This window comes from Acidovorax sp. Leaf191 (assembly GCF_001424425.1).
Lineage (GTDB): Bacteria > Pseudomonadota > Gammaproteobacteria > Burkholderiales > Burkholderiaceae_C > Acidovorax.
Genome location: NZ_LMPT01000001.1, coordinates 283,523 through 338,527 on the forward strand (window position 1 = coordinate 283,523; position 55,005 = coordinate 338,527).

Genomic DNA, 55,005 nt, shown 5'->3' on the forward strand with positions numbered 1-55,005 from the left:
CGCCAGATTGCTGTAGTAGCTTTGGTTGTACTCGCTGCGCAGGCCGCTGAACAGGCCCGCGGCCCCGGCCAGGTTGCGCGAAGCATTCACGCCGGGCAGCACGGCGCCCAACACCCCTGACGCGGTCGTCAGCGCGCCCAGCGTGAAGTTCACGTCCACCTGCTGGCGGCGCAGATAGGTTTTGAAGACATTGCAGCGGGACGTCGAAACCGCCAGGATCTTGTCTTGCACGCTGTTGCGTCGCTGGCGCTTCCAGTCACCCACATCAGGTTGCCGGCCAAACCAGGACAGCACCTGGTCGTACTGCCGGCCGTGGCTCGATCCGGAGGGCGGGTGGCTCCAGACATGGCTGTATTTTTCGAACTGGGACTCGCCCTTGGGATCGATCAGCTCAAGCAGGTTCACCTGTTCAAAGGTGCCGCGCCGCATGGCGGGGTAGCTGCTGTGCTGGTCCACCCGACTGAACTGCTCCGAAGTTTCCTTGATGTGTCCTTCGTCGGTGACCGCATGCAACTGTGCGCAGCCGGAGACCACGGCAGCGCATGCAACGACAAGCACGGCTTTGATGCCAATACGACAGCGCATAGACCCATCCCTCTCTCTGTTTTTGCTTCTGGGGCGCGCAAATTTTCCAGCGAGGGTGCACGGCTGCGCTATCCCATAAATGGGGGTATCTTTTACGCGCGGTTGGGGGTAAGCCGATCGGCGTCTGGCCTGCCAAGGATCGGCAAGGCGCCTAGGGACCCTCTGCAAGAATCATCGCGCCGTGTGCATCTGCGGTCTCGGGCCGCCTGCGGCGTTGCAAATACTCGCGATAGCTACGGCTATTGCCGCGTTTTGCGCCTTGCACTCCATCCCGATCCGCAGCGCACACTTGGCAGCTCGATTCGTGCAGAGGATCCCTAGTGGGCCACCAATGCCCATACCAGGGCCACGCCCGCGGCCAGCAGGTCTCCGGTGAAGGCGCCCTCATCGCGGTCCCGCGTGCCGCTGAACGCGCTCTTTTGCCGCTCCCGCTCGGCCCGGCTGCGGTCGCGCTCCAGCGCCACCAGTGCGTCGCCGATGTCCACCGTCGCGGCCGGCGTGCCGGGTGCGGCGTGGGCGGGGCGGGCGCTGGCCCGGGCGTAGCCTTCCATCGCACGCACCACGGCATCGGGGTCGATGAGCGAGAACGCAGCGCGGCAGTACGGACACGCGTGGTCCTTGCGGATGTCCACCGGCGCGCCGCAGCTGGTGCAGTAGATCGCGCCCACGCGCTTGGCGAGGTCGTCGATCTCGGGGCGCGTCATGTGGCGCACGAAACCTTTCTCGACCATGAAGGAAGAGAAGGTGCTGAAGCGCCCGTGCTGGCGCGCGCAGCGGTAGGTCATGTACCGGCCGCTGCGCACCACGTCGAAGCCCTTGTCCAGCGAAGAGCGGCAGCGCGGGCAGTCCATGCGCGACTCCAGCGGGCGGTGTTCATCGGTGCGGTGCTCGTGCAGCAGCCGGAACAGGTCCACCACGGCCTGGGGCGAGAGCTTGAGGTTTTCGTACCGGTCGAGCCAGATGCCCTGGCAGGCATAGCAGATGTCCAGCTCCAGCGCGTGCCCGGTGTTGCTGGTGAAGGGGTAGGCCTGCATGGGCTGGCGGCACGACGGGCAGGACGGTGCGAAAGGCTGCATGGTTTCGTTGCAAGGGTGAAGGCGGGCCCTTCGCGCCCGCCGGTGGCCGCATCCTAACGCCGGGGCGCCGCACGCTCCCCGGCCCCGGGTCTTCCCGGACGTTCGTGGAGCGCGGGCGGATTCATCCACTAGCATTCGCGCCTCGAACTACAAAGTACAAGGAACATCCATGGGATTCATGAACTGGCAAGAAAAAAGCGCTGCCGTGCTGCAGCAAGGCGGGGTGATAGCGCCCGACGAGCGGCTGCCCTGGCCCCAGACCGCCGCCATGGGCGTGCAGCACGTGATCGCCATGTTCGGCGCGACGGTGCTGGCGCCCATCCTCATGGGGTTTGACCCCAACGTGGCCATCCTGATGAGCGGTGTGGGCACGCTGATCTTCTTTCTGGTGACGGGCGGGCGGGTGCCCAGCTACTTGGGCTCGAGCTTTGCGTTCATCGGCGTGGTGATCGCGGCCACGGGCTACGCGGGCAAAGGCCCCAACGCCAACATCGCCGTGGCGCTGGGCGGCATCATCGCGTGTGGTCTGCTCTACACGCTGATCGGCGCGCTGGTGCAGGCCATCGGCACGCGCTGGATCGAGCGCTTCATGCCGCCCGTGGTCACGGGCTCGGTGGTGGCGGTGATCGGGTTGAACCTGGCGAGCATCCCGATCAAGAACATGGCGGCCAGCAACTTCGACAGCTGGATGCAGGTAGTGACCTTCGTGAGCGTGGGCCTGGTGGCCGTGCTCACGCGGGGCATGGTGCAGCGCCTGCTGATCCTGGTGGGGCTGATCGTGGCGAGCATCATCTACGCGGTGCTGACCAACGGCCTGGGCCTGGGCAAGCCCATCGACCTGTCCATCCTGGCGAACGCCGCGTGGGTGGGCATGCCCAACTTCGCCGCGCCGGTGTTCGACGGCAATGCGATGCTTCTGATCGCCCCGGTGGCCATCATCCTCGTGGCCGAGAACCTGGGCCACATCAAGGCCGTCACGGCGATGACCGGGCGCGACCTGGACCGCTACATGGGCCGCGCGTTCATCGGCGACGGCGTGGCCACCATGGTCAGCGGCGGCGTGGGCGGCACGGGCGTGACGACCTATGCCGAGAACATCGGCGTGATGGCCGCGACCAAGATCTACTCGACCGCCGTGTTTTTGCTGGCGGGCGTGTTCGCGCTGGTGCTGGGTTTTTCTCCCAAGTTCGGCGCGCTGATCCAGACCATTCCGCTGCCGGTGATGGGCGGTGTCTCCATCGTGGTGTTCGGACTGATCGCAGTGGCGGGCGCCAAGATCTGGGTGGACAACAAGGTGGACTTTTCGCAGAACAAGAACCTGATCGTGGCGGCCATCACGCTCATCCTGGGCACGGGCGACTTCACGCTCAAGTTCGGCCAGTTCGCGCTGGGCGGCATCGGTACCGCCACGTTCGGCGCCATCCTGCTATACGCGCTGCTCAACCGCAAGGGCTGAGCGGCTCGGCCAGGGCGGGCGGCCCTTCCATCCAACGCAACTGCCCGCAGGGCGGTGCGGTCCCAGGCCTCCCGCCCCGTGGCGGGGGGCCTTTTTTATCGGCCGGGCGCCACGCTGCCCGGCATCGCGCTGCACGGTGTTCATGGCGGGCCGTGCGGCAGCGAATCCCCGGCCGGGACAAGGCCAAACACGGGGCTGTCACACACCCCTGGTTACAATCAGGGTTAACCCTAGGTCTTTCGACCACCCCCACCCCTGTGTTCCCTGCTACATCCAGCCCCGCCGGGGCTGGATGTTTTTTGCCCGTGAGTTTTCATTCCATGCAACGTCGCCAGTTCACCCAGTCCCTCGTCGCCGCCAGCACCGGCCTGCTGTTTGCCAACCCCTCGCGCGCCGTGGGCGTGCAGGACCCGATGGACGCCAAGAGCGTGGCCATCGGCTGCTCCATCGGCCTCACCGGCCCGCTGGCCAGCCTGGGCAAGGAGCTCAAGCAGGGCCTGGACGCAGGCATCGCCCAGGCGAACGCCCGCGGCATCCATGGCCGCGAGTTGAAGCTGGTGGTGCTGGACGACGGCTATGACGCAGCGCGCTCCGAAGCCAATGCGCGCAAGCTGATCGCCGACGGCGGCGTGGTGGCGCTGCTGTCGTGCATGGGCACGGCCAACAACCAGCGCATCCTGCCGCTGGTGGACGAAGCGCAGATCCCCTACGTGGCCCCGCAAAGCGGCGCGACGTCGCTGCGCAAGGCGGACTACCGCTCGGTGTTCCACGTGCGTGCCAGCTACTCCGACGAAGCCCAGCGCCTGACGCAAAAGCTGGTGGCCATGGGCATCACCGACCTGGCCATCGTCTACCAGGACACGGCCTTCGGCCGCGAATTCCTGGCCGATGTGAACAACGCCATGAAGGCCGCCAAGCAGCCCGCACCCAAGGCCTTCAAGCTCGACGCACAGGGTGCGCAGGTGGCCGACGTGGTCAAGCAGGCCGTGGCGGCCAAGCCCACCACGGTGCTGCTGGGCACCGCGGGCGATGTGTCGGCCTCGCTGATCAGCGAGTTCAAGAAAGTGTCGCCCAGCACCCCGCTGGCCGCAACCAGCGTGGCCCTGTCCGGCGACAACCTGCGCGAGCTGGGCGGCAAGGCCTCCGGCCTGGCCCTGTCGATGGTGCTGCCCGACGCGAGCCGCACCAGCGTCGCCTTGGTGCGCGACTACCAGCGCGCCATGAAGGCCGCGGGCTTCCAGGACTTCTCGGCCCGCAGCTTCGAAGGCTATGTGAACGCCCGCGTGCTGACCGAAGGCCTGGAGCGCACCGGCCGTGAGCTGACCCGCGGCAAGCTGCGCAACGCCCTGGCGGGCATCCGCAGCAACGACATGGGCGGCCTGATGATCGACTACGCGGGCAGCGCCCCGTATGTGGGATCGCGCTTCCTCGAGCTGGGCGTGATGGGGTCCAACGGCAAGTTCGTGGGGTAAGCAGCAGGTCCGCACGCCGCCCCGGGCGGCGAGATGGGCACAATGGCCGGTCCGAACAGATTCACACCCTCCGCACCTCCCTGCCCGACCGAAGCCACCATGCCCATCTGGAAAAAGCCTGTCGACCTGGCTCGACTCAACGCCGACCACCACAACACCGCTGCCTCGCACCTGGGCATCGAGATCATCGAACTGGGTGACGACTTCCTGCGCGGCCGCGTGCCCGTGGACCAGCGCACCAAGCAGCCGTTTGGACTGCTGCATGGCGGCGTGAGCGTGGTACTGGCCGAATCGCTGGGATCGGTGGGTGCCTACTACGCCAGCCCCGAAGGCCACAACGCCGTGGGCCTGGACATCAACGCCAACCACCTGCGCTCTGCGACCAGCGGCTGGGTGACGGCCACCGCGCGGCCCATCCACATCGGGCGCACCACGCAGGTGTGGCACATCGACATGGTCAACGACGCGGGCGAGCTGACCTGCGTGTCGCGGCTGACGATGGCGATCCTGGCTCCGAGGTAGAGACCAATCCCCTGAGCCGCTTTGCGCCTCGGTGCTGGTCGCCAGAGGCGACAGCTCTTCGGGCCGTCCAAGCCTGCGCAAGCGGGCTCGGAGCCGCGGCCCTCAGCCCCTTCTCTCGAATCGCTACGCGATTCGGGAAGGGGGACGATGCCCTCGCTGCGGGGCGGCCCTTGCTAGGCATCCCTGGTATTGGGGCGTGCCAGTTTCAGAAGTCGCGGAATTGATGGAGAATCGGCCGCCAGCGCTTGGTGAACAAGCGCAAGCAGCTATCTATTCAGTAGCATTCTGCGCCGCAAGACGCTCGCTTTTCCAGTACACGTCGTCGCCGCCGTCCATGCGGTTGAGCACGCGGGCCAGGACGAACAGCAGGTCCGACAGGCGGTTCAGGTACTGGCGCGGGGCGTCGTTCAGCTGTTCGGCGCTCCCCAGCGCCACCACCACTCTTTCGGCCCGGCGCGCCACGGTGCGGCACACGTGGGCCTGCGCGGCGGCGCGGGTGCCGGCGGGCAGGATGAATTCCTGCAGGCGCGGCAGCGTGGCGTTGTGGTGCGCCAGGGCCTCGTCGAGGTCCAGTACGGCCTGGGGCTTGAGCAGCTCAAAGCCGGGGATCGACAGCTCACCGCCCAGGTTGAACAGCTGGTGCTGCACTTCCACCAGCAGGTCGCGCACGTCGCCCGGCAGTGGCTCGCACAGCAGCAGGCCAATGTGGGAGTTGAGTTCGTCCACATCGCCGAGCGCATGGATGCGCAGGCTGTCTTTGGAGACGCGTTCGTTGTTGCCCAGGCCTGTGGTGCCGGCGTCGCCGGTGCGCGTGGCGATTTGTGTGAGTCGGTTGCCCATGGGTGCCTTGAGAGAAAGGGTCGTGTCCGCGCGCCTGCCTGATCGCAAGCGGCCGGCCTGAAAGTCTGCAGACCGGATTTTGCGCCACATGCTGCCTCACACACCTGCATCAGCGCTTGAACATCCACAGCAAAAAGCCCGCACCCACTGATTCACCGCGAGGTGAATCAGTGGGTGCGGGCTTTGCGCAGGGGGAGCTGGCCAGCGCCCCCCGCAGGCAGCCATCCACAAACCTTAGTGGGTCGTGGTGGGCATGCGGTTCATGCGGTCGATATCGGCGGTGGACACGCCCGAGCCTGTGGGCTTCATGTTGTTCCAGGACGTGGTGTGGTACGCATCCCATTCCGCGCGGGACACCATGCCGTCCCCGTTGGTATCCATCAGGCGTGCGTTCACGCGGGCGTCGGCCTTGGCAGCGGCCTTGCCGCCGGAGGCGCTGGGGTTGATCTCGGCCACAGGGGCGCCGCGGCCGTCACCGGCAGCGGGGTTGGCGGGCATGGCGGTGCTGCGGGCAGCACGGTCATCGGCCTTGTTCTGTGCATTGGCAGCGGCAGGGCCGCCCGATGCTGCGGGGTTCACTTCCGACGGAGGACGGGGTGCGTTCGGTGCCTGGGCCAGAGCGGCAGTGCAAGCGAGGGTTGCGAGGGCGGCGATGACGGTGTGCTTTTGCATGAAGAGCTCCTTGATGAGTGAATACAACAGAGGGTTGAATAAAGCACCGCACTGTTGCGGGCTTGGAGTCATTGTTGGAAGCGATGCGCGAACGCCATGTAGGACTTGCGCGGGCACAGCGGTCAGCCTGCAGGGCGGCTCGATACCGGCGCACGCCGCACCGGCGCGCAGTACGTTTGGGTACATGGCTGCCGCATTCGGACATAAACCACGCCCTGGCCGTTACACCGCGCTGGCAAATGTTGGGCAAGGCAACAGCAGGCAAGAGTGCTGGTGTTGGCGCCCATGCTGCGGTGCAATGGAGTCCTGTTCAACTTCGAAGGAATCCACTTCCATGAAGGCACTGCAACGACGCAACTACTCGTTCGACACGCGCAGCGTGATGCTTTTCGCGGCCCTCTCCCTGGGCGGCGTGGGCGCATTGCAAGCACAGACGACTTCCTCGCCCCAGTTCGGCCCCAGTGACAAGACTGCGCCCCACGCTGGCTCCAAAAATTCCACAGGCCCCGCCGTGATAGCGGCGCCTCAAGCCACCGCGGCCTCTGCCGCATTCGACCGCGCCGATGCCAACAAGGACGGCCAGCTCAGCGCGCAGGAAGCCGCCAAGCTGCCCGCCATCGGCCAACGTTTCAAGGAGCTGGATGCCGACAAGAACGGCACCCTTTCCCGCTCTGAATTCGAGAAAGGCGCCAGTTCCTGATGCCCCTGCACTGACGCTGCCGCACAGGGCCGCCATGCCCTGGGCCACGGTGTCCCCACGCCATGTGCGGGCCCTGCGGTGACGCAAGGGCTCGTGAGCCTGCCCGCGCTGGAACTCCAGGGCGTGGGCAGGCTCTTGTGCGTGCAGAAAAAAAGCGTGGGTTAGGCCTGCGGCACCGATGCGCTGCAACGCGGTCGCCGGCCGGTAGATCGGTAGGCCGGTCAGTCGTGCAGCGACGACAGGAATTGCTGCAGCTCCGGCGTCTGCGGGTTGCCGAAGATCTCTGCCGGTGCGCCCGTCTCGTGCACGCGGCCCTGGTGCATGAAGATCACCCGGTCGCTCACCTTGCGGGCAAACGCCATCTCGTGCGTGACCATCATCAGCGTCATGCCTTCGAGCGCCAGCGACTCCACCACGCGCAGCACCTCGCCCACCAGCTCCGGGTCCAGCGCCGAGGTGATCTCGTCGCACAGCAGCACCTGCGGCTCCATGGCCAGCGCGCGCGCAATGGCCACGCGCTGCTGCTGGCCGCCCGAGAGCTGCTCGGGCATGGCATCGAACTTCTCGGCCAGGCCCACGCGATCGAGCAGCTTGCGCGCCTGCGCCTCGGCCGCCTTGGCATCGCGCGCCTTCACGAGCGTGGGCGCGAGCATGATGTTGCGGCCCACCGAGAGGTGCGGAAACAGGTTGAAGCTCTGAAAGATCATGCCCACCTGCTGGCGCAGTGCGCGCATGGCGGTGGGGCTCTCGTGCATCAGCTTTTGGCCGTCCACGCTGAGCGCACCTTCCTGGAACACTTCCAGGCCATTCACGCAGCGCAGCAGCGTGCTCTTGCCCGAGCCGCTCTTGCCGATGATGGCGATCACCTCGCCCTTGCGCACCTTGAGGTCGATGCCCTTCAAGACCTCGTTCGTGCCGTACGACTTGCGCAGCGCCGTGATCTCGACGATGGGGCGGCCCACGGGCGATGCGTCTGGTGCAGCCACGGGGGATGCGCTGGTGTCAGTGGCGGTGGCCATGGAGTTTCCTTTCGAGGGACTGTGCGACCAGGCTCACCGGGAAGCACAACACAAAGTACAGCAGGGCCACGCAGGCGTAGACCAGGAAGGGCTGGTAGGTGGCGTTGGAGATCATGCTGCCCGCCTTCGTCAACTCGACGAAGCCGATCACCGACGCCAGCGCCGTGCCCTTGATCACCTGCACCAGAAAACCCACCGTGGGCGGCACCGCAATGCGCAGCGCCTGGGGCAGCACCACGTGGCGCAGCTGCTCGCCGAAGTTGAGCGCCAGGCTCTGCGCGGCCTCCCACTGGCCCTTGGGGATGGACGCCACGCAGCCGCGCCAGATCTCGGTGAGGTAGGCGCTGGTATAGAGCGTGAGCGCAAACGCGGCGGCCGTCCACGGCGATGTCTTGATGCCAAAGAGCGCGATGCCGAAGTACGCGAGGAACAGCTGCATGAGCAGCGGCGTGCCCTGGAACACCTGCACGTAGGCACCGATGAGCCGCTCGGTGCCGCGCACCTTGGACAGGCGCAGCACCAGCAGCAACAGGCCCACCAGCCCGCCGCCGATGAAGGCAATCAGCGAGAGCGTGACCGTCCAGCGCGCGGCCATCAGCAGATTGCGCAGGATGTCCCACAGAGAAAAATCAACCATGGCGATCTACCTTCCCACCAGAAAACGCGCCCCCACCCACATCAGCAGGCGGCGGGTGAGCATGGACAGCACCAGGTACACCAGCGTGGCCAGGATGAAGGCCTCGAACGCGCGGAAGGTGTTGCTCGATATCAGGTTGGCGGCGTAGCTCAGCTCGGGCGTGGAGATCTGGCCGCACACGGCCGAGCCCAGCATCACGATGATGATCTGGCTGACCATCGCAGGCCACACCTTGAGCAGCGCGGGCGGCAGCACCACGCGGCGGAAGGTCTGGCCGGGCGTGAGCGCCAGGCTCTGCGCCGCCTCGATCTGGCCGCGCGGCGTGGCCTCGATGCCAGCGCGGATGATCTCGGCCGAGTACGCGCCCAGGTTGATCACCATGGCCAGCACCGACGCGACCTCGGGCGAGAGCTTGAGGCCCAGCGCCGGCAGCCCGAAGAACAGGAAGAACAGCTGCACGATGAAGGGCGTGTTGCGCACCAGCTCCACATACGCCGCCACGGCCCAGCGCAGCGGCGCCGCACGCGGCCCGAGGTTGCGCGCACGTGCCCAGGCGCAGGCCGTGCCCAGCAGCAGCCCCAGCACGGTGCCCACGATGGTGAGACCGATGGTCCACGCCAGGCCACGCACCAGCAGCGGCCAGGACGAGAGCACGGCAGAGAAGTCGAGTTGGATCAGCATGGTGCTTGCGGCTTGGGTTGTGGGTGCCTGCGCACTGCAGTGCGCGTCATGGAACGCGGGGTAGCACTTTCACGGCCACCGCCCTCACACCCGTTCGGCCTGAGCCTGTCGAAGCCAGGTGGCGCGCACGGCGCGTCGGGAGCGGCTTGCACAGGCTCATCAACGTGAACGGTGGGAAAGAGCCACGACGCGCCGTCGATCACAGCGGCAGTTCGCCCGCAGGCCGGCCCAGCCACTTGCTCGACAGCTTGTCGATGTCGCCGGACTTCTTTGCTTCGGCAATGATCTCGTTCACGCGCAGGCGCAGCTTGTCCTCGCCCTTGGCCACGCCGATGAAGTTGGGGCTGTCTTTCAGCAGCAGCTTGTATTCGGTCTGCAGGTTGGGGTTCTTCATCATGATGGTGCCGGCCGTGGACGCGCTGGTGGCGATGGCCTGCGTCTGGCCCGACACGAAGGCCGAGATGCTGGCGGCGTGGTCTTCGAAGCGCTTGACGTCCACGCCGGCGGGCGCGACCTTGCCCAGCTCCTGGTCTTCCATCGCGCCGCGCGTCACGGCGACCGACTTGCCGGTCAGGTCGGCAAAGCTCTTGATCGACAGGCTCTTGCTCGCGAAGACGGCCTGGAAGAACGGCGCATACGAAGCGGTGAAGTCGATGACCTTCTCGCGCTCGGGGTTCTTGCCCAGCGTGGAGATCACGAGGTCGGCCTTCTGCGTCTGCAGGTAGGGGATGCGGTTGGCGCTGGTCACGGGGATCAGCTCGACCTTCACACCCAGCTTGGCGGCAATGTAGTTGGCCATTTCCACGTCCAGGCCCTGGGGCTTGAGGTCGGTGCCGACGAAGCCGTAGGGCGGGTAGTCGGTGGGGATGGCGATCTTGATTTCCTTGGCCTTGAGGATGTTGTCCAGCGCGTTCTGCGCGTGGGCTGCGGGTGCCATGAGCGCAGCCGACAGGCCGGCGGCGGCGAGCACGCCCAGGGTCAGGCGGCGGGTCGATGGTGCAGGGGTGCGGCGGATGGTCATAGCAAGGCTCCTAGGTAGGTGGATGCGTCGGCGGGTGCTGCGTCGCTGTCGGACGCGGGGGAAAGGGAACGTGGGCTGGCTGCGCGCGGCTTGCGGGGCCGGGGCTTCTTGTCAGGTGTGACGGGGGTTGCAGGCTGGGCCGGCGTGGCAGCGACGCCTGACCTGGCAGCGCCCGGATCGGCGGCAGGGCTTTTGTGCATCGGCGCCAGCGCGTCGCGCAGCCCCGCCAGCGGGTCGGTGCTGGCCTGCAGGCGCAGTGCCGACTGCACCGAGCCGATGTGTTCGGACATGAGCGACTCGGCCCGGGCGATGTCGCCGGCCTCCAGCGCCTCGACGATGCGCACATGGTCATCGCAGGACTGCGCCGCGTCGTGCGACGACTGGTAGAGCATGGCGATCAGCGTGGTGCGCGCGGTGAAGTCGCGCAGCGTGTCGGCCAGCAGGCCGTTGCCCAGGCATTCGGCCAGGCACACATGAAAGTCGCCCAGCAGGAAGCTGCGCACGCCCACGTCGCTGCCCGCGAGCGCCGCCTTCTCGCGCTGCAGGTGGGCCTTGAGCTGGCGCACGGCGGCCTTGTCGACCGACTTGAGCTGGTGCAGCAGGCCAAGCTCGATCACGCGGCGTGCCTCGAAGGCTTCGCGGGCCTCGTCTTCCGAGGGCTCGATCACGTACCACCCGCGCCGCGCGCTCACGGTGACGATGCCGCGGGTGGACAGGCGCGTGAGCGCCTCGCGCACGATGGTGCGGCTGCAGTCGAACAGCATCGCCAGCTGCTGCTCGCCCAGGCGCGAGCCGGGCGCCAGCTTCTGGGCCATCACGGCTTCGATGATGCGGTTGCTGATGTCGTTGGCGGTGGTCATTGCAATCAACCGATTGCAGTTTCCGTGCCAACTGGTATACAAGCTCTGCGCACCAGTCTGGCGCACCCAGGCTGCCCATCAGCGCGCTGGCCGGGCACCCTCGCCCCGGCATGGGGCATCGCCGCCTCAGGTCAGCGCATCCCAGAGGTGCAGCAGGGCGTCGTCCGGCCGGTCGGTGCAGGCAGGCGGCGCGCCGAAACGCACCGTCCAGGCCGTGCTGTTGGTGAACGCCGGCCAGCCCGGGTCGCCCGACACGGCGAACTGCGCCCATGCCCGGTGCATGGCCTGCGACAAGGCCACCGGCGGCTGCGGGCCGGTGAACTCCAGGCCCTGCGGCGTGTCGAGGTTGGCAAAGACAAAGGGCAGCTCCACCGCATGCGCGGCCCCCAGGCGGCCCCGCGCCTGGGGCGACGGCCATTCGAAGCTGTAGCGATAGGCCCCGCCCGTGCAGCGCGCCGCCAGGCGCGCGATGCCCAGGGCCGGCGCCCGGTAGTAGTAATCGGCCTGCAAGGCGGCCAGCAGCGCCCCCGGGGTGGCTTGGCCGCCGTCCACGCGGGTGCGGTAGGCGGCCACCAGCGCTGCGGGCAGTTCGGCATCGTGTGCGAACGCATCGACGTGTGCGGGCGTGGCGTGGTCCCACAGGCCCGTGGGCAGGTGGTACAGGCGCATCTCGTCGGCATTGCTGCCCACCAGGACCTGCAGCGCGCGGGCCTGCACGGGGTGTGCGGCCCAGCACTGGTGCATGGCGTGCAGCGGCGGCGCGGACAGCACCTCGCCATCCACCACGGGCCGCAGCGGAAAGAACTGGCGCCCGCCCAGGCCCATGCGGCGGCGCAGCGCCGGGTCGATGGCCAGGCGATGCACGGCCTGCAGCACCGCCGCAAGCGGCGCCTGCGCCAGCGCGTCGCGCTCGGGCGCCACGCCCGCCAGCGCAGCGACGGCTTCGCGGGCTGCGGCGGCCTCCTCCAGCGTCTGGCAGGCCACGCTGGGGCTTTGCAGGATGGCCCGCTGGAACAAGCCCAGCGTTTGCGGGATGCCCAGCAGGCAGGCCAGCGCACCCGCGCCGGCAGACTGGCCCATCACCGTGACACGGCCTGCGTCGCCACCCCAGGCAGCGATGTGCTGCTGCACCCAGCGCAAGGCCGCCACGATGTCGAGCAGGCCGCGATTGGCCGGCGCGCCGTGCAGGTGCACAAAGCCGTCGATGCCCAGGCGGTACTGCACCGACACGAACACCACGCCCTGCCGGGCCCACGATGCCCCGTCGTAGAGCGGGTCGCTGGCCGAGCCCCGGAAGAAGCCGCCGCCGTGGACCCACACCACCACGGGGAGCGGCCCCGCAGCGTCGGTGGCGGGTGGGTCGGGCGCCCAGATGTTGAGCGCCAGGCACTCCGGCCCGCCCACCACGGGCGTGTGGGCCTGCGCCACGCGCGGCAGCTGCGGCGCGGCCGGCGCGAACGCCAGCGCATCGCGCACGCACTGCCAGGGCGGCACGGGTGCGGGCGCCTGAAAACGCAGCGCTCCAAACGGTGGCTGGGCGTACGGAATGCCGCGGTACACCTGTATGCCCTGTTGCACGCTGCCGCGCAGGCGGCCCCCGTGGGCCAGCGAGACTTCGCAGTGCACAGCGCTGCCGGTCATTCGGTGGCCAGGCCCAGCTTGTCGATCAGCGGCCGCCACACCGCCGCATCGCGCTCGGCCCACACGCGCACGTCGCGCGGCGCGGTGGCCGTGAGGCTCACGTTCATGGCGTCGAAGCGGCTCTTGTACTGCGCGTCGCCGCGGCACTTCTCGGTGGCGGCATTCAGGCGGTTGAGCAGCTCGGGCGGCGTGCCGGCGCGCGCCACCACGGCGATCCACGATGGCCGCGCGAGGTCGGCCGCGGCGGGCAGCGCTTCGGCGATGGTGGGCACATCGGGCAGCAGCGGCGAGCGCTGCGCGCCGAACACGGCCAGCGCCGTCAGCTTGCCCGCCTTGACCTGCGCGGCGGCCGTGCCCATCACCAGGGTCATGGCCTGGATCTGCTGGCCCATGAGCGCCGTGAGCCCCGCCCCTTCGCCGACGAACGGAACGTGCGTGCCGGGCGCACCCATCTTGTCCAGCAGCGCGGAGGTGAGCAGGTGCGCCGGGCTGCCCTTGCCTGGCGAGCCGAAGTTGACGCCGCCGGGCGTGGCGCGCGCCAGCCTGTCCAGGTCCTGCAGCCGCGCGATGCCGCTGCCCGCCGGAACGGCCAGCACCAGCGGCGAGGTACCGAGCACGGCCACGCCATCGAAGTCCGCCAGCGGGTCGTACGGGCGCTGGCGGTACACATAGGGCGTGATCGACATCTGCGACATGCCGATGCTCATGAGCGTGTAGCCATCGGCCGGCTGGCCCTTGAGAAAGTTGACGGCCAGGATACCGTTGGCACCCGGCTTGTTCTGCACCACCACGCTCTGGCCCAGTTCACGCGCGGCGCAGTCGGCCCAGACACGGGTCATCGCGTCCGACCCGCTGCCCGGCGGCTGCTGCGCCACGAGCTGCAGGGGCTTGGCCGGATACGCCGCCGGCTGGGCTTGAGCGAAGGGCCACCAGGCCGCACAGGCCAGCGTGGCCGCCAGCGCGGCGGGGCGGATGCAATGGGCTTTCGAGGACGTCATGCGGTGTCTCCAGGTGGTGGTGGGCGAAGGGCTGCACGCGCGCGCCAGACCGGGCGCTCGGCCGGGCACTTGGCCGGTTGGGCCCGACCTTGCAGGCGGCGTGCGGTGAAACAGTCGTCAGGTCTTCGGGCCGCGCCGCGCGCCGTGGCGGGCTGCACGTGGCGGTGCGGCGGCCTCGCAGCGGCTGGCGATCAGGCCCGCCAGGCACTGCAGCTGTGCCTGCGGCGCTGCGCTGTCGCCCGCTGCAGGTGCGGTGGCCGTGTCCGGGAACAGCTGCAGCAGCCCCATGCCGCGCAGCGTGGAGAACACCAGCCCCAGGAACGCCGCACGGTCCGGCGCCGTGGCCAGCTCCGGGAACGCGTCGAAGAAGCCATCGCGCATCTGCGCGTTGATCTGCTGGCGCAACTGCGCGATGTGGTCCAGCACCGCGCTCTGGTTGCGGCAGCCGAGGTAGATGTTCCAGGCGACGATGAAACGCGGCTGGGCATAGATCAGATCCCACGCTGCCTGCACGAACAGCGTCGCGCGCTGCGCGGCGGGCAGCGTGCGCGCCGGCCAGAGCTGGCCTGCCTCCACGCGCTGCTCCACCAGCTCGCTCAGCACACGCATCATGAGCACGGCCTTGGACTCGAAGTGGTGCTGCACCGCGCCTGAGGTCATGCCGGCCGAGCGCGCCAGTTCGTGGATGGACATCTCCTCCAGGCTGCGGTGCTGGATCACGTCGATGGCCGTGGCGATGAGGTGCTGGCGCGTGGCCGCGCTGCGCTCGGCGTGGCTGCGGCGCTCAGGGATGTTCCGGGTGTTCATGCGGCACAAGCAATATACATTTCAAACGTAATGTAAATGCGGCGCCGTCGCACCCCATCGGGGAATACCCGGTGGGCAACCCTGCCCGCACTGGGGGCCGGCCGCACAGGGCCGGCCCGGCCACCTAGAATGATTTCCAACCGCCGACCTACGGAGACACACCCATGAACGCCCCCACCGCCACCGCCCACCTGATGCCCGAGATCCACCTGCGCGATGTGCCGCAGGCCTTGATCGAGGCACTGCAAAACCGCTTTGGCGCGCAGTGCTCCACGGCCCAGGCCGTGCGCGAGCAGCACGGGCGCGACGAGGGCTCGCTGCAGGCGCCCCCGCCTTCGGCCGTGGTGTTTGCCCAGAACACGCAGGACGTGGCCGACGCCGTGAAGCTGGCCAGCCAGTACGAGGTGCCCGTGATCCCCTACGGCGCGGGTTCATCGCTCGAAGGCCACCTGCTGGCCGTGCAGGGCGGCATCAGCATCGACGTGAGCCGCATGAACCAGGTGCTCAGTGTGAACGCCGAAGACCTCACGGTGACGGTGCAGCCCGGCATCACGCGCAAGCAGCTCAACGATGCGATCAAGGACACGGGCCTGTTCTTCCCCATCGACCCCGGCGCCGACGCGAGCATCGGCGGCATGAGCGCCACGCGCGCCAGCGGCACCAACGCCGTGCGCTACGGCACCATGCGCGAGAACGTGCTGGCGCTGGAGGTGGTCACGGCCAGCGGCGACATCATCCACACCGGCACACGCGCCAAGAAGAGCAGCGCCGGTTACGACCTCACTCGCCTGCTGGTGGGCAGCGAGGGCACGCTGGGCATCATGACGCAGATCACCGTGCGCCTGTACCCGCTGCCCGAAGCAGTGAGCGCCGCGATCTGCTCGTTCCCGAGCATCGAGGCCGCCGTGCACACCGTGATCCAGACCATCCAGTTGGGCGTGCCGATTGCGCGCGTGGAGCTCATCGACCACCACACGGTGCGCATGGTGAACGCCCACAGCAAGCTCACGCTGCGCGAGGAGCCCATGCTGCTGATGGAGTTCCACGGCTCGCCCTCCAGCGTGAAGGAGCAGGCCGAGACCGTGCAGGACATCGCCAGCGAGTTCGGCGGCCAGGCCTTCGAATGGGCCAGCACGCCCGAGGAACGCACCCGCCTGTGGACCGCACGGCACAACGCTTACTTCGCCGCCGTGCAAAGCCGCCCGGGCTGCCGCGCCATCAGCACCGACACCTGCGTGCCCATCAGCCGCCTGGCCGACTGCCTGCTCGAATCCGTGGACGAGGCCGAAGCCAGCGGCATCCCGTACTTCCTCGTCGGCCACGTGGGCGACGGCAACTTCCACTTCGGCTACTTGATCGACCCCGACAGCGCCGAAGAACGCGCGAAGGCCGAGGCCTTGAACCACACCCTGGTAGCCCGCGCGCTGAGCATGGGCGGCACCTGCACCGGCGAACATGGCGTGGGCATCCACAAGATGGGCTTCCTGCTGGACGAAACGGGGGCGGGCGCGGTGGACATGATGCGGTCGATCAAGCGGGCGCTGGACCCGAAGAACATCTTGAATCCGGGAAAGATTTTCGCGATGTGATCACTGTGGGCGCAGTGTGAGGCGCGCCGTGGTGCCATCCCAGGGCGCTGTGCGGATGCCGCCGTGTGCTGAGCCACTGTCAACGAGCATGGTCACCGTTGTACTCCTGCCTGGCATGGACGGCACGGGCGAATTGTTCGCCCCGTTTGTCGCAGCGCTGGGCCCATCGATCAGAACGGTGGTGGTGCGCTATCCCACGCAGAGTGCGCTCGGCTACCAAGCACTGGAAGTGGTGGCACGCCAGGCACTGCCGCAAGACGGACCCTATGTGCTGCTGGGTGAGTCGTTTTCAGGCCCCATCGCCCTGTCGCTGGCTGCGTCCTGCCCGCCAGGGCTGGCCGGGGTGGTGCTGTGTGCCACCTTTGCGACGAACCCGGTGCCGCTGCTGCACCCCGTGAGCGCGCTTGCGGCCATCACGCCCTTCGAGCTTGCACCCGCATGGCTGGTGCGAAAACTTCTCATGGGCCGGCATACGTCGCCGGATCTGGGGCGCCTGTTGCGCGCTACTCTGGCCAAGGTGTCGGGGGCAGCGCTGCGCGCCAGGGCGGGCGCCCTCTTGAGGGTGAACGTGGTCGCCCAGTTGCGCGCGGTGCAAGTGCCGGTGCTGTACCTGCAAGCCACGGAAGACCGGTTGATCAAGGAAGCATCGGCGGAGGTGATCAAGCGCGCGCTGCCCAACGTGGAGATCGTTCGCATCGAGGCTCCACACTTGCTGCTGCAGGTCGCGCACACCGCTGCCGCAACGGCGGTGGCCGCTTTCTCTGCGCGGGCGGAAGCCGTGTGGAGGTCCGCCGCAGAGCCGGCCGCAAGGCCAGTCGGTACGGCCTGATCCCACAGGTTTTCTCGCCAAGAGTGACGGATTTCACGGCGCGATCCGGTGGCGGCGCCGCATGCGGCGGCCGCCCGGGCGTGCCCATCTATGCTCGACCAATGCCCCAGTTCATTCGCTCGTTCACGCTGCTCATCGCGCTTCTTGGCAGCCTGCTCTTTGGCGCCTTGCTGATCACCTCCCTGCTGCAACCCACCTGGGTCGAGCACACGGCGCGCGACATGATCCGCCAGCACATTGAAAAGAAAACCGGCGAGAAGCTGCAGGCCCTGGATGAGCGCTTTCTGACCGGGCGGGCGCGGCTTCTCTGGCAGGGCAAGGAGCAAGAAATCGAAGCCGCCCGCAAGGCGCTGTCGGCAGGCCTGCCGGGGCGCGTGGCCGCCATTGCCGCGGAGATGGGCATCCCCACCTGCGAGTGCCGCAAGCGGCGTGAGGAGCGCCTGCAGCTGGAGATCGGCACGGCGCAGCAGATGCAGGCCCGCCTTGACGCGTTGATCCGCACGGCTTACCTCGACACGGCAGACAAGCTGCTGCGCGAGCTGCGCATCTTCAGCGGCGCGAATGCGCTCGCGTTTGCCTTGCTGGGGCTGGCCGCATGGCGGCGCCGCGGTGCACAAGCGGCGGCGCTGGTACCGGCCGCGGCCACGCTGCTGGCGGCTACGCTGATCTGCAGCGGCGTGTACCTGTGGGGCCAGAACTGGCTCTCCACCATCGTCTTCGGCAGCTACGTGGGATGGGGCCAGTTGGCCTACATTGCGGTGGTGTACGCGTGGCTGTGCGACCTGCTGTTCAACCAGGCCCGCGTGAGCGGACACCTGTGCCAGGGCATGGGGAACATCTCCGTGTCACCCTGCTGAAAGTTTTTCTCACCATGCGCATCGCCCTCGTCTCCGACATCCACGGCAACCTGGCAGCCCTCGAAGCCGTGGCGGCCGACATCCGCCAGCGCGGCGCCGACCGGGTGGTGAACCTGGGCGACAACCTCTCGGGCCCGCTGCTGCCGCGCGAGACGGCGCAGTGGCTCATGGCATCGGGATGGCTGTCGCTGGCGGGCAACCACGAGCGGCAGGTGCTGCACCTGCAGCCCGGGCGGGGTGGCCCGTCGGACGAGTACGCGCACGCGCAGCTCACAGAGGCCGAGTTCGCATGGATGCGCACGCTGCAGCACCGCGTGCGCCTGACCGACGACGTGCTGCTGTGCCACGGCTCGCCGCGCAGTGACCACGAATACCTGCTGGAGACGCTGGACGGCCACGCCCTGCGCCTGGCGCGGCCCGCAGAGATCCGCGAGCGACTCGATGTAGAGACTGCGGTGCCTGTGATCGCCTGCGGGCACACCCATGTGCCGCGCGCAGTGCGGCTGGGCGCGCAGTTGCTGGTCAACCCCGGCAGCGTGGGGTTGCAGGCGTACAGCGACGACCACCCCGTCTACCACGCGGTGGAATCTGGCACGCCCGATGCGCGCTACGCGCTGATCACGCTGCACGGCGGCCAGTGGCAGGTGGAGCACATCGCCGTGGCTTACAACCATGACGCGATGGCGCTGCTGGCCGAGCAGCGGCAGAGGCCGGATTGGGCGCATGCGCTTCGCACAGGGTACATGCCCTGACGCAGATCGTGCGCCTCAGGCAGGGCCGCAATGCAGCGCACCGCTCAGCCGTGCACCCGGCGTGAATCCGCTGGCGCCTGTGCGCGGTCGTGCAGGCCGTAGTCGCGCACCACGGCGGCCACGCGCAGGCGGTAGTCCGCAAAGATGCCGGCGCGGCCTGCCTGCTGGGTGCCGCGGTGGGCCTCCACCTGGCGCCAGCGGGCCACGGCCTCTTCATCGCGCCAGAACGAGAGCGACAGCAGCTTGCCGGGCTCGCTCAGGCTCTCGAACCGCTCGATGGAAATGAAGCCGTCCATCTGCTCCAGCGCGGGCCGCAGCGCGGCGGCAGCGGCCAGGTAGGCGTCCTTGCGGCCAGGTGCGGGCAGCACCTCGAAGATCACGGCCATCATGGGGCGGACTCCACAGGGTGCGCGGGCAGGCCCAGCGTGCCTTCGACGCCCTGGGTGAAGGTGCGCTCCTCGCGCAGGATGAAGCGCTTTTCCTGCGCCATCGCAAAGTTGGCGCGGCCTTCGGGGTCGGTGCGCAGGCGGGCGCGGTAGGCCTCGTACGCGGCCAGCGAGTCAAAGCCGATGAGGCCCCACGCCTCGTAGTTGGTCCCTTCGTGTGGCAGGAAGTAGCCCAGCAGGTGGCCACCGCAGCGCGGGATGATCTGCCCCCAGCGGCGCGCGTATTCGGCGAACTGCTCGCGCTGGAAGGGGTCGATGTCGTAGCGGATGAAGCAGGTGATCATGGTGTGATGCCCGGGTCGGGATGCGTGTGGTGTGTGAGGGTTTGACGATAGGCGCTTGACGGCCCGGGATGGTTCGCCCAACATCGAACCATGAAAGACGGCCCCCACATCGCGCGCATTGCCGCGCTCATCGGCGACAGCGCGCGCGCCGAAGTCCTGACCGCACTGATGGCCGACCGCGCCCTCACGGCCACCGAGCTGGCGGACATTGCCGGCGTCACCAAGCAGACCATCAGCGCGCACCTGGCCAAGCTGCTCGACGCCGGCCTGCTGTCGGTGGAGAGCCAGGGCCGGCACCGCTACTTTCGCCTGGCCGACCGCGACGTGGCGCAGTTGCTGGAGTCGCTGATGAACGTGGCGTTCCGTGCAGGCGCCGTGCGCTTGCGCGCAAGCCCGCGCGAACCCGCACTGCGGCGCGCCCGCGTCTGCTACGACCATCTGGCGGGCGAAGTGGGCGTGCAGTTGCACGAGGCGTTGCTGCGCCAGGGCTATCTGCACGCTGCCGATGGCGGCCTCGCGCTGACCACGGCGGGTGCCGAGTGGTTTGCCCAGCAAGGCATCGACACGGCCGTGGTGGAGCGCCAGCGGCGCATGCTGTGCCGCCCCTGCCTGGACTGGAGCGAGCGGCGCCACCACCTGGGCGGCGCGCTCGGTGCCGCGCTGCTGCAGCGCTTGGTGGAACGCGGCTGGGCGCGGCGCGACAAGGACTCGCGCGTGGTGCACTTCTCGGCCGAGGGCGAGCTGGCCCTGCGCGCATGGACGGCGCCTGCCGCTGGCGAGGCAGCGAGCAACGACACGGCCCACCGCCCCCGTCTGGCGAATGCGAAAACGAAAGCGCAGGTGGGCCTGTGAAGACCTTCGCACTCTTCGTGGCCACGGCGCTGGCCGAGATCGTGGGCTGCTACCTGCCGTGGCTGTGGCTGCGTCAGGGCAAGCCGGCATGGCTGCTGCTGCCCGCCGCGCTGAGCCTGGCGCTGTTTGCCTGGCTGCTCACGCTACACGACACCGCCGGCGCGGGGCGCGTCTATGCGGCGTACGGCGGCGTCTACATCGGCGTGGCGCTGGCCTGGCTGTGGGCAGTGGACGGCATCCGGCCCACGCCGTGGGATGTGGCGGGGGTGCTGGTGGCGCTGGCGGGCATGGCGATCATCGTTTTGCAGCCCATGAAGTGAGCAACCGATGGGGTGCAGGCGGATGGATCGATCGCGCTGGCTGCCAGCGTGCGCAGAGCGGGGGTTTGTATTGAGGCTCTGCTGCTCACGCCCCCTCTCCCCAGCCCTCTCCCGCGAGGGGAGAGGGAGTTTTTTGGGGGGGCTGTCTGCGGCTCTGTTGCCGTTGTGTGCGGCGAGATGCAGTGGATAAGAATGCTATACAAATAATAGCTTCTAGCGCTTTTAGAAAGCGCGCCAGAGGCCATTTCTACCAGAGTCGTACCCTACCCCGGCTTTGACCCCCTCTCCCCTCGCGGGAGAGGGTCGGGGAGAGGGGGCCGTCTTCCGCGCACTACGGCTGCTTCACCCCAGCCACCTTCCAACCAGCAACCCGCCGACCCTCAATTCACCTTGATCAACCGCCAGTCGATGCGGTTGTCCGGCCGCTGCACCAGATCCACGTTCTTCTTCATGGCCCAGGCCAGCATCTGGTTGTGCAGTGGAATGTTGGCCACGGTGTCGTTTTGCAGTTGCAGCCCTTCGGTGAGCAGCCGGTTGCGCACCGGCAGGTCGATCTCGGTCTTCACGCGGTCCACGATGTAGTCCATGCGTTCGTTGCTGTAGCGGCCCAGGTTGTAGTTGCCGTCGCCGCCGGTGGTCTTGGTGCGCGTGAGCGACTGCAGGGTGTACAGCGCGTCGAACGTGGGCACGCCCCAGCTGAGCAGCGCGATGCTGGCCTCGTGCCGCTGGGCCATGGGGTAGTAGGTGACGGCCGGCAGCGTGCGCAGCTTGGCCTTGACGCCCACGCGCGCCCACATCGAGGTGATGGCCTGGCACAGCCCTTCGTCCTGGATGATGGCGTTGTTGCTGCAGGCCAGGTCGACCTCGAAGCCGTCCTTGTAGCCCGCATCGGCCAGCAGCGCCTTGGCCGCGTTGGGGTCGTAAGGCAGGCGCTTGTCCACCGCCTCCGTCCAGCCGTTGACCAGCGGCGAGACGATGGCGCCCGTGGGCTTGGACATGCCGCGCATGGTCACGCGCTGCAACGTACCGACATCGATGGCCTGGTACAGCGCTTTGCGCACCCGCAGGTCCTTGAGCGGGTTCTTGCCCTTGATGTTGCTGCCCGGCAGCTCGTCGCGGAACTGGTCCATGGCCAGGTAGATGGTGCGGTTCTCGACCATCTCCATGACCTTGAGATTGGGGTTGGCCCGGAGCCGCTCCAGGTCCTGCAGGCTGGTGTCGCGCACCATGTCGACCTCGCCGGACAGCAGCGCCGCGATGCGCGTGGCCTCGGACTTGATGGGCGTGTAGGTGATCTCGGTCACGTTGCCCTCGGTCTTGCCAGCGTTCCACCACAGCGGGTTGGCGGCGAACACGATCTTCTGGTCGGGCACCCATTCCTTGAGCACGAAGGGCCCGGTGCCCATGGCATTGCGGTGCGAAAACGTTTCGTCCTTGGCCTTGATGTCCTTGGGCTCCACCGCGTTGTTCTTCTCGGCCCAGGCCTTGCTCATCACGCGCAGCTCGGTCAGCTGGTTGAGCAGCACCGGGTTGGGGTTCTTCAGGAAGATGTCGATGGTCTCGCCATCCACCTTCGCGATGCGGTCCATGCCCTGGGTGTAGATGGCATATGTGGACGTCTTGCTCATCGCGCGCTGCAGCGAATACACCACGTCGTCGGCCGTCATGGCCGAGCCGTCGCTGAACTTCACGCCCTGGCGCAGCTTCAGGCGCAGCTGCGTGGGGCTGACCTGCTGCCACGAGGTGGCCAACAGCGGCTCGACCTTGAGCGTGCGGCTGTTGAACATCACCAGCGACTCGTACACCGCCGCATGGATGCCGTTGCCCAGGGCGCTGTTCTGCGAGTGGATGTCCATGGTCTGGATGTCGCTGGAACCGGCCCATTTGAAAGGCTTTGCGCCCGCGATGGCGGGCACCATGCACGCCATCACGGCCGCCAGTGCAGGGGCGGATAGCAGCGAAGAACGATCGAAACGCAGGCGCATACAAACCTCCAATGTGTTGTCAGCACGCAATGTGCAATAGCTCCCCGCTTCTGCGGATATGGAAATCCCTGGGGTGCGGCACCATGGGCGAGCCAAGGGCCTCGCGGTGCATGCACATGACATGCCACCGCCCGGCGCTGCATACGGTCCATTACATCTCTTACACGCAGACCTTGGGGTTTCACGGCCAGAATCGCCGGTCCTCCTCTGCTCGACCCCGATCCCACCATGCCAGGGCTCACCCTTCGCACTGTCTTTCGATGGGCCGCCGTCGCGGCCTCTGCCCTTGTGCTGGCGGCCATGGCCACGCTGGGCTATCTCTTTGCCGTGGAAGACTACGTGACACGGCCCGGCTCGCCCGTGTACTACCTGGGCATCTCGTCGCTGGTCCGCGATGTACAGGTGCCCGACGGGGCGCAGGGCCGCGAGTACTTCGGCTCGGTCGGCGATGGGAACAAGCCGGCCCAATCGCAACTGAGCTTCAAGGTGCCGCCTGCAACCGCCGATGCGGTCTGGGACGCAATGACCCGGCAGCTGCAAAACCTGGCCCTGCACTCCGTCAGCACCGGCGGCAACGACCCGAGCGTGGCCAGCAACAAGCACACCGTCTCCCCGGGACTGCGGGAGGCGCAATACACCTCTGCCAAGCACGACCTGGTCCTGCTGACCACTTATGAGGACAGCGATGGGGGAACCCCGTTGATCCGCTTCGAAATCACCCACTTCGATTGATTCGACCAAGACGCCGCCCTTCGTGCCGGGCACTTCCTTTCCTCCACTTCCCCGTTGAACACCCATGTCATCTCGCTCGGACATTCCCAATCGCCTGATCTACACGTGCAATTGCGGCTGGATCGATATTGGCCACCTGGTGTCGGTCGAGAAGCCGGCCAACCGCCATGCGAGCGCCGCCTATCTGTGGAAGGACGTCTCGCTGGAACGCGGCCTGCAGGTCACGGGCAAGCCGGACCACCATCTGGTGATGTACCGCCAGGGGATGCGCAAGTTCGGCCTCTCGCGCGACTTCACGAAGTTCTACTTCATCCGCAAGGGCCTGCCGCTGGCCACCCAGCGCTCGGTGGCGCTGGCGATCTTCAAGGAAGTCTCCCTGGGTTTCGAAGACGTGCAGGCCTCGCTGTCGGCCTTCACGGACAGCGGCTTCAGCGAAGAAGATCTGGTGTCGAACCTGCTCGGCTTCTACGTGGCCGTGCTGGGCAATGTGGACTGGCGCAACCACTGCAAACCGGTGTCGGCGGAAGCCTCGCGCGTTGTCTGGGACACGCTGGGCCCGGTGGGTTCGCGCAAGAACCGCCAGTTCGTCCCCAAGCTGCATGCCTGCGAAGAGTGCAAGACCCAGCACCACATCACGCAGCCCGTGTTCCCACCCATTTTTTCGTCCATCCGCCCAGCCCAGCAAGGCGCAGATTTTTTTGAAGCCACGGACGCCACGCCCGGCCTGCCCGTCCCGGCGCACATGCTGTCCACCTTGTTCGTCTGATCGCGCCGGCGCGTGGCGCGCTACCGCTACCGCTGCTGGAGCGGCTCTGGCGGCGTCGGCGTCGGCGTCAGCGGCGCCAAGGGATAGCGCGCCGTACCACGCGCCGTGCCCACCTGCAGCAGGTTGACCACCCCCATCACGTCGTCCACCAGCTCCACGGCCTTTTCCATCGCCAGCGCCTGCTCGGCCGACTGCACGCAGCCCATCAGCGTGACCAGGCGGCGCTCGCCCAGCACCCACACGCTGGTATCGCCAAAGCGCCCGTCCTCGCGCAAGTAGTGCTGCACCCGCGGGATGATCTCGGCGTCGTACAGGTACGAGTTGGGCAGCCGGCAGCGCCCCACGCGGTGGCAGCTGCCGCCGTGCTGCGAACGCACATGCGCGAGCTCACGCACCTCGGCCTCGGTGTAGAGCGGGCCCTCGGGCACGGGGCAGGCGCGCATGGCGGACGTGACCTGCACGAACGGGTCGTTGAAGGCGTTGGTGCGGGCTGGCGCCGGGGCGACAGACGCCGTGTTGGCCAGGATTGCCACGACGCACACGGAGCGCAGCAGGCGCCCAGTCAGGACGAGGTGCATGGAAACCACTTCCTTTCGGCAAAAGAATGCGCCATGGTACGGCTCAGCGCCCCCCTGTTCGCACCTGCGGATTCCACCCCGTGCTCAGCAACATGCGGCGTTGGCCTGCAGACGGCTGGGCCGATGTGGTGATGATGGCGGACAGTCGCCCAACATCAAGCGCTCACTATTTCATAGCAAAGAGGCTAATTCCATCCAGCGGCAGCACTGCTTTTTATCTGCAGCCCGCGTCCCTGACCATCACGCCATGCCCAGCGACCTCATCGTTCACCGCCCCGAAGGCCTGTACTGCCCGCCCGGCGATTTCTACATCGACCCCTGGCGACCGGTCAGCCGGGCGGTGATCACGCATGCGCATTCGGACCACGCGCGCATGGGCTCGGCGCACTATCTGGCGCACACGGACAGCGAAGGCACGCTGCGCAACCGACTGGGTGCGGACATCGACCTGCAGACGCTGGCCTATGGCGACGTGATCGACCAGCAGGGCGTGCGCGTGTCGCTGCACCCTGCGGGGCACGTGCTTGGCTCGTCGCAGGTGCGCATCGAGCATGGCGGCCAGGTGTGGGTGGCGTCGGGCGACTACAAGCTGGAGGACGACGGCACCTGCCCGCCGTTCGAGCCGGTGCGCTGCCACACCTTCATCACCGAGTCGACCTTCGGCCTGCCCATCTACCGCTGGCCATCGCAGCCGGTGCTGTTCGCTGATATCAATGCCTGGTGGGCTGCGAATGCCGCAGCGGGCAAGGCCAGCATCCTGTATGCGTATGCCTTCGGCAAGGCGCAGCGGCTGCTGCACGGGGTGGACCCGAACATCGGCCCTATCGTCGTGCACGGCGCGGTGGACCCGCTCAACGCCGTATACCGCGCAGCCGGCGTGGCACTGCCGCCCACGCTGCGCGTGACGGACCCGGGCGTCACCAAGGCCGAGCTGCGCCGCGCGCTCGTGCTGGCCCCGCCCTCGGCGGCGGGCACGCCCTGGCTCAAGCGCTTTGGCGAGCATTCCGATGCCTTTGCCAGCGGCTGGATGCTGGTGCGCGGCGCACGCCGCCGCCGCGGCGTGGACCGGGGCTTCGTGATGAGCGACCATGCCGACTGGCCCAGCCTGCAAAAGGCCATCGGGGCCACCGGGGCCGAGCGCGTCATCGTCACCCACGGCAGTACCGAGGTGATGGTGCGCTGGCTGTGCGAGCAGGGCCTGGACGCGCAGGTGTTCAAGACCGAATACGGCGCCGACGACAACGAGGACGACGCCAATGCAGCGCCCCCTGCGGCCCCTGCCGAGGAGCCGGGCACGCAACCCGAGGCCGCGCCATGAGGGCGTTTGCCGAGCTGTTCCAGGCGCTCGATGCCACCACCGGGCAGTCGGCCAAGCTGGCGGCGCTGGTGGCCTACCTGCGCGCGGCGCCGCCGGCGGATGCAGCCTGGGCCACCTACTTCCTGGCGGGCGGCAAGCCGCGCCAGATGGTGCCCACCAAGCGCCTCAAAGCCCTGGCTCAAGAGGCCGCCGGCCTGCCCGAATGGCTGTTCGAAGAAAGCTACCAGGCCGTGGGCGACCTGGCAGAAACGCTCGCGCTACTGCTGCCTGCGCCGGTGCAACCGGTGGATCTGCCGCTGGCCGAGTGGATGGCCCAGCTGCTGCCCCTGCGCGCGCTGCCGCCCGACGAAGCCGACGCCCGCCTGCGCGCGCAGTGGGACAGGCTGGCGCCGGAGCAGCGCTTCGTGTACTTCAAGCTCATCACCGGCAACTTCCGCGTGGGCGTGTCGCGCCTGCAGGTGACGCAGGCGCTGGCCACGGTGAGCGCGCTCGACCCCAAGCGCATCGCCCACCGGCTGATGGGCTACACGCAGATCGGCCGGCAGCCCGCAGCAGACGACTACAGCGCGCTCGTGGCGCCCGTGGGCGAGGCTGCGGATGGGGACGCGGGCGATACGGTGGATGCCGGCATGGCAGGCCAGCCCTACCCCTTCTTCCTGGCCCACCCGTTCAGCCAGCCCGTGGCCGAGATGCCTGCGCTGCTCGGCGCGCCCGGCGACTGGCTGGTGGAGTGGAAGTGGGACGGTATCCGCGCGCAGATCGTGCGGCGCGGCGGCGCGGTGTGGGTGTGGTCGCGCGGCGAAGAGCTGGTGACCGACCGCTTCCCCGAACTGGCCGAGGCTGCCATGGCGCAGTTGCCCGATGGCTCGGTGGTCGATGGCGAGATCCTGGTGTGGCTGCCCGGCGAGCCGCAGCCCCGCCCCTTCGCCGACCTGCAAAAACGCCTGGGCCGCAAAACCCTGGGCCCCAAGCTGCTGCGCGAGCTGCCCGTGGTGCTGGTGACCTACGACCTGCTCGAACATGCGGGCCAGGACCTGCGCCAGCAGCCCCAGCAGGCGCGCCGCGCGCTGCTGGAGGCGCTGCTGCAACCACCGGCCGATGCACCGCAAGGAACACTCCCGGCCACCGAACTGTTCACGACGGGCTTGCCGAAGCGCGGCGCTGGACTTCGACAAGCTCAGTCCGAACGGGCTGGGGAGGCGGGAACGCCGGAACTTCCATTCGAGGCGCTCAGCCCGCTCGCCGAGACCACACCCGACCCAGAACCGTTCACGCTGAGCCCGTCGAAGCGCGGCGCTGGACTTCGACAGGCTCAGTCCGAACGGATGGTGGAGCTGGCCCCAGAACCCACACCCACGCCCACGCCCTCTGCCACCATCGCACCGCAGCGCACCCTGCGCCTGAGCGTGCTCCTGCACGGCGCCGACTGGGACGACCTGGCGCGCCAGCGCGAGGCCGCGCGCGGCATGGGCACCGAGGGTTTCATGCTCAAGCACCGCCAGGCGCACTACGGCGTGGGCCGCACCAAGGACGTGGGCGTGTGGTGGAAGTGGAAGATCGACCCCATGAGCGTGGACGCCGTGCTCATCTACGCCCAGCGCGGCCACGGTCGCCGCGCCAGTTTGTACAGCGACTACACCTTTGCCGTGTGGAACGGTCCGCCGGACGACCCTGAACGGCAACTGGTGCCGTTTGCCAAGGCGTATTCGGGCCTGACGGATGTGGAGATCGGCCAGGTGGATGCCATCGTGCGCAAGACCACGCGCGAGAGCTTCGGCCCCGTGCGCAGCGTGGATGCGACCATGGTCTTCGAGCTGGGCTTCGAGGGCATCGGCAAGAGCCCGCGCCACAAGAGCGGCATCGCGGTGCGCTTTCCGCGCATGCTGCGCTGGCGCAAGGACAAGACCGTGGCCGAGGCGGACACGCTGCAAACCTTGATGGCGCTGTTGCCAGGGCAAGACGCACCGCAATGAGCACCGTTGCCAACGCCCCGCCGCGCCGCCCGCGCAAGCCGTTGCCCACCGTCGCCCTGAGCGCCGCAGCGGGCTGGATGGCGGCGCGCGGCTGGCAACCGTTCGGTTTTCAGCAAGAGGTGTGGCGCGCCGTGGGCGAGGGCCGCTCGGGCCTGCTGCACGCCACCACCGGTGCGGGCAAGACCTATGCGGTGTGGCTGGGCGCCCTGCAGCACCTGGCACGGGCTGGGGAGGCACCAGCGCTGGTGCCGACAGCCGGATCGACCAGACCGATCACATCCCCACCCGTTCGGGCTGAGCCTGTCGAAGCCGGGGCAGGTTCCATCGAGGCTGCGACGTCCTCGGCCAGCACCAGCGACCGCACCGCCCTGCGCAAGCGCCGCGCTGCCGCACCGCCTCTCACCGTGCTGTGGATCACCCCCATGCGCGCCCTCGCGGCCGACACGCTGCGTGCGCTGCAGGCCCCGCTGCCCGACCTGGCGCCCGACTGGACCAGCGGCCTGCGCACCGGCGACACCGCCAGCGGCGAGCGCGCCGCGCAGGACCGCCGCCTGCCCACGCTGCTGGTGACCACACCCGAAAGCGTGTCGCTGCTGCTGGCCCGCGCCGACGCCCACGAGCGCCTGCGCCATGTGCAACTGGTGGTCGTGGACGAATGGCACGAGTTGGTGGGCAACAAGCGCGGCGTGCAGGCGCAACTGGCGCTGGCCCGCCTGTCGCGCTGGAATCCGGCGTTGCAGGTGTGGGGCATGTCGGCCACGCTGGGCAACCTGCAGGAGGCGCTGGACACGCTGCTGCCCCGCCCTGCGCCCGGCGCCCCCGCTGCACCACCGGCCGTGCTGGTGCAAGGCCGCGTGGACAAGGCGCTGCAGGTGCAGGTGATGCTGCCGGCCAAGGTGGACCGCTTTGCCTGGGCCGGGCACATGGGCCTGGCACTGCTGCCGCAGGTGGTGGAGTCCATCGAGGCCTGTGCATCCTCCTTGGTGTTCACCAACACGCGCTCGCAGGCCGAGCGCTGGTACCAGGCCCTGCTGGAGGCGCGGCCCGACTGGGCCGGCACCCTTGCGCTGCACCACGGGTCGCTGAGCCAGGACGTGCGGGCCTGGGTGGAGAACGGCTTGAAAACCGGCCTGCTCAAGGCCGTGGTCTGCACGTCAAGCCTGGACCTGGGCGTGGACTTTTTGCCGGTGGAGCAGGTGCTGCAGATCGGCTCGGCCAAGGGCGTGGGGCGGCTGGTGCAGCGCGCGGGCCGCTCGGGACATGCGCCTGGGCGCACGTCCAGCATCACGCTCGTGCCTACCCACAGCCTGGAGCTGGTGGAAGCCGCCGCCGCACGCCACGCGCTGGCCCAGGGCCGCATCGAAGACCGGCACACGCCGCGCGCACCGCTCGATGTGCTGGTGCAGCACCTGGTCACCATTGCGTTGGGCGGCGGCTTCGAACCCGATGCGCTGCTGGCCGAAGTGCGCCGCGCCCCGGCCTATGCCACGCTGGCCGACAACGACTGGCAGTGGGCGCTGCAGTTCGTGCGCCAGGGCGGGGCCTCGCTGGCCATCTACCCCGACTTCCAGCGCGCCGCGCCCGACGAAGAAGGCATCTGGCGTGTGCCCGATGCGCGGCTCGCGCGCCGGCACCGCAGCAACATCGGCACCATCGTCAGCGACGCCAGCATGCAGGTGCAGTTCGTGAGCGGCGGGCGCCTGGGTTCGGTGGAAGAGAGCTTCATCGCCCGGTTGCGCAAGGGCGACGTGTTCATGTTCGCCGGCCGCCTGCTGGAGCTGGTGCGCACCCAGCAGATGACGGCCTACGTGCGCATCGCCCCCAAGGGCAGCGCCGCGCTGCCGCGCTGGAACGGTGGGCGCATGCCGCTGTCGAACACGCTGGCCGACGCCATGCTGGAGATGCTGGAGCAGGCCGAACGCGGCGTCTACGCATCGCCCGAGATGCAGTGCGCCCAGCCGCTGCTGGCGCTGCAGCATGCCTGGTCGGCCCTGCCCACGCCCAGCCGCCTGGTGGCCGAAACCCTGCACACGCGCGAAGGCTGGCACCTGTACCTGTACCCGCTGGCGGGCCGCCTGGTGCACCTGGGCCTGGCGGGGCTGCTGGCCTGGCGCGCATCGGAGCAGGTGCCCAACACCTTCTCCATCGCGGTCAACGACCATGGGCTGGAGCTGCTGTCCGCCAAGCCCGTGGAGTGGGCCGCGCTGCTGCCGCGCCTGATCGGCGAGGGCACGCACACCACCATCGGCAGCGGGCTCGAAGACGAAGTGCTCGCCAGCCTGAACGCGACCGAGATGGCGCGCCGGCGCTTTCGCGAGATCGCGCGCATCGCAGGCCTCATCTTTCAAAGCCACCCGGGCGAGCAGCGCAGCAGCCGCCAGCTGCAGGCCTCGTCGTCGCTGTACTACGACGTGTTCGCGCAGTACGACCCCGACAACCTGCTGCTGGCCCAGGCCCGTGCCGAGTTGCTGGCCAACGAGCTCGACATGGAGCGGCTGGCCCGCACGCTGCGCGGCATGCAGGCGCAGACCCTGTCCATCCATGCCCTCACGCGCCCCACCCCGTTCGCCCTGCCGCTGATGGTGGAGCGCTTTCGCGAACGCCTGAGCACCGAAACGCTGGCCGACCGCCTGGCGCGCATGGTGCAGGCGCTGGAGAAGGCCGCCGACGACACCACCGGCACCCACCTCGCCGACAATACCGTGGCCCCGGCCGACATGGCCTGGGACGTCCCCGACGGCGCCACCGCATCCCCCCGGCGCGCACGCCGCGGCGACGCCGGTGCCGCGCCGCGCCGACCCCGGGGACGCCACGGATTCTGAGCACGACGACGAAGACGCCGACCGACCTTTCCCGTGACCGCAGACACCGACACCACCACCGCCCCTTCGATGGCATCCCCACCTGCTGGCGCCCACGCCATCACCCTGCCCTGCGGCACCGCCCTGTGGCTGCTGCCCCAGCGCGCCGTGTGGTGGCCCGCCGCGCGAATGGCCTTCGTGGCCGACGTGCACTTCGGCAAGGCGGCCACCTTCCGCCGCGCAGGCCAGCCCGTGCCACACGGCACCACGGCCGACAACCTGGCCCGGCTCGACACCGTGCTGGCCGTGACGGGCGCGGAGCACCTGGTCTTTCTGGGCGATTTTTTGCATGCCCGCAGCGGTGCGGACGAGCGGCTGTGGAACCAGCTGCTGCCCTGGCGCCAGCACCACGCGCACATCGCCATGACCCTGGTGCGCGGCAACCACGACCTGCACGCGGGCGACCCGCCGCGCGCCCTGGGCATCGACCTGGCCGACGAGCCGTGGCAACCCCTGCCAGACGCCCCGGTGGCCGCCTGCCACCACCCGCAGACCGTGGAAGGCGCCACTGTGCTGGCCGGCCATCTGCACCCCACCACCACGCTGTACGGCCCGGCGCGCGATGCCATGCGGCTGCCCTGCTATGCCCTGACACCCGGGCTGCTGGTGCTGCCGGCATTCGGTGCCTTCACGGGCACATCAAGCCAATCGGTGCCGCCGATGGCGCGGCGGTTTGCGGTGGTGGGGGACCGGGTGCTGGCTGTTCCTGCGCGAACAGACCCAGGATGACCGTCCACGAGGCACTGGGCTCGCGCGAACGGGCTTTAACATGGTCACATTCCGCCCAGCACATATGGCCATTGAACACTTTTTCAGCCTTCACACAGGCTACATAGATTTCACGGGTTATCTGCGCTATCTGGATTCCATCCAGGCGCGCATGCCTGTCCATGTCTATGAATTCGCGTCCGATCCTGCGCACCACGATCTCAACGCCCGCACTTCACTTCACGATGCATGGCTGCATTCATTGACCATTGGCGAAACAGCAGAGGGAAGCAGGCAGCAAATCCGGCAAACCGAAATACGGTTGTGCCTCTTGGGCCCATACCACGATCGGCACATCCATCTGCACTACACCGGAGTGGAGGCATATGCCTTTCAGAGCCCTGCGCAGCATGACGCGCCTCGCTATTCGCATACGGCCCATGGAGACCTGCTCGCCCATGCGATTTGGGTCAATCCCGCGGGTATGCTGGTGCACGATATGGTGTTCGAACGCGGGTCAACGCTTCGCGTCGAATGCGCGGATATTCGACATGCTCAGGAGCCTTTGCAGTGACACCTGTTGATGCCCGGGAAGAACAGGCCCACGAGGCGTGGGACGCCGGCGATCTGCCGCGCGCATTCCAATTGTTCCGGTCCTGCGCATACGAGGGTCTTAGGAGCGCGATGATGAATCTGGGGTTCTTCTACGACGAAGGCCTGGGTACACCTGCCAGCAAACACCTGGCAAAGATCTGGTACCGCAAAGCGCGACACGCAGGCGACTTTGTAGCCGCCAACAACTTGGCCATCTTGTTTCGTGAGCGGCATGCCCATCGCAGCACTTTCCATTGGTTCCGCAAAGCAGCTCTGGATGGAGACGGCGACGCCTGGATCGAATTGGCAAAGTGCCACCTGAAGGGTACAGGAACATCGTTGTCCGCAGCCCGCGCCAGGGAGTGCCTGAGGCGGGCGATGCGCTCCCGGTTCATCACACCCGCGGGGCGCGAGGAGGCGCAAACCCTGCTGCGCGTCCAAGGCGTTTTGCAGAGCCTGAGCTACCGGCGCTCCTGAACGCAACGGTCCGTTTTTGCGGCCTGCTGCCCCATCGCAGCCCTCTTGTTTGGCCCCTGACTGAGTGAGGCCTTTGCGGCCTGCATGCACTCGTATTGGGTGGCAGACCGTTCTCGTACAGAGGCACCGGCGATAAAAAAATGGCCCTACCCGCCAGTAAATTTTGCATCGTGGAATTCGATTGCAAAAACAGGGTCCCATGAAAGCGCCAAGGAAGGAGAATGCGAGAGCATTCGCGTTTGGCCTCTGCCGTACACCGGTGGAGGGCACCTACCTACTCGTTTCGTGAGACAAGCCATGACGACTCAGCAACCGACCATCATCTACACCCTGACCGACGAGGCACCTCGCCTGGCCACGGCTTCCTTTCTTCCCATCATCCGCACCTTTGCCGCACCGGCCGGCATCAACGTGGCGGAATCGGACATCTCCGTGGCCGCCCGCGTGCTGGGCGAGTTCCCCGAGTTCCTGAAGGAAGACCAGCGCGCGCCGAACACGCTGGCAGAGCTGGGCAAGAAGACGCTGCAGGCCGATGCCAACATCATCAAGCTGCCCAACATCAGCGCGTCGGTGTCCCAGCTCAAGGCAGCCATTACCGAGCTGCAGGGCAAGGGCTACGCACTGCCCGACTACCCGGACCAGCCCAAGGACGACAAGGAAAAGGACATCAAGGCCCGCTACGGCAAGTGCATCGGCTCGGCCGTGAACCCCGTGCTGCGCGAAGGCAACTCCGACCGCCGCGCGCCCAAAGCCGTCAAGGAATACGCGCGCAAGAACCCGCACAGCATGGCCGAGTGGAGCCAGGCCTCGCGCTCGCACGTCTCGCACATGCACGCCGGCGACTTCTACCACGGTGAAAAGTCCATGACGCTGGACCGCGCCCGCGAAGTCAAGATGGAGCTGATCACCAAGAGCGGCAAGACCATCGTCCTGAAGCCCAAGGTCGCGCTGCTCGACCGCGAGGTCATCGACAGCATGTTCATGAGCAAGAAGGCGCTGCTGGCCTTCTACGAAAAAGAGATCGAAGACGCCCGCAAGACCGGCGTGATGTTCTCGCTGCACGTGAAGGCCACGATGATGAAGGTCTCGCACCCCATCGTGTTCGGCCACTGCGTGCGTATCTTCTACAAGGATGCTTTCGAGAAACACGCCAAGACCTTCGACGAGCTGGGCGTGAACGTGAACAACGGCATGGTCGACCTGTACAGCAAGATCGAGACGCTGCCGCAAAGCCAGCGCGACGAGATCAAGCGCGACCTGCACGCCTGCCACGAGAACCGCCCCGAGCTGGCCATGGTCGATTCGGCCAAGGGCATCACCAACTTCCACTCGCCCAACGACATCATCGTGGACGCCTCCATGCCAGCCATGATCAGGAACGGCGGCAAGATGTGGGACGCCAACGGCCGCCTGAAGGACGTGAAGGCCGTGATGCCCGAGTCGACCTTCGCCCGCATCTACCAGGAGATCATCAACTTCTGCAAGTGGCACGGCGCGTTCGACCCCAAGACCATGGGCACGGTGCCCAACGTGGGCCTGATGGCCCAGCAGGCCGAGGAATACGGCTCGCACGACAAGACGTTCGAGATCGCCGAAGACGGCGTGGCCAACATCACCGACCTGGCCACAGGCGAAGTGCTGCTGTCGCAGAACGTGGAGCAAGGCGACATCTGGCGCATGTGCCAGGTCAAGGACGCCGCGATCCGCGACTGGGTGAAGCTGGCCGTGAACCGCGCCCGCAACTCGGGCATGCCCGTGGTGTTCTGGCTCGACTCGTACCGCCCGCACGAAGCGCAGCTGATCACCAAGGTCAAGATGTACCTGCACGAGCACAACACCACGGGCCTGGACATCCAGATCATGAGCCAGGTGCGTGCGATGCGCTACACGCTGGAGCGCGTGATCCGCGGCCTGGACACCATCAGCGCCACCGGCAACATCCTGCGCGACTACCTGACCGACCTGTTCCCCATCATGGAACTGGGCACCTCGGCCAAGATGCTGTCCATCGTGCCGCTGATGGCCGGTGGCGGCATGTACGAAACGGGTGCCGGCGGCTCGGCGCCCAAGCACGTGCAGCAGCTGGTGGAAGAAAACCACCTGCGCTGGGATTCGCTGGGCGAGTTCCTGGCACTGGCCGTGTCGTTCGAAGACCTGGGCCTGAAGACCGGCAACGACAAGGCCAAGGTCCTGGCCAAGACGCTGGATGCCGCCACGGGCAAGCTGCTGGACAACAACAAGAACCCCTCGCCCAAGACCGGCCAGCTGGACAACCGCGGCAGCCAGTTCTACCTGGCGCTGTACTGGGCGCAGGAGCTGGCCGCGCAGACCGGCGACGCCGCCCTGGCCGCCAAGTTCGCGCCCCTGGCCAAGCAACTGGCCGACAACGAGCAGAAGATCGTGGACGAGCTCAATGCCGTGCAGGGCCAGCCCACCGACATCGGCGGCTACTACCTGCCCGACACCGCCAAGCTCGACACCGTGATGCGCCCCAGCAAGACGCTGAACGACGCGCTGAAAAGCGTCGCAGCCTGAGAGCCACGCCCCTGAGCCGCTGTGCGCTGTCCCCGAAAGGGAACGCGCCAGTTATCCAGGGGGAGGGCGGATGGTGATTTATTGATGAAATAAGCCTCTACCGCGCTCCCAATAAGCGCTAGCAGCTATATTTTTCATAGCACACTAAAACAAAGGCCCTGCTGACCAGCAGGGCCTTTGTGCTTTGCGGAGCCTGTTGCCGTCGTGGGCTCAGGGCCGTGTGCGGTCGTACACCCGGCTGGCCAGGGGCGCCGGCACGTAGTCGGGCAAAAACGCGCAGCCCTTGCCGAAGGCAGCTTCGTTGGCAGGGCACTGCTGGGCGATGCTCTCGGGCGTGGGTTTGACGCCTTCATCCGCCCAGCGCAGCAGCGCGGTCAACAGCGTGGGGTAGGTCGGGTCGCTCAGGTAGCTGTGGGTGTTGTGGCGCGTGAAGGTCTGCACCAGCCGCGCGCCGCTGCCGCCCTGCTCCATCGTGGCCTTGAACTGCGCGTCCAGTTCGACGAACGCGGTGGGGTCGTCCACGCCCTTCACCGTCAGCACCGGCACGGGGATGCGGCCCGTGGGGTCGGTGTCCTGGCCGAAGCGCGCCACGGCCTGCGGGTCGGCCTGGTAGCGCAGCACGCCTGCGTTGAGCGCCGCATCGTCCGGCGAACCCTTGTAGACCACGCCCCGGTTGCCGAACGGGCTGGCGCCGCCGGTGCGGTGCTGCACCACGTCGCGGAAGTGGAAGGTGGCCCAGTTCATGTGGCCCTGGATGGAGCTGGCCGGAATGCGGATCACATCCGCGATGGTCTTGACCTTGGCCTGCTGCTCCGCCGTGCGCTCTGCGGCCGGCTTGTTCAGCCCCAGGCATTCGTTGAGCCGCGCCTGCAGGTCGTTTTGCGACATGCTGGCATCGCGCGGCAGGCCGATGTTGAGCGGGTAGGCCGCCTCGGTGGGCCGGGGGTGGTTGTGGCACAGGTACTGGTAGACCACGCGCAGGTCGGTGCGAAAGTCGTACGACCGCGTGCCGCCCGCCAGCACGCCGCTGGTCAGCAGCACCGCGTCGTACGGGCGCTTGCCGTCGGCCGTGCGCTGGAACATCCCGGCCCCCTGGGCCGCCACGCTGGCGCCCCACGACTGGCCGTGCAGGATGGTGCGCTGCGGCTGGGCCACGTGCTGCACGAAGATCTGCCGCAGGCGTTCGGTGTCCTCGGCCGCGGCGCGCACTTCCACGCCGCCCTGGCGGAAGGTGCTGCCCGCCCAGGCATAGCCCGCGCGGACCATGATGGACCAGCGCTCCAGGTCCTCCACCGACCGTTCGGGCTTGGGCGCGCCCAGGGCCGGGCCGCCGTGCGCGTGCAGCACCAGGCGCTGGTTCCAGGTGGTGGGCATGGCGATCAGGTAATAGGCCCCGGCGGAATCCTGGCCTGCGAGGCACTTGGCGATGGCGGCCAGCTCCTTGGGACAGGCCGTCGCCGTGGGCGCCGCCTCGCGGGTGGCCTGGCCCGGCACCGCCTGCGCAGCCGAGGGCGCACGGGGTGGCACCGGGGCGCAGGCGGCCACCAGGCCGGCGAGCGCCACCAGTGTGAGGCGTGCGGGCAGGGGCGTGCGCGGGATGAGGGGATGGTGCTGCGTTGCAGTCATGCGCTTGTCTCCGTTGGAATAGTCATGGAATCAGCTGTCGCAGCGCATCGTAGGAACGCACGTTCCATACGTCAAATATGCTGATTTGCGGCATACCATACGATTCACCTATGACCTGCTTTAACGCACCCTGCAGCCACTGACATGGACATCCGCCAACTGCGCTACTTCCTGGCCGTCGCCGAGGCGGGCCACATCACGCGCGCCGCCGAGCAGTTGGGCATGGCCCAGCCACCGCTGAGCCAGCAGATCAAGGCGCTGGAAGGCGCGGTGGGGCTGGCCCTGTTCAAGCGCCATGCCAAGGGCGTGGCGCTCACCGAGGCCGGGCGCGCTCTACAGGCCGATGCCACGCGCCTGGTGCACGACTTCGATGCGCTGCACAGCCGCATGCAGCTGCTGGCCGAAGGCAAGACCGGGCGGCTGTCCATTGCCTTCACCAGCTCGGCGGCGGCGCACGAGTTCACGCCGTTTGCCCTGCGCGAATGCCGCGCGCGGCACCCCGACCTGGTGCTGGAGATCGGCGAGAACAACGCCGCCGAGATCACCGAGGCCGTGGCCGATGGCCGCCTGCACTGCGGCCTGCTGCGCGTGCCTGTGGCACGGCCTGTGGGCCTGGCGTTCGACACCCTGCAGCACGAACCCGCCATGGTGGCGCTGCCCATCGACCACCCGCTCGCGCTGCGCCAGCGCCGCGGCAAGCCGCTGCCCATCGAGGTGGCCGACCTGCACGGCGAGCCGATGATCCTGGTGCGACGCACCGGGGCGCCGGGCCTGTACGCCAACTTGCTGGCGCTGTGCGACGAGCACGGCGTGCAGCCCCGCGTGGTGGCCGAAGTGGCGCGCATGCTGACCAACCTGAACCTGGTGGCCGCAGGCACCGGCATTTCCGTCGTGCCATCGTCCATGCTGGGCGTGCACCGCCATGCGATTGCGTACCGGCCCCTGGTGGACCATGGCCGGCTCGAAGTACCGCTGACGCTGGTTTACCGCAGCGACGACAACGTGGGCCCCACGGCGACCTTCACCGCGCTGCTCAAGACACTGGCGGGTGCACTGCCGGCGGCAGCGCCACGCCGGACAACGCCGCGCGGGTAGCTCCGGTGGCGTTTGGGCCATTGCCATGGAGGGCACGCGCACGCGCAGGTTCATCGGCATCGGCAACAGCGACGGCAAGCGGGCTGATGCCTGCAAACCGCCCCCCCAAACAGAACACCATCGCCACCCACCGGATCGGCCACAAAAAAAGGCCGCCGCGCCCCCTTCGGAGCGCAGCGGCCTTTCGCACATCAACCGATCAGTTGTTGCCCTGCGCCGTGCCCTCGCGCCGTGGGTCTGCACCACCGGCAAAAGTGCCCGCGCCCGGGTTGCGCGCGAACAGGCCGGGGGTGCCGTTGCCACGCACACCGTTGTAGACCGCGCCGTGCAGGCCGCTGGTGAAGGTGTCGGTCTGCGCCACGGTGTGGCCGCGGGCCTTCAGGCCGTCGCGGATGGCCACCGTGTCGATGACCGAGCCTTTTTCGATGGACGTGGTGGCGTTGGTCTGCGCGCCGAAGTTGGGCAGGTTGATCGCCTGTTGCACGTTCAGCCCCCAGTCCGTCATGCCCAGGATGGCCTTGGCGGTGTACTGGATGATGGCGCTGCCGCCGGGCGAGCCGATGGCGCCTTCCAGGTCGCCGGTGGTGGCGTTGAAGACGATGGTGGGCGCCATGGAGCTGCGGGGGCGCTTGCCGGGCTGCACGCTGTTGGCAATCGGCAAGCCTGCAGCGTCGGTGGCGGTGAACGAGAAGTCGGTCAGCTGGTTGTTGAGCAAAAAGCCCCGCACCATCTGCAGGCTGCCGAAGCCGTTCTCGATGGTGGTCGTCATGGACACCGCATTGCCCGCGTTGTCGATGATGGACAGGTGGGTGGTGGACGGCAGGGCGGCCGAGTTGTCGAGGCCCTTGGCGCCGCTCACGCCGGGCGGCGTGCCGGCAGTGGGCGTGCCGATGCTCTTGGTCAGGCTGATGAGCTTGGCGCGGTCCTTGAGGTAGTCGGCGTTGATGAGGCCGGCCTGCGGCACGTTGACGAAGTCAGGGTCGGCCACATACACGGCGCGGTCGGCATACGCCAGGCGGTAGGCCTCGGACACCACGTGCACCGAGTCCAGCGTGTTGGGCTTCATGGCCGCCAGATCGAACCCTTGCAGCAGGCCCAGCGTCTGCAGCACGGCGATGCCGCCCGAGCTGGGCGCGGGCATGCCGCAGACGCGGTACTGGGTGCGGTACACGCCGCAGACGGGCTCGCGCACCTTGTGGGTGTAGCTGTTCAGGTCGTCCAGCGAGAGCTTGCCGGGGTTGGTGGGATGGCTCGCGACCTTGGCCACGATGTCCTTGGCGATGTCGCCTTTGTAGAACGCATCGGCACCGCCGGCCGCAATGGCGCGCAGCGTGGCCGCGAGCTCGGGGTTCTTGAGCAGCGTGCCGGCGGCCTTGGCCGTGCCGTCGGCGTTGAGGAAGTAGCTGGCGCCGGGCTCGCCCTGCGCCTTGATGCGCGCGGCCGAGCCTGCGATGGACACGCTCATGCGCGGCGAGATGGCAAAACCGTTGTCGCTGAGCGCGATGGCGGGCTCGAACAGGTCCTTCCAGGGCAGCTTGCCGTGCACCTTGTGCGCGGCCTCGAGCATGCGCAGCACGCCGGGCGTGCCCACCGAGAGGCCGCCGTCCACCGCTGCCAAGAAGGCCAGGGGCTTGCCGTCTGCACCGATGAAGAGGTTGGGGGTGGCGTTCTTGGGCGCGGTCTCGCGGCCGTCATAGGCCAGGAGCTTGTTGGCGCCCTTGTCGAAATGCAGCATGAACGCGCCGCCGCCGATGCCCGACGACTGCGGCTCCACCAGGTTCAGCACCATCTGCACGGCAATCGCGGCATCGAGCGCGGAGCCGCCCTTGGCCAGGATGTCGACCCCGGCCTTGGTGGCCAGCGGGTTGGCCGTGGACACCATGTCCTTGTTGGCGTAGCTGATGGTCTTGGGCGTGTAGCCCGAGGGCGGCTCTGGCGGCACGTATTGCTCGACGGGCTCGGGCGTGGCGACCGGGGTGGAGGGGCCGTCGCTGCCGCCGCAGGCCGACAGCACCGCCAGCGCGGCAAGGCTCAGCGCCCAGAGGGCGGGTTTGCGTGAAAAGTCTGAAGCCGTCATGAATGAAGTCCTTGTATGAGGGAAGGGGAAACGGGCCGACCGCACCGCAGTGCAGGGCGCTGCGAAACAGCACCCCGCACCACGTTGGCGTCAGCCCGGCAAAGCACGCCACGGCGAGCGCAGGTTCCGTGCCAGAACGCCCGCCCAGTATGTGACGAATTGATGAAAATCATTTTGCTTTTATTCCCGCGCAGGCGCCAAATAGGAGAAACGAGTTTTCATATTTGCCGTGAAACAGAATCTGGATTCCATCGACCGCCAACTGCTGGCCTTGCTGCAGCACGACGCCGAGACGCCGCTGGCCACGCTGGCCGAGGCGGTGAACCTCTCCAACACGCCCTGCTGGCGGCGCATCCAGTGGCTGCGCGAGAAGGGCTACATCACCCGGCACGTCGCGCTGGTGGACCCGCGCAAGGTCAACGTGGGCGTGACCGTGTTCGTGGCCATCAAGACCAACCAGCACCACCAGCAGTGGTTCGAGACCCTGCGCGACGTGGTGATGGGCATCCCGGAGATCGTGGAGTTCTACCGCATGAGCGGCGACGTGGACTACCTGCTGCGCGTGGTGGTGCCCGACATCCGCGCGTACGACGCGGTGTACAAGCGGCTGACCCGTGCCGTGGCGCTGTCGGATGTGAGTTCCAGCTTTGCGATGGAGGAGATCAAGTTCACCACGGCGCTGCCGCTCGACTACGCGCAGTGACGCCTTGGCCTGCGGCGGCCCGTCCGCTCGCGCCGTGCGCACGGCACAATCCGGCCACTGCGCCGCACCGCGCCCGCCGCCATCGCCGCCGCCCGCCCTCCAGCAATCCAGCCAGGACTGGATTTTGTTAACCAAATAGTGAACTATTCGGGCATGACCAAAGACACCGAGACCCCCGCCAAGGAGCGCCAGCGGGACGCAGACCGATCGCAGGGCGCGATCTTCAGCGCCGCACGCGACGAGTTCGCCGAGCACGGCCTGGGCGGCGCCCGCATGGACCGCATCGCCGAGCGCGCGGGGCTGAACAAGCGGCTGATCTACTACTACTTCGAAGACAAGGAAAAGCTGTTCCAGGCCGTGCTGGAGCAGGCGTACCTGCACATCCGCGAGGAAGAGCGCAAGCTCAACCTGCTGGAGCTGGCGCCTGCCACGGCCATACGGCGGCTGGTGGAGTTCACCTGGACCTACTACCTGGAGAACCCGCAGTTCCTCACACTGCTCAACAGCGCCAACCTGCACAAGGCGCGGCACCTGCAGGAGTCGCAGCGCGCCCGGGAGATGAACTCGCCGCTGATCGCCACCCTGGCCGAGGTGCTGGAGCGCGGCCGCAGCGACGGCAGTTTTCGCGGCGGGGTGGACCCGCTGCAACTGTACGTGTCGATCGCCGGGCTGTCGTATTTCTATCTGTCCAACAACCACACCCTGTCGGCCATCTTCGGGCGCGACCTCATGGCGCCCAAGGCGTGCAACGAGCGGCTGTCGCACATGTGCGACGTGATTTTGGGGTACGTGCTGCGGGCGTGAGCGTCTGAGCACCAGGGGCGCTGCTGCAGCACTTGTTGCTTGTCAGGCACTAGCCCCTCTCCCCCTTGCGGGAGAGGGGTTGGGGAGAGGGGCCTGATGGAGCGCCGCGCCTGTATCGCCCCCTCTCCCCGGCCCTCTCCCGCGAGGGGAGAGGGAGTGAAGGCAGGGCTTCGGGCGTGCTGAGGCCGTCGGCCGTGGCGGCTCCCCTACCGTGACTGAAACACGCACCGCGGACACGCGGCACCGTCGTCGCACACCCTGGCTTATCCCCTCTCCCCTCGCGGACACCGCCGCCATCCGCGCCCCTGCCCCATCCCCTCTCCCCGGCCCTCTCCCGCGAGGGGAGAGGGAGTGAAGAGAACGCAAGTGGCGCCTTCAAGGTCCCGCCACCACCTCCCAAAATCCCCAACCGACAAACCGCGAGCCGGGTAAACCCCTAAATCCACCGTGTCGAACCGCGTTGACGTGCAAGGCATGTTCCTGAAAAATGCACTCTATTCACCAATCAGTGAATTAAAGAGCAAGTCCAAGCCTGCCAACGGAGACAAATCCATGCCCATCACCCGCACCACCCGCCGCGCTGCGGCCACCGCCCTGGCGGCGGTCGCGCTCACCACCTTGTCCTTGGGCGCCCTGGCGCAAGGCAGCTACCCGACCAAGCCGGTGCGCGTGATCGTGCCGTTCGCGGCGGGCAGCACCACCGACATCATTGCGCGCGCCATTGCCGACAAGATGGGCCAGAGCATGGGCCAGACGCTGGTGGTGGACAACCGGGGCGGTGCCAGCGGCACCATCGGCCAGCAGGCCGTGGCCACGGCCGCGCCGGACGGCTACACGGTGATGATCCATTCGTCGTCGCACACGGTGAGCCCTTCGACGTTTGCCAAGCTGCCGTTCGACACGGTGGGCGACTTTGCGGGCGTGACGCCGATCTCGTCGCTGCCCAACGCGCTCGTGATCTCGCCCGCCAAGGGCATCAAGACGCTGCAGGACCTGGTCGCCACGGCCAAGGCCAAGCCCGGCACGGTGAACTTCGCATCGGCCGGCCAGGGCAGCGCCACGCATTTGAACGCCGAGAAGTTCAAGCTGGCCGCGAAGATCGACGCGCAGAACATCCCCTTCAAGGGCTCGGCCGAGGCGGTGACCGAGGTGCTGTCGGGCCGCGTGGACTACTACTTCTCGCCCATCGCCCCCGTCATCGGCCAGATCAAGGATGGCCAGCTGCTGGCGCTGGCCGTGGGCTCGCCCAAGCGCGCCGCCGCCCTGCCCGATGTGCCCACCACGGCCGAGGCCGGCGTGCCCGGCTCGGAGTTCAACTTCTGGATCGGGATGATGGTGCCCGCCAAGACGCCGCGCGACATCGTCAACCGCCTGCACGACGAGGTGGTCAAGGCGCTGGCCACGCCCGAGGTGAAGGAGCGCTTCCTGAAGCTCGGCGCCGATGCCTGGACGCTCAAGCCCGAGCAGTTCGACGCCTACATCAAGGACGAGATCAAGAGCAACGCCACGCTCGTCAAGGCGGCCGGTCTACAACCCACCCAGTAATCCCCCGCGCGCAGCACTGCAACGCCCGCCCCTGCCACGGGGTGGTCAGGCCGCGCCTTTGCCCCTTCTTTTTTGCAACCTTTGAACTGTACGAACGGACCCACACCATGGCCACCCAACGACTCGGACTCATCATGCACGGCGTCACCGGCCGCATGGGCATGAACCAGCACTTGATCCGCTCCATCTGCGCCATCCGCGCGCAGGGCGGTGTGGTGCTGTCCAACGGCAACCGCGTGATGCCCGACCCCATCCTCATCGGCCGCAATGCCGAGAAGATGGAGGCCCTGGCCAAGGCCCATGGCATCGCGCGCTGGGGTACCGACCTGGACGCCGCCCTGGCCAACCCCGAGGACACGGTGTTCTTCGACGCCGGCACCACGCAGATGCGCCCCACCCTGCTGGCCAAGGCGATCCGCGCGGGCAAGCATGTGTACTGCGAAAAGCCGATTGCCACCAACCTGAACGAGGCGGTGGAGATCGCACGCCTGGCGTCGGGCTCGGGCCTCAAGCACGGCGCGGTGCAGGACAAGCTCTTTCTGCCCGGCCTGCGCAAGCTCGACATGCTGCGCCGCGCGGGCTTCTTCGGCCGCATGCTGAGCGTGCGCCTGGAGTTCGGCTACTGGGTCTTCGAAGGCGACCTGCAGCCCATCCAGCGCCCGAGCTGGAACTATCGCAGCGAAGACGGCGGCGGCATGATCCTGGACATGATGTGCCACTGGCGCTACGTGCTGGACAACCTGTTCGGCGAGGTCAAGTCGGTGTCTTGCATTGGTGCCACGCACATCCCCACCCGCTGGGACGAGGCCGGCCAGCCGTACCAGGCCACGGCCGACGACGCGGCCTATGCCACCTGCGAATTGACCGGCCACAACGGCGAGCCGGTGATCGCGCAGCTGAACATGAGCTGGGCCACGCGCGTGCGGCGCGACGACCTGGTGACCTTCCACGTGGACGGCACCGATGGCTCGGCCGTCGCGGGCCTGTCGAGCTGCCGCGCGCAGAGCCGCGTTGCCACGCCGCGCCCGGTGTGGAACCCCGACGAGAAGCAGACCATGAACTTCTTCGACCAGTGGCAGGAGATTCCGGACTCGCAGGTCTACGACAACGGCTTCAAGATCCAGTGGGAGCACTTCATCCGCCACGTGGTGGAAGACGCACCGTACCGCTGGACCCTGCCCGAAGGCGCCAAGGGCGTGCAGCTGGTCGAAGCCGCGCTGGAAAGCTGGAAGGAACGCCGCTGGGTGGACGTGGCGCCACTGCAGGCGTGACGGCTATCGAAGGCAAACACTATCAATTTAATAGCTGCTAGCGCTTACCCACCAAGCGGCAGACAGCATTTTGACTTCAATCCGCGAGCACACCATGGCCTTTAGCCTCCCCTTGCCCACGGCCGATGGCCGCATCAGCCCCTACACCCTGCAAGGCCGCCCGCCGGTCGTGCCGCAGCAGGGCGCGGCGTTCAACCGCATTGCCTACTCGGCCGCCCACGTGGTGGCCAACCCGCTGGCCGCGATCGACCCGTGGCTGCAGTGCGCAGTGGACTGGGACGCGACGATTGCCTACCGCCAGCGCCTGTGGTCGCTGGGCCTGGGCGTGGCCGAGGCCATGGACACCGCGCAGCGCGGCATGGGGCTGGACTGGCCGACGTCGCTGGAGCTGATCCGCCGCTCGCTGGACGCGGCGCGCGACTTCGGCCCCGGCGCGCTGGTGGCCTCGGGCTGCGGCACGGACCACCTGGTGCTCGACGAGGTCAAGTCCGTGGACGACGTGATCCGCGGCTACGAGGAGCAGATGGAAGCCATCGAGAAGCTGGGCGGCAAGCTCATCGTGATGGCCAGCCGGGCGCTGGCCCGCGTGGCGCAGAGCCCCGCCGACTACGAGCGTGTGTACGACCGCATCCTCTCGCAGGCACAGCAGCCCGTCGTGCTGCACTGGCTGGGCGACATGTTCGACCCGGCGCTCGCGGGCTACTGGGGCTCGCGCGACGTGGATGCGGCCATGGACACCGCCCTGGCCGTGATCGCCGCGCACCCGGACAAGGTCGACGGCATCAAGATCTCGCTGCTCGACAAGGACAAGGAAGTCGCCATGCGCCGCCGCCTGCCCGCCACCGGCGGCACCGACGGCCAGGGCGTGCGCATGTACACCGGCGACGATTTCAACTACGCGGAACTCATCGCCGGCGACGGCGCGGGCGGCACGCCGCGCCAGGGCCAGAGCGATGCGCTGCTGGGCATCTTCGACGCCATCGCACCGGCCGCCAGCGCGGCGCTGGCCGCCCTGGCCGCGGGCGACACGGCGCGCTTTCACGCGGTCTTGGGACCCACCGTGCCGCTGTCGCGCCACATCTTCGCGGCGCCCACGCGGTTCTACAAAACCGGCGTGGTCTTCATGGCCTGGCTCAACGGGCACCAGAGCCACTTCACCATGGTGGGCGGGCAGCAGAGCACGCGATCGCTGGTGCACTTTGCCGAGCTGTTCCGGCTGGCCGACCAGGCCGACCTGCTGGAGCAGCCCGAACTGGCGGTGCAGCGCATGGGCCATCTGCTGGCATTGCACGGCGTGAGCGCCTGACCACCATGCGCGATTTCACCCAAGACCACCGCTGGCTCTCCATCAACACCGCCACCGTGCGCAAGCAGCAGGGTGCGGAAGTGCCGCTCGCACACATCATCGACCAGTGCGCGGAGCGCGGCATCCGCGCCATCAGCCCCTGGCGCGACCAGGTGGCGGCGGCCGGGCTCGATGCCACCGCGCGCCAACTGCGCGCCCACGGCATGGAGCTGTCGGGCTACTGCCGCGGGGGGTTCTTTCCGGCGGCCGACGCGGCCGGCCTGCGCGCCGCGCTCGACGACAACTACCGCGCCATCGACGAGGCCAGGACGCTCAACGCCGCCTGCCTGGTGCTGGTGGTGGGCGCCCTGCCCGGTGCGCTCGATGGCACGCCGCACTACACCGACATCGCCCGCGCGCGCAGCGAGGTGGTCGACGGCATCGCCGCATCCTTGGAGTACGCGCGCCAGGTGGGCATGCCCCTGGCCATCGAGCCGCTGCACCCCATGCAGGCGGCCGACCGCGCCTGCATCAACACGCTGGAGCACGCGCTGGACATCTGCGATGCGCTCGACCCGCTCACCACCGGCGCGAATGGACAAGCGCGGCCAGCCGCGCTGGGCGTGGCGCTGGACGTGTACCACGTGTGGTGGGACCCCAAGCTGCAGCAGCAGATCGCACGCGCCGGCAAGGAGCGCCTGCTGGCCTTTCACGTCTGCGACTGGCGCCTGCCCACGCGCGATTTGCTCAGTGACCGGGGGATGATGGGCGACGGCGTGATCGAGCTTAAGAAGATCCGCCAGTGGGTGGAGGCTGCGGGCTTTGCGGGCTATGCCGAGGTGGAGATTTTCTCGGCGCTGGACTGGTGGCAGCGCACGGGCGAGGAGACGCTGGACACCTGCATCGAGCGGCACCGCAGCGTGGTCTGACCCGTCAACGCAGGCGATGCGATCGCCGCGATCGCCGACATCACCCGGGCATGGCATAGCACGGCGATGGCGTGCACCACCGCGGCACGGGGCCGCGTCAGTCGCGGGGTGGTACGCGCATGCCTTGCAGCACCTGGCGCGTCGAGGCTTCCACACGCTCTGCGCTGGACTGCAGTTGCGGGCCCTCCTCCACCAGGCGCTTGACGACGTCCAGCAGGCTGTCGAGTTCGATGGGCTTGACCAGGAAGGCGTCGTAGCCCTGGAAGACACGCCGCACCACGTCCTCGCTGGTGCCGCTCATGAACACGAACGGGATCTGGCCCAGGGCAGCATCCTGCTTCAGCACCGCACCGAACTCGCCGCCGTTCATGATGGGCATCATGAAATCGGACAGGATCAGCGCGGGGTGCTCACCGGTTTGCAGTATGTCCAGCGCATGCTTGCCATTGGACGCCACGGCGACGCGGTAGCCCTCCGCCTCCAGCAGGAGCTGCAGCACTTCGGCGTTTCCATATTCGTCCTCGACTATCAGAACAAGTTTCATCGAGACGATCTTTCATTTAAACAGCGGAGGCCTCACCGGCCTTGGAGAATGAAACGAACAGGTCGACCGTCGACTGTGTGGCCCCGCCACCGCCACCGCGCACCTTGCCGATCGTGAGCACACGCTGGTCCACCTTTCTGTCGCGCGTGGGCCCCGTCTCGAACGTGAACACGTTGTCGAACCAGCCCGTCACACCATCGGCCAGCGGCGTTCCTGCAGCGACGGCCAGCGCATCGGGGTCGACCGTGAACAGCGATGTCACACCGCGCTGCCTCAACTCGATCAGCAGGCGGCCGAGGAACCGGTAGCCACGCTCCGGAAACGCCAGGGTGTCCGCCAGCCCGGCAACCCCATCCACGACCAGCCGCCGGATCTTCAGCTCATCGACCAACCGCAGCAGTTTGTGGCCCATCTCGTCCATCGACTCGTCTTCGTGTCCCAGGTTCCTGATCGACAGGGCCCCGGAGGTGACCGCGGCCTCGATGCCGAGCCCCAGTTCCGAGCCGAGCTGGCGCAGGTCGCTGCCCAGTTCCGTGCACGAAAGCACCAAGCCTGGCGCGTCGGGTGTGGAGCAGGCGGCAAAGGCCAGAGCCAATGTGGTTTTTCCTGTGCCAGTTTGCCCTATCACCGCTGACGCACTGCCGGTCAGGATGCCGCGGCCGTGTAGGACGCCGTCGAGCGCGGGCATGCCGGTGGAGATGGCGGTCTTGCCCAGCCTGGCGTGGGTGCCGGTCAGCGGCAGGCTCTCCAATCGCGGAAAGAACTGCAGGCCCTGCGTGGAGATGCAGAACGTGTGCTGCCCGCGGATGATCTGGCTGCCGCGGAACTTGCGCACCTGCATGCGTCGCTCGGCGCGCCAGTGAAAGCCGTGGTCCTCGAACGAGAAGATCCCGTCCACCATGGTCTGCTCCGCGCTCAGCGCGTTGCCGTTGCCGCTGGTGAGGACCAGGCTGGTGCAGGACATGGCGCTGACCAGGCTTTGCAGCTCGTGCACGAACTGGCGCACCGAGTCGTTGGTCATGGTCTCCAGGCTGTTGACCACCAGCCCGTCGATGACGAGCAGCGATGCCCGGTGGCGCATCAGCTCGGCGCGCAGCAGTTCGACGACGGACTTGAGGCCGCCCTGCTCCAGCTCGCGGTAGCCGCTCACGTAGAACACGGTGGCGCTGACTTCCTGCTGGTCGAAGAAGATCTGCTGCTCCATGTGCTGCAGCATGCGCGCATGGGATTCGGCCAGCATGGTGACGTACAGCGTGCGGATCTCGCGCCGGGCCAGCGTGTAGGCGATCTGGTTGGCCAGCGTGGTCTTGCCGACCCCGGGCGGGCCCTCGAAGATGTACACGCCGCCCTCGAACAGACCGCCGTTGAGGATCTCGTCCAAACCTTCCACAAGGGTGGGCAATCGTTTCATTCTTATTGGCGTGACAGGAGGTGGTGGAGAACAGACCCGCGCCACCGCACGCCGGCGGCGCGCGGGACCGGGGTACCGGAAATGCCGATTCTAGGACGGCACGCGGCCTGCGAAACGCGCGCAGAGCGCCCGCCACCGGCGCGCCGCACAGCCGCCGCAAGACGCCCAATCACCATGGCATCCATGGGGTAATCGGTCGAGGGACGGCATAATTACGAATCAGTCTCATCACCAATCCCACTCGCATCTTCGCACCCATGGCCACCAGCGCAGTCTCCCGCCTGAACATCGTTTCGCGCATCGCAGCGGGGGTGCTGGGCGGGTATGCCTTCACCTGGGGCTTCATCGCGCTGGCCATCGGCCTGCTGTTCGCGGCCCGCATGGAGTTCCACGACGCCGAGGCGCTGGGCTACATCGTGGGTTTCATCGTCTTTCTGGTGGCCTTTGTGTGGGCCTTTGCGGCGGCGAGCGTGAAGCGCGTGTGGCTGGTGCTGGCCGGCGGCGGCGCGGTGATGACGGGTGCTGCCTGGCTGGTGCAGCGCGCCATCCTGTGATCTGCACGCCCTGAGGAGATAGGTCCCATGTTTCAAAATTTCCGGCTCACCATGGCCTGGCTGCACACCTGGTTCGGCCTGGTGCTGGGCTTCGTGCTGATGGTCGTTTTCTTCTTCGGCTCGCTGTCGGTGTTCGACCGCGAGATCGACCGCTGGGCGATTCCTGCGACGCGGTTCGAACCGCAGCCGATGCCCTCGTTCGACAAGGTCCTGAAGCCGGTGTTCCAGGACATGAAGCCCGATGCGGCCAACGTGGAGGCGGCCAAGAGCCGCGTGAACGGGCCCATCGCGCAGAGCTTTCCGGTCATCAACACCTGGAGCGCCTACACCACCCACCGCGACCCGGTGCTGGGCCTGTTTGCGGGCTACGAGCTGCCCAACGCCAAGGACCCCGAAGACACCGTCTGGGGCAGCCGCACCATCGACCCGCGCTCGGGCGCGGCGCTGCCCGATGACCACCTCAAGATCGGCAGCCAGTTCTTCTACCCGCTGCACTACAGCCTGAACCTGAACTGGAAGAACCTGGGCACCTGGGTCGTGGGGTTCGCAGCGCTGATGATGCTGGTGGCCCTGGTCAGCGGCGTGGTGATGCACCGCAAGATCTTCCGCGAGCTGTTCACCTTCCGCCCGAAAAAGCACACGCAGCGCAGCGCGCTCGACCTGCACAACCTCACGGGCGTGGTGGCGCTGCCGTTTCACTTCATCTTCGCGTTCTCGGGGCTGGTGATCTTTGGCGGGACCTACTTTCCCATCACGCACACGCAGCTGCACCCGCTGCACGAGCTGCATGAAAAACACGAGGCCGCCGAGACCGGCCTGCCCCACGACCGCGCGGGCGTGCCCGGCACGCTGGCCTCCGTGGACACCATGGTCACCGAAGCCCAGCGCCGGTGGGCCGCGCAGGGCATGGCGGGCGACGTGGGCTTTCTGGTGGTGCGGCACGTGGGCGATGCCAATGCGTACGTGAGCATCTACCGCGCGGGCACCGACCGCATCGCGCTGGTGGGCAACGGCATCCACTTCAAGGGCAGCACCGGCGACGTGCTGCGCGAGGACCCGCCCCAGACCGCGGTGGCCAGCGTCAACACCTTCCTCACCGGCCTGCACCTGCAGCACTTTCGCCACTGGCTGCTGCGCTGGCTGTATGTGCTGGGCGGCCTGTCGGGCTGCGTGTGCATTGCCACCGGCTTCATCTTCTTCGTGGAAAAGCGCAAGCGCCAGCACGCCAAGCAGGGCGTGACCGGTGCGCGCTGGGTGGATGCGTTTGCGGTGTCCACCGTGACGGGCATCGTCATCGCAGCGCTGACCATGCTCATCGGCAACCGCCTGCTGCCGACAGACCTCGCCGGGCGCGGAGACTGGGAACAAGCCATCTTCTGGGGCGCCTGGGCCCTGGCGTTTGCGCACGGCATCTGGCGCACCGCCCCCGTCGCCAGCGCCCGCATGGCACCGGCCTGGGCCGAGCAGTGCTGGGCCATCGCCGTGCTGGGCGTGGCCGCGGTGCTGCTCAACTGGGTGACCACCGGCGACCACCTGCTGCGCACCATCGGCAACGGCTACTGGCCGGTGGCCGGTGTGGACCTGGCCATCCTGGCCAGCAGCGCCATCGCCGTGCTCGCCGCGCGCAAGCTCCATCGCCGCGCTCAGGGTCAGTTGACCCCCTCTGGCACAGATGCAGGCGCCGCCGCTGCGCTGGAGACCGCCCGTGCCTGACGCCCTGCTGCTGACCGCCGCCGTGGCGGTCAATGTGATCAGCCTCGGATGGCTGGCCTTGTCGATGGACGCGCACTGGGAGCAGGTGCGCGGCACCGAGCCCCTGCAGCGCCACACCGTGCGCACCCTGCGCTGGATGGGCGCCACCGGCCTGCTCGTGGCCCTGGCCCTGTGCCTGGCCGTGGACCACGCATCGATGGCGTCGCTGGTATGGTTCATGGCGCTCGCGGGCGCGGCGCTCACCATCGCGTTCACGCTGTCGTGGCGGCCCCGCGTGCTGGGGGTGCTGATTGCCTGGGTGCGCCGCAGTCCCGCTGGCGTGGCCAGGTAACCGCCGTCACCCACAGATTGCTCGCTGAACTCAGGGCTTGATGGTGCAACGTTTGCGCACCGGCTTCGACAAGCTCAGCCCGAACGGGTTGTGAAATATCGGGAGGCGTGGCTGCCCAAGCCCGATTCCGCCACGCCCTCAAACACCGGCGCGCCCCCAACGCCAGTGCACCCGTGGAACCGGCTTCGCCGGGCCACTGGGTGCGTCCCCCTGAGGGGGAAGCCGCGCAGCGGCTCAGGGGGCTTCAGGCCTTGCCCATGTAGTCCCGCTTGCCCAGCTCCACGCCGTTGTGGCGGGCCAGCGCATAGGCGGTAGTCACGTGGAAGAAGAACTGCGGCAGGCCGTAGTGCAGCAGGTACTGCTCGCCCACAAACTGCTTTTCCTTCGGCGTGCCGGCCTGCAGGATGATGGTGCGCGTGGCGGCATCGGCAAAGGCCTCCACGGGCAGGCTCGCGATGAAGGCGAGCACGGTGTCGATGCGCTGGTTCAGATCAGCAAAACCGGGGCGGTCCGCGTCCGGGTACGAGGGCACGTCCACACCCGCCAGCCGCGCCGCCACGCCCTTGGCGAAGTCGCAGGCGATCAGCACCTGGCGCGCCAGGGGAAACATGTCCGGGAACAGCCGCGCCTGCAGCAGGGCGTCGGGCTCGATCTTGCGGGCCGTGGCGTGGGCCTCGGTCTTGGCCAGGATGTCTTTGAGCGAGTTCAGCATCTGGCGAAGGACCGGGACGCTGGCGTTGTACAGGGGAGAGGTCATGGCAGGGTTTCTGGTCTGGGGATGGAGTCAAGCACAGGGAAAGAATGGTCAGTGCCCGGCGGCTGGGTTGTTCGTTGCCTGCCGGGACCGGAGCGCATTGCAGCACATCGGCGCACTCCGTGCTGGCACCCTGCCTTTTTCTGCGCGCCGGCCCGGCCGCGTCAGGCCAGGCGCTGGCGCAGCTGGATCACGTTGCCTTCGGGGTCATGGCCATCGCAGGCCCGAAAGCCCCGGGCCTCCCATTCCTTGCCTGCAGGCGCTATCTGCCCGCCCAGCTCCGCAGCCCGCAGCCGGGCCTGGGCGAGGTCCGGCACGGCGAAGAACAGCTTGATGGGGGTCTCCTCGCGCACCACGGGCGGCTGCGTGATGGTGATGGTCCGGGCGATCCGCTTCGGAATGGCGTGGACCACGATCTGCACCGCGCCCGACTCCAGCACGATGTGGTCGCTCTCGGCATGCACCACGGTCAGGCCGCACAGCTGCTCGTAGAACGCAGCGAGCCGCTGAATATCCTTGGCAAAAACGACGGCGCCGGACGGGGGCATGGTGGACACGGTGGATCTCCTGGCAGTGGGATGGACAGGCCGATGAATGAAAGAGGCCGCCGCCATTCTCATCGAGATCCACCCCCTGGGCCCCGTGGCAGGCTGCCGCCCTGCCCGGCCCCGCTCAGGCCGCGGCTGGCGCCAGCGTCCTGCGCACCCGGCGCACATTGAACGCGCTGGCGATCAGCACGCCCTGCACCACGGCCAGCCCCAGCAGCACTGCCGTGAAGCGGCCCTGGTCGAGCAGGACGCCGAACAGCAGCGGCGACAGCGCCTGGCCGATGTCGAGGCCCGAGTACACGATGCCGTAGACACGGCCGGTGGAGCCCTCGGGCGTGGAGCGCTTGACCAGCAGGTCGCGCGACGGGCCGGCGATGCCCGCGCAAAAGCCCATCACGCCGAACAGCACGGGCACCAGCACGCCGGGCGGGTGCGCCAGGGCCAGTGCCACGGCCACGCAGGCCGCCAGGCCGAAACCGATACCCACGATGCGCTCGCAGCGGGTGGGGTCGGCCGCCAGAAAGCCGCCCAGCACCATGCCGCCCGCGCTGGCCACCATGTAGACCGTGAGGCACATCGCCGCCAGCGCCACGGGCACGGCGTGCAGCTGGCGCGCGGCCTCGGGGGCGAAGGCCTGCACCACGTTCAGCGCCACGGCGTAGAAGAAGAAGAACGCAAAGCACATCCACACGGCCGGGATGCGCAGGAACGCGAAGTTGCCGCCCTGCCCCGCCGCACCCGTGGCGGCGGACTTGGCCGCAGGGCTCGGCGCAGGCAGGGGTGGCAGCGCCAGGTGGCGGCGGCTGACCAGCAGCACCAGCAGCACCGAGAACGCCAGCACGCCCGCGCACACCAGCGCCACGCGCCACGAGGTGGCGATGGCGATCGGCACCAGCATGGCGGGCGCAAGCGCCCAGCCCAGGCTGCCGGTGATGCCGTGCACGCTGTAGGCATGGCCCAGGCGCGGCGCGCTCACCCGGCGGTTGAGCAGCGTGTAGTCCACCGGGTGGAACACGCCGTTGCCGATGCCTGCCAGCACCGAAAAGCCCGCCAGCATGGCGTAGCTGGTGCTGGCCGCAAAACCGAAGGCCGCCACGCCCAGCAACGCCAGGCCGCCGAACAGGATGGGCCGGGGCCCGAAGCGGTCCACCACGAAGCCCGAGCCCGCCTGCACCGCGCACGAGACCACGAAGAAGATGGTCATGAGAAAACCCAGCTCGGTGTAGCCGACCTGGAACGCGTCTTTCAGCCACGGGAACAGCGGGGCGAGCAGCAGCTGGCTGTAGTGGCTGATGAGGTGGGCGATGCCGACCAGCCCGATGACGCTGGCGTCAGCGCGCAACGGGATGGGGGCAGGCGGAAGGCTGGTGGCGTTTGCGGTGGTCATGGGGGCATCGTAGTATTGGGCCCCGGTTTCTGGAATGCGACGGAACGACAGCTTTCGGCGAATTTGCGCCAAACCGTCCAAACCGTCGGTCTGCGGCAGACCGCCAGCGCAAAACACCGCTTTTTTTGCCAACCCCGCCATGGCCCGCACCAGCCAAGCCGCTCCGCTTGGAGACATCGACCCGTTCACCCCCACGCCCGAGAGCCCCGTGCGGGTGCGGGCGCGCGACATGCCGGCCGACATGCACTTCGAGCCCCACCGCCACGCGTGGGGACAACTGGCCTACTGCGCCAGCGGCGTGATCCAGGTGAGCGTGCACGCCGCGGCCGCCGCCACGGCGTACATCGTGCCGCCCTCGCGCGCGGTGTGGATCGCCCCCGGCGCGCTGCATGCGGTGGCGGTGCTGGAGGCCGCGGCCTTTCGCACGCTGTACATCGACCCCAGCGTGGTGCCGGCCGTGGGCGCCCACTGCCGCGTGATGGCGGTGACGCCGCTGCTGCGCGAGCTGGTGTCCGCGCTGGACCCGGTGGGCGGCCCGCCGCCCGGCCCCGCGCGCATGGCGGCCCTGACCGGTCTGGTGCTCGATGAGATCGGCCACGCCGAAAGCCTGGCCCTGGGCGTGCCCCTGCCCGGGCCGGGCAGCGACAAGCGCCTGCGTGCGCTGTGCCAGGCCGTGCTGGACGCGCCGGGCCGCTACGCCACGCTGCACGACTGGGCGGCCGACAGCGGCGCCAGCGAGCGCACGCTGGCGCGCCTGTTCCGCGCGCAGTTCAGCATGGGTTTTGCGCAGTGGCGCCGCCAGGCGGTGCTGGCCCACGCCCTGCCCCGCCTGGCGCGCGGCGAGCCCGTGGCCCAGGTGGCGGCGGCCAGTGGCTACGCGAGCGACAGCGCGTTTTCGGCGATGTTCAAGACGGCCATGGGGCAGCCGCCAAGCTCTTTCATCGGCAAAAGCACTGCCTAGCGCGCTCTCGGCAAGCGCAAACAG

Annotated in this window: 53 protein-coding genes (1 of these 53 running past the window's edge); 30 read left to right on the plus strand and 23 right to left on the minus strand. The window is 68.0% G+C overall.

The genetic code is table 11. From position 1 onward, the window contains the following. Together ASG27_RS01220 and ASG27_RS01225 are read right to left on the minus strand one after the other, a co-directional pair. Positions 1-753, minus strand: the 5' end (the start) of a protein-coding gene (locus ASG27_RS01220; protein ID WP_156371482.1) for a hypothetical protein. It extends 957 nt beyond the left edge of the window; 753 of the gene's 1,710 nt are visible here — the first part of the coding sequence; the start codon lies at positions 751-753; its stop codon lies off the left edge, out of view. Between the two features lie 149 nt (positions 754-902). After that, positions 903-1,661: a zf-TFIIB domain-containing protein gene (locus ASG27_RS01225; RefSeq protein WP_056410455.1), complete on the minus strand. Its 759-nt coding sequence runs from the start codon at positions 1,659-1,661 to the stop codon at positions 903-905. A 169-nt stretch (positions 1,662-1,830) separates the two neighbouring features. On the opposite strand from ASG27_RS01225, the gene ASG27_RS01230 reads away from it, so the two are divergent. From ASG27_RS01230 to ASG27_RS01240, 3 genes are all read left to right on the plus strand, one after another. Further along, a complete protein-coding gene (locus ASG27_RS01230) occupies positions 1,831-3,117 on the plus strand; it encodes a solute carrier family 23 protein (RefSeq protein ID WP_056410457.1) in 1,287 nt (428 codons plus the stop codon). Positions 3,118-3,437: 320 nt separating this feature from the next. Further along, positions 3,438-4,589, plus strand: a complete 1,152-nt coding sequence (locus ASG27_RS01235) for an ABC transporter substrate-binding protein (protein ID WP_056410458.1) — start codon at positions 3,438-3,440, stop codon at positions 4,587-4,589. Positions 4,590-4,688: 99 nt separating this feature from the next. Further along, positions 4,689-5,111, plus strand: a complete 423-nt coding sequence (locus tag ASG27_RS01240) for a hotdog fold thioesterase (protein WP_056163384.1) — start codon at positions 4,689-4,691, stop codon at positions 5,109-5,111. A 270-nt stretch (positions 5,112-5,381) separates the two neighbouring features. Here ASG27_RS01240 and ASG27_RS01245 read toward each other — a convergent pair whose 3' ends face one another. Together ASG27_RS01245 and ASG27_RS01250 are read right to left on the minus strand one after the other, a co-directional pair. Then, positions 5,382-5,951, minus strand: coding sequence for a cob(I)yrinic acid a,c-diamide adenosyltransferase (locus ASG27_RS01245; protein WP_056410460.1), 570 nt, complete (start codon positions 5,949-5,951; stop codon positions 5,382-5,384). Between the two features lie 234 nt (positions 5,952-6,185). Next, the gene (locus ASG27_RS01250) at positions 6,186-6,623 is read right to left on the minus strand and encodes a hypothetical protein (protein ID WP_056411574.1); all 438 of its coding nucleotides are present in this window, start codon (positions 6,621-6,623) and stop codon (positions 6,186-6,188) included. A gap of 334 nt (positions 6,624-6,957) precedes the next feature. Between ASG27_RS01250 and ASG27_RS01255 the strand changes: the two genes are divergently transcribed. Further along, positions 6,958-7,323 (plus strand): calcium-binding protein, encoded by a 366-nt coding sequence (locus ASG27_RS01255; RefSeq protein WP_056410461.1) that lies wholly within the window; start codon positions 6,958-6,960, stop codon positions 7,321-7,323. A gap of 221 nt (positions 7,324-7,544) precedes the next feature. Here the strand turns inward: ASG27_RS01255 and ASG27_RS01260 are convergent, their stop codons facing one another. The 8 genes from ASG27_RS01260 to ASG27_RS01295 all read right to left on the minus strand — a co-directional run bounded on the left by ASG27_RS01260 (position 7,545) and on the right by ASG27_RS01295 (position 14,987). Further along, positions 7,545-8,342, minus strand: coding sequence for an amino acid ABC transporter ATP-binding protein (locus ASG27_RS01260; RefSeq protein ID WP_056410463.1), 798 nt, complete (start codon positions 8,340-8,342; stop codon positions 7,545-7,547). After that, the gene (locus ASG27_RS01265; protein ID WP_056410466.1) at positions 8,326-8,979 is read right to left on the minus strand and encodes an amino acid ABC transporter permease; all 654 of its coding nucleotides are present in this window, start codon (positions 8,977-8,979) and stop codon (positions 8,326-8,328) included. Before ASG27_RS01265 ends, ASG27_RS01260 begins: the two co-directional genes overlap by 17 nt. A gap of 6 nt (positions 8,980-8,985) precedes the next feature. Continuing rightward, positions 8,986-9,660, minus strand: a complete 675-nt coding sequence (locus ASG27_RS01270) for an amino acid ABC transporter permease (RefSeq protein ID WP_056410469.1) — start codon at positions 9,658-9,660, stop codon at positions 8,986-8,988. Between the two features lie 199 nt (positions 9,661-9,859). Further along, on the minus strand, positions 9,860-10,681 hold the full coding sequence (locus ASG27_RS01275; RefSeq protein ID WP_056166684.1) for a transporter substrate-binding domain-containing protein: 822 nt from the start codon (positions 10,679-10,681) through the stop codon (positions 9,860-9,862). After that, positions 10,678-11,541: a GntR family transcriptional regulator gene (locus ASG27_RS01280; RefSeq protein WP_056410471.1), complete on the minus strand. Its 864-nt coding sequence runs from the start codon at positions 11,539-11,541 to the stop codon at positions 10,678-10,680. Before ASG27_RS01280 ends, ASG27_RS01275 begins: the two co-directional genes overlap by 4 nt. A 126-nt stretch (positions 11,542-11,667) precedes the next feature. Then, the gene (locus ASG27_RS01285; RefSeq protein WP_056410474.1) at positions 11,668-13,182 is read right to left on the minus strand and encodes a carboxylesterase/lipase family protein; all 1,515 of its coding nucleotides are present in this window, start codon (positions 13,180-13,182) and stop codon (positions 11,668-11,670) included. Next, entirely contained in the window at positions 13,179-14,180 is a 1,002-nt protein-coding gene (locus ASG27_RS01290; protein ID WP_056410477.1) for a Bug family tripartite tricarboxylate transporter substrate binding protein, read from the minus strand. Before ASG27_RS01290 ends, ASG27_RS01285 begins: the two co-directional genes overlap by 4 nt. A gap of 117 nt (positions 14,181-14,297) precedes the next feature. Further along, positions 14,298-14,987, minus strand: coding sequence for a TetR/AcrR family transcriptional regulator (locus ASG27_RS01295; protein WP_056410479.1), 690 nt, complete (start codon positions 14,985-14,987; stop codon positions 14,298-14,300). A gap of 164 nt (positions 14,988-15,151) precedes the next feature. Between ASG27_RS01295 and ASG27_RS01300 the strand changes: the two genes are divergently transcribed. The 4 genes from ASG27_RS01300 to ASG27_RS01315 all read left to right on the plus strand — a co-directional run bounded on the left by ASG27_RS01300 (position 15,152) and on the right by ASG27_RS01315 (position 19,014). After that, complete coding sequence (locus ASG27_RS01300) at positions 15,152-16,576, plus strand: FAD-binding oxidoreductase (protein ID WP_056410482.1); 1,425 nt, start codon at positions 15,152-15,154, stop codon at positions 16,574-16,576. A gap of 88 nt (positions 16,577-16,664) precedes the next feature. Continuing rightward, positions 16,665-17,405, plus strand: coding sequence for an alpha/beta fold hydrolase (locus ASG27_RS01305; RefSeq protein ID WP_162240414.1), 741 nt, complete (start codon positions 16,665-16,667; stop codon positions 17,403-17,405). Positions 17,406-17,506: 101 nt separating this feature from the next. After that, the gene (locus ASG27_RS01310) at positions 17,507-18,262 is read left to right on the plus strand and encodes a hypothetical protein (RefSeq protein ID WP_056410492.1); all 756 of its coding nucleotides are present in this window, start codon (positions 17,507-17,509) and stop codon (positions 18,260-18,262) included. Between the two features lie 14 nt (positions 18,263-18,276). Next, positions 18,277-19,014 carry a metallophosphoesterase family protein gene (locus ASG27_RS01315; RefSeq protein ID WP_056410495.1) on the plus strand — a complete coding sequence of 246 codons (738 nt, stop codon included), beginning with the start codon at positions 18,277-18,279 and terminating at the stop codon, positions 19,012-19,014. 44 nt (positions 19,015-19,058) lie between these two features. Here the strand turns inward: ASG27_RS01315 and ASG27_RS01320 are convergent, their stop codons facing one another. Beyond that, positions 19,059-19,403 carry an antibiotic biosynthesis monooxygenase family protein gene (locus ASG27_RS01320; RefSeq protein WP_056410498.1) on the minus strand — a complete coding sequence of 115 codons (345 nt, stop codon included), beginning with the start codon at positions 19,401-19,403 and terminating at the stop codon, positions 19,059-19,061. After that, a complete protein-coding gene (locus tag ASG27_RS01325) occupies positions 19,400-19,744 on the minus strand; it encodes an NIPSNAP family protein (protein WP_056410501.1) in 345 nt (114 codons plus the stop codon). The genes ASG27_RS01320 and ASG27_RS01325 overlap by 4 nt, the downstream gene beginning before the upstream one ends. A 90-nt stretch (positions 19,745-19,834) precedes the next feature. Between ASG27_RS01325 and ASG27_RS01330 the strand changes: the two genes are divergently transcribed. Continuing rightward, complete coding sequence (locus ASG27_RS01330) at positions 19,835-20,596, plus strand: ArsR/SmtB family transcription factor (RefSeq protein ID WP_082485698.1); 762 nt, start codon at positions 19,835-19,837, stop codon at positions 20,594-20,596. Continuing rightward, a complete protein-coding gene (locus tag ASG27_RS01335) occupies positions 20,593-20,916 on the plus strand; it encodes a YnfA family protein (protein WP_056410503.1) in 324 nt (107 codons plus the stop codon). Before ASG27_RS01330 ends, ASG27_RS01335 begins: the two co-directional genes overlap by 4 nt. A gap of 380 nt (positions 20,917-21,296) precedes the next feature. Here the strand turns inward: ASG27_RS01335 and ASG27_RS01340 are convergent, their stop codons facing one another. Continuing rightward, positions 21,297-22,844, minus strand: a complete 1,548-nt coding sequence (locus tag ASG27_RS01340) for an ABC transporter substrate-binding protein (RefSeq protein WP_156370433.1) — start codon at positions 22,842-22,844, stop codon at positions 21,297-21,299. A gap of 285 nt (positions 22,845-23,129) precedes the next feature. On the opposite strand from ASG27_RS01340, the gene ASG27_RS01345 reads away from it, so the two are divergent. Together ASG27_RS01345 and ASG27_RS01350 are read left to right on the plus strand one after the other, a co-directional pair. Then, positions 23,130-23,633, plus strand: a complete 504-nt coding sequence (locus ASG27_RS01345; protein ID WP_156370396.1) for a hypothetical protein — start codon at positions 23,130-23,132, stop codon at positions 23,631-23,633. A 64-nt stretch (positions 23,634-23,697) separates the two neighbouring features. Continuing rightward, positions 23,698-24,399 (plus strand): hypothetical protein, encoded by a 702-nt coding sequence (locus tag ASG27_RS01350; RefSeq protein WP_056410510.1) that lies wholly within the window; start codon positions 23,698-23,700, stop codon positions 24,397-24,399. A 26-nt stretch (positions 24,400-24,425) separates the two neighbouring features. Here the strand turns inward: ASG27_RS01350 and ASG27_RS01355 are convergent, their stop codons facing one another. Beyond that, positions 24,426-24,977 carry a BON domain-containing protein gene (locus ASG27_RS01355; protein ID WP_056410513.1) on the minus strand — a complete coding sequence of 184 codons (552 nt, stop codon included), beginning with the start codon at positions 24,975-24,977 and terminating at the stop codon, positions 24,426-24,428. A gap of 247 nt (positions 24,978-25,224) precedes the next feature. Here ASG27_RS01355 and ASG27_RS01360 point away from each other — a divergent pair, with 247 nt between their 5' ends. The 7 genes from ASG27_RS01360 to ASG27_RS01390 all read left to right on the plus strand — a co-directional run bounded on the left by ASG27_RS01360 (position 25,225) and on the right by ASG27_RS01390 (position 35,443). Next, positions 25,225-26,295 (plus strand): ligase-associated DNA damage response exonuclease, encoded by a 1,071-nt coding sequence (locus tag ASG27_RS01360; protein WP_056410516.1) that lies wholly within the window; start codon positions 25,225-25,227, stop codon positions 26,293-26,295. Then, positions 26,292-28,268, plus strand: coding sequence for an ATP-dependent DNA ligase (locus ASG27_RS01365; RefSeq protein WP_056410518.1), 1,977 nt, complete (start codon positions 26,292-26,294; stop codon positions 28,266-28,268). Before ASG27_RS01360 ends, ASG27_RS01365 begins: the two co-directional genes overlap by 4 nt. Then, complete coding sequence (locus ASG27_RS01370; protein ID WP_056410521.1) at positions 28,265-31,090, plus strand: ligase-associated DNA damage response DEXH box helicase; 2,826 nt, start codon at positions 28,265-28,267, stop codon at positions 31,088-31,090. Before ASG27_RS01365 ends, ASG27_RS01370 begins: the two co-directional genes overlap by 4 nt. A gap of 69 nt (positions 31,091-31,159) precedes the next feature. After that, on the plus strand, positions 31,160-31,858 hold the full coding sequence (gene pdeM / locus ASG27_RS01375) for a ligase-associated DNA damage response endonuclease PdeM (protein ID WP_056411576.1): 699 nt from the start codon (positions 31,160-31,162) through the stop codon (positions 31,856-31,858). Between the two features lie 64 nt (positions 31,859-31,922). Beyond that, entirely contained in the window at positions 31,923-32,411 is a 489-nt protein-coding gene (locus tag ASG27_RS26425; RefSeq protein ID WP_056410525.1) for a hypothetical protein, read from the plus strand. Further along, complete coding sequence (locus tag ASG27_RS01385; RefSeq protein WP_056410528.1) at positions 32,408-32,908, plus strand: tetratricopeptide repeat protein; 501 nt, start codon at positions 32,408-32,410, stop codon at positions 32,906-32,908. The genes ASG27_RS26425 and ASG27_RS01385 overlap by 4 nt, the downstream gene beginning before the upstream one ends. Before the next feature lie 297 nt (positions 32,909-33,205). Then, on the plus strand, positions 33,206-35,443 hold the full coding sequence (locus ASG27_RS01390) for an NADP-dependent isocitrate dehydrogenase (RefSeq protein WP_056410531.1): 2,238 nt from the start codon (positions 33,206-33,208) through the stop codon (positions 35,441-35,443). Positions 35,444-35,653: 210 nt separating this feature from the next. On the opposite strand, the gene ASG27_RS01395 is transcribed toward ASG27_RS01390, so the two are convergent. After that, positions 35,654-37,069 carry a hypothetical protein gene (locus tag ASG27_RS01395; RefSeq protein WP_056410534.1) on the minus strand — a complete coding sequence of 472 codons (1,416 nt, stop codon included), beginning with the start codon at positions 37,067-37,069 and terminating at the stop codon, positions 35,654-35,656. Positions 37,070-37,213: 144 nt separating this feature from the next. On the opposite strand from ASG27_RS01395, the gene ASG27_RS01400 reads away from it, so the two are divergent. Then, positions 37,214-38,164, plus strand: a complete 951-nt coding sequence (locus ASG27_RS01400; protein ID WP_056410537.1) for a LysR family transcriptional regulator — start codon at positions 37,214-37,216, stop codon at positions 38,162-38,164. A 199-nt stretch (positions 38,165-38,363) separates the two neighbouring features. On the opposite strand, the gene ggt is transcribed toward ASG27_RS01400, so the two are convergent. Beyond that, positions 38,364-40,241, minus strand: a complete 1,878-nt coding sequence (gene ggt / locus ASG27_RS01405; protein WP_056410539.1) for a gamma-glutamyltransferase — start codon at positions 40,239-40,241, stop codon at positions 38,364-38,366. A gap of 241 nt (positions 40,242-40,482) precedes the next feature. On the opposite strand from ggt, the gene ASG27_RS01410 reads away from it, so the two are divergent. From ASG27_RS01410 to ASG27_RS01435, 6 genes are all read left to right on the plus strand, one after another. Beyond that, the gene (locus tag ASG27_RS01410; protein WP_056411578.1) at positions 40,483-40,944 is read left to right on the plus strand and encodes an Lrp/AsnC family transcriptional regulator; all 462 of its coding nucleotides are present in this window, start codon (positions 40,483-40,485) and stop codon (positions 40,942-40,944) included. A 153-nt stretch (positions 40,945-41,097) separates the two neighbouring features. Then, complete coding sequence (locus ASG27_RS01415; protein WP_056410542.1) at positions 41,098-41,748, plus strand: TetR family transcriptional regulator; 651 nt, start codon at positions 41,098-41,100, stop codon at positions 41,746-41,748. A gap of 552 nt (positions 41,749-42,300) precedes the next feature. Beyond that, positions 42,301-43,293 (plus strand): tripartite tricarboxylate transporter substrate binding protein, encoded by a 993-nt coding sequence (locus ASG27_RS01420; protein ID WP_056410545.1) that lies wholly within the window; start codon positions 42,301-42,303, stop codon positions 43,291-43,293. Positions 43,294-43,400: 107 nt separating this feature from the next. Continuing rightward, positions 43,401-44,564 carry a Gfo/Idh/MocA family protein gene (locus ASG27_RS01425; RefSeq protein WP_056410549.1) on the plus strand — a complete coding sequence of 388 codons (1,164 nt, stop codon included), beginning with the start codon at positions 43,401-43,403 and terminating at the stop codon, positions 44,562-44,564. Positions 44,565-44,658: 94 nt separating this feature from the next. Further along, positions 44,659-45,870 carry a dihydrodipicolinate synthase family protein gene (locus ASG27_RS01430; protein ID WP_056410552.1) on the plus strand — a complete coding sequence of 404 codons (1,212 nt, stop codon included), beginning with the start codon at positions 44,659-44,661 and terminating at the stop codon, positions 45,868-45,870. Positions 45,871-45,875: 5 nt separating this feature from the next. Then, on the plus strand, positions 45,876-46,778 hold the full coding sequence (locus ASG27_RS01435) for a sugar phosphate isomerase/epimerase family protein (RefSeq protein ID WP_056410554.1): 903 nt from the start codon (positions 45,876-45,878) through the stop codon (positions 46,776-46,778). 97 nt (positions 46,779-46,875) lie between these two features. Here ASG27_RS01435 and ASG27_RS01440 read toward each other — a convergent pair whose 3' ends face one another. Next, positions 46,876-47,322 carry a response regulator gene (locus ASG27_RS01440; protein ID WP_056410558.1) on the minus strand — a complete coding sequence of 149 codons (447 nt, stop codon included), beginning with the start codon at positions 47,320-47,322 and terminating at the stop codon, positions 46,876-46,878. Between the two features lie 16 nt (positions 47,323-47,338). After that, a complete protein-coding gene (locus tag ASG27_RS01445) occupies positions 47,339-48,733 on the minus strand; it encodes an RAD55 family ATPase (protein WP_082485701.1) in 1,395 nt (464 codons plus the stop codon). A 257-nt stretch (positions 48,734-48,990) separates the two neighbouring features. Here ASG27_RS01445 and ASG27_RS01450 point away from each other — a divergent pair, with 257 nt between their 5' ends. Genes ASG27_RS01450 through ASG27_RS01460 form a run of 3 tightly spaced genes read left to right on the plus strand, consistent with a single transcriptional unit; the run spans position 48,991 to position 51,331 of the window. Next, positions 48,991-49,287, plus strand: a complete 297-nt coding sequence (locus tag ASG27_RS01450; protein WP_056410563.1) for a hypothetical protein — start codon at positions 48,991-48,993, stop codon at positions 49,285-49,287. A gap of 27 nt (positions 49,288-49,314) precedes the next feature. After that, positions 49,315-51,000 carry a PepSY-associated TM helix domain-containing protein gene (locus ASG27_RS01455; RefSeq protein ID WP_056410565.1) on the plus strand — a complete coding sequence of 562 codons (1,686 nt, stop codon included), beginning with the start codon at positions 49,315-49,317 and terminating at the stop codon, positions 50,998-51,000. After that, positions 50,993-51,331, plus strand: a complete 339-nt coding sequence (locus tag ASG27_RS01460) for a DUF3325 domain-containing protein (RefSeq protein ID WP_235503861.1) — start codon at positions 50,993-50,995, stop codon at positions 51,329-51,331. The genes ASG27_RS01455 and ASG27_RS01460 overlap by 8 nt, the downstream gene beginning before the upstream one ends. A gap of 244 nt (positions 51,332-51,575) precedes the next feature. On the opposite strand, the gene ASG27_RS01465 is transcribed toward ASG27_RS01460, so the two are convergent. The 3 genes from ASG27_RS01465 to ASG27_RS01475 form a co-directional block, all read right to left on the minus strand. Further along, a complete protein-coding gene (locus ASG27_RS01465; protein ID WP_056166591.1) occupies positions 51,576-52,088 on the minus strand; it encodes a DUF1993 domain-containing protein in 513 nt (170 codons plus the stop codon). Between the two features lie 161 nt (positions 52,089-52,249). After that, a complete protein-coding gene (locus tag ASG27_RS01470) occupies positions 52,250-52,633 on the minus strand; it encodes a VOC family protein (protein ID WP_056410568.1) in 384 nt (127 codons plus the stop codon). A gap of 124 nt (positions 52,634-52,757) precedes the next feature. Next, the gene (locus ASG27_RS01475) at positions 52,758-54,020 is read right to left on the minus strand and encodes an MFS transporter (protein WP_056410571.1); all 1,263 of its coding nucleotides are present in this window, start codon (positions 54,018-54,020) and stop codon (positions 52,758-52,760) included. Between the two features lie 139 nt (positions 54,021-54,159). Here ASG27_RS01475 and ASG27_RS01480 point away from each other — a divergent pair, with 139 nt between their 5' ends. Next, positions 54,160-54,981 carry an AraC family transcriptional regulator gene (locus tag ASG27_RS01480; protein ID WP_056410577.1) on the plus strand — a complete coding sequence of 274 codons (822 nt, stop codon included), beginning with the start codon at positions 54,160-54,162 and terminating at the stop codon, positions 54,979-54,981. Positions 54,982-55,005 lie beyond the last annotated feature (24 nt).

What these genes read in the sequence shown, in the direction of transcription:
- ASG27_RS01225 (WP_056410455.1), bottom strand. Translation starts at nt 1,661, where the DNA reads ATGCAGCCTTTCGCACCGTCCTGCCCGTCGTGCCGCCAGCCCATGCAG.
- ASG27_RS01230 (WP_056410457.1), top strand. Translation starts at nt 1,831, where the DNA reads ATGGGATTCATGAACTGGCAAGAAAAAAGCGCTGCCGTGCTGCAGCAA.
- ASG27_RS01235 (WP_056410458.1), top strand. Translation starts at nt 3,438, where the DNA reads ATGCAACGTCGCCAGTTCACCCAGTCCCTCGTCGCCGCCAGCACCGGC.
- ASG27_RS01240 (WP_056163384.1), top strand. Translation starts at nt 4,689, where the DNA reads ATGCCCATCTGGAAAAAGCCTGTCGACCTGGCTCGACTCAACGCCGAC.
- ASG27_RS01245 (WP_056410460.1), bottom strand. Translation starts at nt 5,951, where the DNA reads ATGGGCAACCGACTCACACAAATCGCCACGCGCACCGGCGACGCCGGC.
- ASG27_RS01250 (WP_056411574.1), bottom strand. Translation starts at nt 6,623, where the DNA reads ATGCAAAAGCACACCGTCATCGCCGCCCTCGCAACCCTCGCTTGCACT.
- ASG27_RS01255 (WP_056410461.1), top strand. Translation starts at nt 6,958, where the DNA reads ATGAAGGCACTGCAACGACGCAACTACTCGTTCGACACGCGCAGCGTG.
- ASG27_RS01260 (WP_056410463.1), bottom strand. Translation starts at nt 8,342, where the DNA reads ATGGCCACCGCCACTGACACCAGCGCATCCCCCGTGGCTGCACCAGAC.
- ASG27_RS01265 (WP_056410466.1), bottom strand. Translation starts at nt 8,979, where the DNA reads ATGGTTGATTTTTCTCTGTGGGACATCCTGCGCAATCTGCTGATGGCC.
- ASG27_RS01270 (WP_056410469.1), bottom strand. Translation starts at nt 9,660, where the DNA reads ATGCTGATCCAACTCGACTTCTCTGCCGTGCTCTCGTCCTGGCCGCTG.
- ASG27_RS01275 (WP_056166684.1), bottom strand. Translation starts at nt 10,681, where the DNA reads ATGACCATCCGCCGCACCCCTGCACCATCGACCCGCCGCCTGACCCTG.
- ASG27_RS01280 (WP_056410471.1), bottom strand. Translation starts at nt 11,541, where the DNA reads ATGACCACCGCCAACGACATCAGCAACCGCATCATCGAAGCCGTGATG.
- ASG27_RS01285 (WP_056410474.1), bottom strand. Translation starts at nt 13,182, where the DNA reads ATGACCGGCAGCGCTGTGCACTGCGAAGTCTCGCTGGCCCACGGGGGC.
- ASG27_RS01290 (WP_056410477.1), bottom strand. Translation starts at nt 14,180, where the DNA reads ATGACGTCCTCGAAAGCCCATTGCATCCGCCCCGCCGCGCTGGCGGCC.
- ASG27_RS01295 (WP_056410479.1), bottom strand. Translation starts at nt 14,987, where the DNA reads ATGAACACCCGGAACATCCCTGAGCGCCGCAGCCACGCCGAGCGCAGC.
- ASG27_RS01300 (WP_056410482.1), top strand. Translation starts at nt 15,152, where the DNA reads ATGAACGCCCCCACCGCCACCGCCCACCTGATGCCCGAGATCCACCTG.
- ASG27_RS01305 (WP_162240414.1), top strand. Translation starts at nt 16,665, where the DNA reads ATGGTCACCGTTGTACTCCTGCCTGGCATGGACGGCACGGGCGAATTG.
- ASG27_RS01310 (WP_056410492.1), top strand. Translation starts at nt 17,507, where the DNA reads ATGCCCCAGTTCATTCGCTCGTTCACGCTGCTCATCGCGCTTCTTGGC.
- ASG27_RS01315 (WP_056410495.1), top strand. Translation starts at nt 18,277, where the DNA reads ATGCGCATCGCCCTCGTCTCCGACATCCACGGCAACCTGGCAGCCCTC.
- ASG27_RS01320 (WP_056410498.1), bottom strand. Translation starts at nt 19,403, where the DNA reads ATGATGGCCGTGATCTTCGAGGTGCTGCCCGCACCTGGCCGCAAGGAC.
- ASG27_RS01325 (WP_056410501.1), bottom strand. Translation starts at nt 19,744, where the DNA reads ATGATCACCTGCTTCATCCGCTACGACATCGACCCCTTCCAGCGCGAG.
- ASG27_RS01330 (WP_082485698.1), top strand. Translation starts at nt 19,835, where the DNA reads ATGAAAGACGGCCCCCACATCGCGCGCATTGCCGCGCTCATCGGCGAC.
- ASG27_RS01340 (WP_156370433.1), bottom strand. Translation starts at nt 22,844, where the DNA reads ATGGCGTGCATGGTGCCCGCCATCGCGGGCGCAAAGCCTTTCAAATGG.
- ASG27_RS01345 (WP_156370396.1), top strand. Translation starts at nt 23,130, where the DNA reads ATGCCAGGGCTCACCCTTCGCACTGTCTTTCGATGGGCCGCCGTCGCG.
- ASG27_RS01350 (WP_056410510.1), top strand. Translation starts at nt 23,698, where the DNA reads ATGTCATCTCGCTCGGACATTCCCAATCGCCTGATCTACACGTGCAAT.
- ASG27_RS01355 (WP_056410513.1), bottom strand. Translation starts at nt 24,977, where the DNA reads ATGCACCTCGTCCTGACTGGGCGCCTGCTGCGCTCCGTGTGCGTCGTG.
- ASG27_RS01360 (WP_056410516.1), top strand. Translation starts at nt 25,225, where the DNA reads ATGCCCAGCGACCTCATCGTTCACCGCCCCGAAGGCCTGTACTGCCCG.
- ASG27_RS01365 (WP_056410518.1), top strand. Translation starts at nt 26,292, where the DNA reads ATGAGGGCGTTTGCCGAGCTGTTCCAGGCGCTCGATGCCACCACCGGG.
- ASG27_RS01370 (WP_056410521.1), top strand. Translation starts at nt 28,265, where the DNA reads ATGAGCACCGTTGCCAACGCCCCGCCGCGCCGCCCGCGCAAGCCGTTG.
- pdeM (WP_056411576.1), top strand. Translation starts at nt 31,160, where the DNA reads ATGGCATCCCCACCTGCTGGCGCCCACGCCATCACCCTGCCCTGCGGC.
- ASG27_RS26425 (WP_056410525.1), top strand. Translation starts at nt 31,923, where the DNA reads ATGGCCATTGAACACTTTTTCAGCCTTCACACAGGCTACATAGATTTC.
- ASG27_RS01390 (WP_056410531.1), top strand. Translation starts at nt 33,206, where the DNA reads ATGACGACTCAGCAACCGACCATCATCTACACCCTGACCGACGAGGCA.
- ASG27_RS01395 (WP_056410534.1), bottom strand. Translation starts at nt 37,069, where the DNA reads ATGACTGCAACGCAGCACCATCCCCTCATCCCGCGCACGCCCCTGCCC.
- ASG27_RS01400 (WP_056410537.1), top strand. Translation starts at nt 37,214, where the DNA reads ATGGACATCCGCCAACTGCGCTACTTCCTGGCCGTCGCCGAGGCGGGC.
- ggt (WP_056410539.1), bottom strand. Translation starts at nt 40,241, where the DNA reads ATGACGGCTTCAGACTTTTCACGCAAACCCGCCCTCTGGGCGCTGAGC.
- ASG27_RS01415 (WP_056410542.1), top strand. Translation starts at nt 41,098, where the DNA reads ATGACCAAAGACACCGAGACCCCCGCCAAGGAGCGCCAGCGGGACGCA.
- ASG27_RS01420 (WP_056410545.1), top strand. Translation starts at nt 42,301, where the DNA reads ATGCCCATCACCCGCACCACCCGCCGCGCTGCGGCCACCGCCCTGGCG.
- ASG27_RS01425 (WP_056410549.1), top strand. Translation starts at nt 43,401, where the DNA reads ATGGCCACCCAACGACTCGGACTCATCATGCACGGCGTCACCGGCCGC.
- ASG27_RS01430 (WP_056410552.1), top strand. Translation starts at nt 44,659, where the DNA reads ATGGCCTTTAGCCTCCCCTTGCCCACGGCCGATGGCCGCATCAGCCCC.
- ASG27_RS01435 (WP_056410554.1), top strand. Translation starts at nt 45,876, where the DNA reads ATGCGCGATTTCACCCAAGACCACCGCTGGCTCTCCATCAACACCGCC.
- ASG27_RS01440 (WP_056410558.1), bottom strand. Translation starts at nt 47,322, where the DNA reads ATGAAACTTGTTCTGATAGTCGAGGACGAATATGGAAACGCCGAAGTG.
- ASG27_RS01445 (WP_082485701.1), bottom strand. Translation starts at nt 48,733, where the DNA reads ATGAAACGATTGCCCACCCTTGTGGAAGGTTTGGACGAGATCCTCAAC.
- ASG27_RS01450 (WP_056410563.1), top strand. Translation starts at nt 48,991, where the DNA reads ATGGCCACCAGCGCAGTCTCCCGCCTGAACATCGTTTCGCGCATCGCA.
- ASG27_RS01455 (WP_056410565.1), top strand. Translation starts at nt 49,315, where the DNA reads ATGTTTCAAAATTTCCGGCTCACCATGGCCTGGCTGCACACCTGGTTC.
- ASG27_RS01465 (WP_056166591.1), bottom strand. Translation starts at nt 52,088, where the DNA reads ATGACCTCTCCCCTGTACAACGCCAGCGTCCCGGTCCTTCGCCAGATG.
- ASG27_RS01470 (WP_056410568.1), bottom strand. Translation starts at nt 52,633, where the DNA reads ATGCCCCCGTCCGGCGCCGTCGTTTTTGCCAAGGATATTCAGCGGCTC.
- ASG27_RS01475 (WP_056410571.1), bottom strand. Translation starts at nt 54,020, where the DNA reads ATGACCACCGCAAACGCCACCAGCCTTCCGCCTGCCCCCATCCCGTTG.
- ASG27_RS01480 (WP_056410577.1), top strand. Translation starts at nt 54,160, where the DNA reads ATGGCCCGCACCAGCCAAGCCGCTCCGCTTGGAGACATCGACCCGTTC.